This is a genomic window from Microcoleus sp. bin48.metabat.b7b8b9.023 (assembly GCF_013299185.1).
Lineage (GTDB): Bacteria > Cyanobacteriota > Cyanobacteriia > Cyanobacteriales > Microcoleaceae > Microcoleus.
On the sequence record NZ_JAAFKG010000026.1, the window covers coordinates 1 to 57,671 of the forward strand.

Genomic DNA, 57,671 nt, shown 5'->3' on the forward strand with positions numbered 1-57,671 from the left:
ATCAATCGGTCAATTAATTAATTCCGATGTTAATGGTTCTTATAACATCCTCAGAAAAGCAATCCCAAATGCTTTTAGCGATGGGATAGGGAGCTGTGTAGTTCAGCCGAGGCGGGTTAATCCGCTCAAAGTAAAAGCGAAGGGGGAGGGACTCGAAGCCTCTCATGTCTATAAATGACTATACTTTTACCAGCTATGGGGAAGCTTCAATTCAGGAATCGACTTCTTTGCCTCAGCCAACGTTTTACACTGACGAGCAAAAGTCGGTCTAGGCGCATCGGCGGGAATAATATATTCTTGCCTGATGCTGCATGAGCTGATCTCACACTTACGAGAATTGACCCAATCCTTCCTTTCCCTCAACGCCAAATTGTAGACCTTGCGGCAAATCGTCAGCCACTGGTCGAAAGTTTCGCGTTGCGCGTCGGTAGGAATGAGCTTGTACTCGTAGGTTAGATTCAACATTGCACCATTATAACTCTAGTCTGAATAAATAGGATTGCATTTATTCAGAATCATCAACGAAGATATCCGAACCAAAGCCGCCCTGGAAGTGCGGGGCTTGTATCCCATTTCTTCGGTCATGCGATCGCCAAAGTTCCGCGAGCTGGCTTTTATGGACGCTCCGAAAACATCACCATCAACCAGGTTTTTGCGTGACGAGCGCCAATCTAATTTTATCAAACATCGATCGGAGGTGATCGGTCTGGTTCGCAGTCAGGACTTTAGTCCTTCCAAAAGCGCGGACTGAAGTCCTCACTACCAACTAAGGAATGAAAAATAAATAAGGTGACTAATTTGAGGAATACTCTACCTCGCATCAAGGCTTCTGGGCTGTAATTGTGCAAGTTATTGATTTTTCATTCCTAATCCGATCGCAGCGAGGACTTTAGTCCTTCCAAAAGCGCGGACTGAAGTCCTCACTACCAACTAATCCGATCGCAGCCATCCCCTACAGACGCGAGCTTACAAATTGCTGGCAATTAACTCGCGATACTGGCTTTTCGGCTTAACTCCCTTGAGCTCAGTCACCAAACCTTTGTCTTTGAAATACTGAATTGTCGGCGTACCAATCACGCCAGCATTTTCAGCAATTTCGGGATCTTCTTCGATGTCGATTTCCACGTAGTGAATTTTGCCATCGAACTCATCTATTACTTTGCTCAAAATCGGTTTGAGACTGTGGCAAGGGCCGCAACTCGGAGCCGAGTATTTAACTACAATCAGTCGATCGCTATCGTGGAACAACTTCCGCAGAGCATAACCTCCTTCGTGGCGGGTGTCGTTAATATCAAAGTTCTCGCTAGTTTTGCGGACTTTTGGAGCTTCCGGTGTCGCTGGTGCTTGCTGCGATTCCTCGGTTTGATGGAATTCCTGAGTCAAGCCGTTCGATGACAGCCACCTTTCTGCCAGCATCGCCCCCATGCAGCCGCTACCCGCCGCAGTGATGGCTTGACGAAACTCGTGGTCTTGCACGTCCCCGACAGCATACACTCCATCGACGCTGGTTTCCACCGAACCGTGTTTCGTGGCGATATAGTTTAGTTCGTCGAGTTCTAGCTGACCTTGGAAAAGCTGAGTGTTGGGAGTGTGACCGATCGCGTAAAACAAACCCTTCACCAACAAATCGCTCTCGGCGTCGGTCTCAATATTTCTAATTCTCAACCCATCCATCTTGCTCCCCGGCACTCCCAAAACATCCACAGCTTCGGTGTTCCAGTGCACGGTAATTTTAGGATTGCTCAGCACTCGGTCTTGCATGGCTTTGCTAGCACGCATCTGATCGCGCCGCACCAACATATGGACGTGAGATCCGTATTTTGTCAGATAAATAGATTCTTCCGCTGCGGTGTCCCCCGCCCCGATGACAGCTAAATCTACTCCTTTAAAAATTGGGGTGGCGCCGTCGCAAATCGCACAGGCAGAAATCCCGTGACTCCAAAATATGTGTTCGCTCGGCAAACCCAATCTTTTAGCAGTCGCGCCTGTGGCAATTACTATGGTGTGGGTTTTGATTTCCCTGTCTTCCGATCGCACTGTAAACGGCCGCTTGGTTAGATCGACATAAGTTACATCTTCTGTATATAACTCGGCACCCCAACGAACTGCTTGAGCTTTCATCCGATCCATCAGTTGCGGCCCGGTGATGCCTTCGGGAAAGCCGGGGAAGTTTTCGACTTCTGTCGTGGTCATCAGTTGACCGCCCGGGATGCCTCCGGCTTGGTAGCCTTCAAAAACGACTGGCTTCAGGTTGGCTCTCCCGGCGTAGATGGCTGCTGTGTAGCCTGCGGGGCCTGAGCCGATAATTACTAGGTTTTCTACGGCTTGTTCAGTCATAGCTGCTTACTTGAACTCATAACGACTTCGTTTAATTTCAATTATAACAGAGATGGGGAAAGTTCGATCGAGCTTATCTCTATTGTTGAGCGGTTGAGGGCGATCGGCACAACTGAGGCTATTTTTATAAGTAAAAACAATGGGAAAAGTAATTTTGTTTTAAATGTTCAATCAATCTCCAAAAATCCCCAAAATTACTATCCTTCACTATTGATTCCATTCTCATTTGCTTGACGAATTTGCGCCGTTTGAGCTATTATAGAATTTTAATACTCAAGGGGTGCTATGACTATTTTTGCTTTTATCGCCTGAAACTCTTTAAAATCGTCAAATAAACGAACTCTGCCAATATTAAAAATACAAGTTTTTGTGCAAAACAGGCATTTTATAGGTTAATAATTGTAACGGAAATTTTGGCAAATTTGACAAACTACCGCATCTATGATATGCAAGGTGGGTCGGAGCAATGGAATTGAGATTTTTAACCGCAGATGTACGCGGATTAACGCAGATAAAATGGATCGAACAAAGATATTGTTTGTGTGCAGCCAGAATAAGTGGCGGAGTTTAACGGCCGAGAAGATCTGCGAGAAAATTAGCGGGTACAGCGCGCGATCGGCTGGAACGGAAAAAGGTGCGAGAATTAGAGTAACTGAAGGTTTGATTGGCTGGGCAGATCTAATATTTGTGATGGAAAAGAAGCATGGCGATCGACTTCGCAGCAAATTTCCCGACAGTATTAAGGACAAGGAAGTTATCTGCCTCCAAATCCCCGATAATTACAGATATATGGAACCGGAGTTAGTAGAGCTTTTGCAGGCGAAACTCAGCCCCTATATAGAAATCCCAGATCGTGAGATACATTTTATGCAGCGAGTTTTGGAACCGGAGGTGATGGATTCTTGGGAAGAGGCGATCGAATACGATTCGATGGACTTTACTGAGGTTAATGCTGCGTTTGCCAAGAGTGCGGCTGCTTTAGGGCCGGTTTTTGGAAACGTTTTGGACGCGGGGACGGGTACGGCGCGAATTCCGATCGCCCTCACTCAACTGCGGCCGGAATGGAAATTGACCTGCATTGACTTGTCGGCAAATATGCTGAAAGTTGCAGCGCAGAATGTGGAAAAGGCCGGAGTGCGATCGCAAATCAGTCTCGAATTAATCGATGCTAAAGCCATGCCCTATCCCGACAATAGTTTTGACATGGTGATTTCCAATAGCATTATCCACCATTTGCCCGATCCGCTGCCGTTTTTACAAGAAGTCCGCCGGGTGTTAAAACCGAACGGAGCAATATTTTTGCGGGATTTACTCCGGCCCGAAACAGTGGAAATTAGGGATAATTTAGTTCAGATGTATGCGGGAGATTGCAACTCGCATCAGAAACAATTGTTCAGCGATTCTCTACAAGCTGCTTTTACATTGGGTGAAGTTGAGGAGATGATCCGAAATGCTGGGTTGGATGGGTTGAGAATTTACGAATCTTCGGACAGGCACTGGACGGCCGAACGTGCTTGGCGTGAGTCTGTTTAGGCTGCAATACGGTTGACTTAAGATGCTCCGAAGAGAGGAACGTTAGCGAAAGCGATCTTTTATGAAAGCAATCTCCGTATCTATTTTTCATAGGGTTTTACCCCCAGGGTGAGCTTAAGTAAACGGTATTGGTTTAGTCTGGGGACGATCGAGTTAACGTAGGGTGCGTCGCTACCAAAGTTCTTGCCAACAAAGCTTTTATCCCCTAGCGACGCACCAGACTGGGGTTCGATCGTCTAACCGCGAAGACGCGAAGAACGCGAAGGAAGAAGAGGGAAGAAGTAAATAGTCTTCTACTGGTATGGCAATGGAATTACTCGACGCATCAAATGGCCGCTAATGTCTTCATCCAACCACTCAAGTGCATCGGGATCCCAGTAGGCAGTTGCTAGTGGCAACCAACCAAAAAAAGAGCCCAGCCCACCGCAAATAGAGCATCCACCGTCTCCGCCTCTGACTGTATGTTTGTCGCTAATTATCTCGCAATCGTAAGGATTTTGAGCGATATGAAGTCCGAAAAAGTTGGGCTGCAAGTGGAGTTTCCAGTCGGCTGCCTTGTCAGTTGGGTAGCGATCGCTAGGATTTAAGTCTCCCCAGCGAAATAGAGTGGGACTTCCGCCACCGCAAGCATACTCCCATTCGTCGAAAGTTAGCAAGCGCAGTCCTTCAGTCGCCAATTCAGTCGCGAGTTCTTCTTGCGTTTTGCTCGTAATTTCCCAAGCAGCAACCGCGCCATCCTCTGCGCGATCGAATCCGTATGTACTGTTACATATCATCCTCGCTCTGTCTGGAAACTCTTTTAATAAATTCTGAATTTTAAGTGACTCGGAACTAATTGCCTCAAGACCGATTTTTGTGGGTTGAATTTCTACGAGCATGGGGGAAATTGTCACCTTTCTAGGAGGTGTAGTGACGCTTTGTAGGTAAGAGTAGATATCTCGATCGATCTCATACACCTCAGCACTACGCTGAAATGATTCAATTTGCTCGTCAGTCGGGCAAAAATTGTCGGCTTCGTATCCGAGTTGGACTTCACCCCCTGGAATCAAAGAAAATAAAGCTCCTCCGTACTCAAAAATGGCAACAGAGAGTTGGCCGCCACCATAAGAGTAAAGTCGTAAACCTCTAAAAATTACTGACTGAGGTAGATGTGCTGCCAATTCCTCCGCGTAGCGATATCTTTGTTCGTCACTCAATTTTTGCCATTTTTGCAATTCCATAAGCTAAAAGTTCCTCACCTCAATCAAACTCTTCTACTTATTTAATTTGATAGAATCTAAAATTACCCGATCGCGCCCTGCGTCTTTAGCTTGATAAAGCGAACGATCGGCTGCTGCAATCAAATCTTTTTTTGAAGTTGTCGGTCGAGGAACCGTACTCGCTACCCCCAAACTTAGTGTAACACAAGGGGATACTGGCGAGTTAATATTTTCAATTGCCATTTTTTTCACCGAGACTCGAATGTGCTCTGCAATCGAGACAGCAATCTTTGGCGAAGTTCGAGGCAAAATTACCGCAAATTCTTCACCTCCGTAACGAGCCACCAGCATTTCCTCCGAAACTTCGCCTGCCGAGTCATTTACCGCCTCAACAATTGTTTGTGCTACCTGCTGCAAACAAGCATCTCCCGCCTGATGTCCGTAACTATCGTTGTATTTCTTAAAAAAGTCAATATCACATAATATCAAAGATATTTCTGCTGTTTCTTCTCCCAATTTCTGCCATGTTTTATCTAAATATTCGTTAAAACAGCGGCGGTTTGCTACCAAAGTTAAGCCATCGGAGTTAGCAAGGCGATACAATTCGGAATTAGCTGTTTTTAATTGAGAATTAGCTGCTTCTAGTTCAGATTGTATTACCGATAAATTGTAATAAAGCTCGCTAATATACCAAGTAGCTTGTTGGTGAATTTGAGCTAAAGCTACCAATACTTGATGCACGTCTAACAGTCGGTAAACTTGAGGTGCTAACTGCACAACAATCGGCTCGTAAAGTAGTTCCGGCGGCCGCTGCACGGCTCGCTGAGCAGCCATGACAATTAAGGCTACTTCTGGTAAAATTAAAGTATCGGTTTGAGCTATTTGATACAAAGCCAGAATTGGTCTGCAAGCAAATATATCTACTCCGTATGGGCGACTCATCCTTTCCATAAATCGCCTGCGCGATATCATTCCTAAAAATTCTCCATTTACGGTCAAGATAACTCCCGGAAGCAGGGGGTGAGATTGAAACAACCGAGCTACGTCTTTGGCTAGGGATGAAGCTTCAATTTGAAAATTAAAGACAGCCAGATCCTTAAGAGTAGACTCTAAAGTTAAATTTTCAGGTGGTTTTTCAGGGAAGTTAGATGGCGCGATAAATTCCACAGACACAGCGCATATCCGAATGAACAATACAGCAGCAACAAATCTAGTGTCAGCTCTTGAATTATTTTAACATTTATTTATTAGCATTGGCTGTATTCTTGACTACAGTGTTTGTTTGAGGAGGGGCTGATTCGTTAGCTTCGGCAGTGTGGATTGCATTGGTTCATCCTCGCTTAATAATAGACTTATAGTATTCTTGATTTTTTTCTTGTTGGCTTGTTGTCGCGCAAGAAAAGGTTTCTGCGCCCGCCCTTAACTCATGTATGGCGCAGACTAACTCAACAAAATCAGTTTTTAAGCCGAGACGAACTCGTAACTAAGTTGTGCGTAAAAAACGCGGTTTCTTTGCCATTCCTCAAATCAAAACCCAAAACCGCGAAGGGTGGCGAGAAACCCAGCAATTTCACAATTACCAGAAAGAATTGGTTGAAAGCCGGAACGTTTTTCGGGAGAAATTAAAATCAGACTATTCATTACTCCAATCCTCGGACTTAAGGGTAGAGATCACTCTCAAACTCTCAACTGTCAACTCTCAACTGTCAACTCTCAAACTGTCAACTGTCAACTGTCAACTGTCAACTCTCAAACTGTCAACTGTCAACTCTCAAACTGTCAACTGTCAACTGTCAACTGTCAACTGTCAAACTCACCAACCCCAAGTTCCGATTCCTCCCTTAAAAGGGCCGACAATATCTTTGGTAATCCAACCTCCGTAAAAATCTCCTGGTTGAGATTCCACTAATTCCCCGTCCACATAACAAGCATCCATCTGGCTCGGATAAAAAGCCACATAATCTTTAATAGCTGCAAAAACCTGATTGGGATAAGGATAAAACCAAGCAGCATTTACAACTTCCTTCGACCCTACCGTCACAGTGTAATAACCCGCTTGTCCCTTCCACTCGCACCAAGATCCCCGTGAAGTTTTATGCAAATATTCCATTTGGATGTCCTCGGGAGAGATATAGTAGGCTGGAGGGTGACTTGTCTCCAATACCCGAAACGGGCGGCGCGTATCGGCGATCGTCATTCCGTTAAAAATAATCTGTACGTGTTTGGTCGATTCCTCAAGACGAGGGGGGCGCGGGTAATCCCAAACCGACTCTTGACCGGGGCCTGGCTCTATGCGATCGAGGTTCACTTGTACAATCTCCCCTACAAAAAACAATTAGCAACTTAGCATTACAATTTAATGTAGCCTTAATCTAGTCGCTTCTTCACACAAATCCAGCTTTCTTCAGCTCTCCATCATATGAGCATTCGCGGTATAGATGTTTCCGACTACCAGCCCAACGTAAATTGGCAAGCCGTTGCCAAGGGAGGCATTCTGTTCGCATTTGTCAAATCGACGGAAGGTGCAACATTAGTTTCCCAAACTTTCGCCCGGAATTGGGGGGGAATGAAAGCTGCGGGGATTCAACGCGGTGCATATCACTTTTTTCGACCGGAAAGCAGCGTTCAAGGACAAATAGATTTGTTCTTGAAAACTGTCAAACTCGAAGCGGGGGATTTGCCACCAGTCTTGGATGTGGAAACTACAGGCGGTTTGAGTGGGGACGAATTGTGCGATCGCGCGACAACTTGGCTCGAAGCCGTGGAAAAAGCCACCTCAATGCGACCAATTATCTACACTTACCCCGGTTTCTGGGACAACCTCGGGACACAGCGGTTGGCAGATTACCCGCTGTGGATTGCCCACTATACCAGTGCCGAGGAACCTTGGGTACCCGGTGGCTGGAAGACTTGGACTTTTTGGCAGTACAGCGACACTAGCACTGTGTCGGGTGTCTCGGGCAATGTAGATGCCAATATTTTTGAAAGCGTCCGAGAAGGCGCCCTAAATTATAAAGTTGCAGACATCCAGAAGCAATTAAGAAGTAAAGGTTTCTATCAAGGCGCGATGGATGGCAAATTTGGAACCTCTACCACAGCCGCCCTCATCTCGTTTCAAAAATCTCAAGGCCTCAATGCAGACGGCATGGCAGGCATCAAAACCTGGGCTGCGTTGATGAGAAAATCTCCCAAAGTAATTGTTCCCCCTCCAGCGCCGACACCCACTCCCAAACCAACTCCGACACCAATTCCAGTACCAGCCGCGCGGCTGACTGAGTTATTCTCAGCTTACCAAGCTAGTGCTGCTCAAGATACTGCCTTGATTTGGCTGCAAAGTCAAGTTTCTACCTCTGTTTTAGGGGAATTTGGTCAAAAGTGGCGGACAACTGCCACACCGGGCGACACTAATTTGCGATTGATAGATGTCAGCAAATTTTATCGCGGTTTGGCAGAACAAGACCAAGCTTTAGATTGGCTGCAAAAACAAATTTCGCCGGCTGTTATTGCCGAGTTTGCACAAAAGTGGCGCGCTCAATCGACTGTCCCAAATTCTCCGATTCGGCTGATAGATGCCTGCAAATTTTATCGCGCTGCACCCAATCAAAACCAGGCTTTAGATTGGCTGGAAAAACAAGTCTCGCCAGCAACTCTATCGGAGTTTCTGCGCCGATGGCAGAATGCCAAATGATTTGAGATTAATTCCACAGATGAATCTGGTTTTATTGTTCTGAAATTTGGTCAATCGCAGATTTTAGGCAGATGCAATCGGATGAATCTCACTTTTGAAGAGGGCTCTCGCATGACCGCATATAAGTTATTAGTTATAATCCCATATTCACGGAGCTCATGCTTCGCCCCTACGGATATATTTGCCTTGCGCCAGATGCACCCGAGGGAGCATCTCAGTTTTGCATTTATTATAGTGCTGTCCCCGCTCGCGAGTATTGTACAGCTCGCGAGCGGGGACAGCACTCAAAGAAAAAATGCTTTTTACAAAAATGAGATGCTCCCTGCACCCGATGCAACCGACGATGTAACGCAGATGTATTTCAAGATAGTTTCCGAATGAGTGCAAGAAGTTTCTTTGAGAATTAACTCGACATCAAATCTCCCCTTCTCCCCTTCTCCCCTTCTCCCCCTCTCCCCCTCTCCCTCTCTCCCCCTCGAACATAACAGACAATCTAGGCGCTACAGCTTACTCTCATCTTTGACGGTAAGAGAATTATCTGATAAAGTTATAGCCAATATCAACGTTTTTTAATTTTATTCACAAAAATCCAGGGCAGTGGCGAGTTTGTGCCAGCGTCAAGTATAGCGCCTGCAATCAAATCACCCCCGATCGCACTTTTAAATCTTTTAAATTTTAAAACCGATCGGGCAGCCTGTAACAATCATATCTATGGAAATCCCCTTTAACATCACCCTGTTGATGGTCATGACCGTCACCTGTGGTATCAGCGCTCAAGTTCTGGCCGCTTATCTGAAAGTTCCGGCGATCGTATTTTTGCTGCTATTCGGTATTTTAGCAGGCCCGGATTGCCTCGGACTGTTGCACCCCAATCTGTTGGGCAGCGGTTTAGAAGTTATGGTGTCTCTTTCAGTAGCCTTAATTCTGTTTGAAGGCGGCTTGAATTTGGAATTGCGAGATTTAGGCAAAGTTTCCGGCAGCATCCGCAATTTAGTTACTTTCGGCACTTTAATTACGCTCATTGGCGGCGGAATGGCAGCACACTGGTTGGGGGAATTTCCCTGGCCGATCGCATTTCTGTATGCTTCCCTAGTAGTCGTCACAGGCCCGACAGTCATCGGCCCTTTGCTCAAACAAGTATCCGTTGACAAACAAGTCGCCGCTTTGCTAGAAGCAGAAGGTGTTTTAATCGATCCCGTCGGAGCAATTCTGGCGGTATTGGTACTGAATATTATCTTAAACGGTAATGCTGATTTATTGGTCTTGTTTCGAGATTTAATCGTGCGGCTTTTAGTTGGCGCAGTCGTCGGAGTTGCCGGAGGTTGGCTGCTGGGATTCATTCTCAAGCGATCGCAATTTCTCTCAGAAGACTTGAAAAACCTAGTAGTTTTAGCAGGTTTGTGGGGATTGTTCGGCTTATCAGAAGAACTCCGCAGCGAATCAGGACTGATGGCAACAGTCCTCTCCGGCATCGTCCTCAGAGCGGCTGCTGTGCCGGAAGAAAGGCTGCTGAGGAGGTTCAAAGGTCAACTCACAGTCCTTGCCATTTCCGTGCTGTTCGTGTTGCTGGCGGCTGATTTATCCCTCGCTAGTGTAGTCGCCCTCGGTTGGGGAAGTTTGTTTACAGTTTTAGCCTTAATGTGGGTAGTGCGGCCGATCAATGTGTGGCTGTGCACTTGGAACAGCGGGCTGAACTGGCGACAAAAATTATTTGCTTGCTGGGTAGCGCCGAGGGGAATTGTCTCAGCGTCGATCGCCTCTTTATTTGCAATTTTGCTCACCCAGCGCGGCATCAATGGTGGCGACTCAATTAAAGCCTTAGTTTTCCTGACAATTATCATGACAGTTTTCGTGCAAGGGCTGACGGCGGGATGGATAGCTCAACTGTTAGGAGTCACATCAAAATCAGCAACAGGTGCAGCAATTGTCGGGTCAAATCCTTTAAGCAGATTAATTGCTCGCTTATTTCAAGAACGCGGAGAATCTGTGGCAATTATCGACACCAATCCGGAAGCTTGCGCGCAAGCAGAAAGAGAAGGTTTGCGAGTGTTTTTGAGCAGCGCTCTCGACCATAGCGTGTTAGAAGAAGCCGGACTCGATTCGATGGGAACATTTTTGGCAATGACTAACAACGGCGAGGTAAACTTAGTGTTAGCTCAGCGAGCAGCCGAGGAGTTTTCACCGCCAAGGGTTTTGGCATTATTCCCCAAAGACCCGCAAGCAAATGCGCCTGCAAATAATAGTAAAATCAATCAAGCCTTTGTCTCGGATTTGTCGCTGAAGGATTGGAACGAATATTTGACCGACAGCGAAGTAAAATTAGGGGAAACCGAGTTAAACAGCGAGGGATTGCAATTTCAGATTGCTCACTTGCAAGCTTTGGTGCAAGCCGGGGAGTTGGCGCCGCTGCTGCTGGAAAGACAAGGATATTTACAAGTAGTATCGGCGACAGAGATTTGGCAAGCGGGCGATCGCATTATTTATTTGCTCTACGATCCTACACCGAAATTGTTAAAAAGATTGTCCGGTTCGTCCAACTCTCGCTTGACTTTGGAAAAGCATCAGGTAGTTGAAGAAGTGCCGATTCCTGCTCCTGTTTTAGAGAATGTTTTGGAGGAAGTTATAATCGAGAAGGAGGCAGAAGTTTTGCAGCCGCCCGTTTCCCGGTAAGGGGAAGAATTTTATGATAGTTGACAGTCGATCGTCCCATCACACTTCACGACTGAAAATTGAGTCTGAAGCCTCCCCGTTGAGGGGGAAATCCAACAAAATGATTCATTACTCCAATCCTATTCTATCGACGGCTATGGGTAGCTGTCAACTGTCAACTGATAAAATACTATCCGACCAACCCATTTCGATTAGCTGTTGTCGTCAAAATGTACTCAACTTGAGACGGAGTTAAAGTCGGATTCGCATTCAAAACTAAAGCCGCTACACCAGCTACCTGTGGCGCTGCAAAAGACGTGCCAGTTTGGAGTTCGTAATCGTTACCAGGAGTGGTAGAAACTATCTCTACTCCCGGAGCAACCAAGTAATCTAAAGGTGTGAAACCCGCGCGGTTCGAGGTGCTATCCATGATGCCCCTGATATCAATACTGCCCGCAGAAATTCCCCAGCGATTGGCATTACGAGCTGGATAAGCTGGTTGGATATCACCCAAGTTTCCGGCTGCCATAACCACAACAGAGCCTTTGTTATTTGCATATTGAATTGCGTCATTAACCGCGTCGGAAGGGTTAGAATTACTTCCCAAGCTGAGGTTAATGACATTTGCGCCATTATCAGCAGCATAACGGATTCCACTAGCAACATTATTCGGCGAGCCACCACCAAAGAAAGGTAACACTCTGACAGGCATAATCTTTGCATTGGGCGCAACTCCTGTGATGCCAAAGTTATTTCGTTCCGCCGCGATCGCACCTGCTATGTGAGTCCCGTGGCCGTTGAAATCCAGATCCATTGGGTTGTTGTCGCCAGACACAAAATCCCAACCCCGAATATCGTCAATAAATCCGTTGCGATCGTCATCGATGCCATTACCGGCAATTTCACCGGGGTTCCGCCAAATATTGCCATCCAAGTCGGGATGGTTGTAGTCAACACCGCTATCCACGACAGCTACAACAATGCCATTTCCTGTAATGTTCTGATTCCAAACTTCCGGTGCATTTATGACATCTAGCGCCCAATTAGTCCCGCCCAAATCGGGAAGAGCAGGGAAAGGATTTGAGCGGTTCAAGGTGCGGGAAACTGCTGCGTTTGCATTCACCAAACCGTAGCCGTAGTCGGTACTATAAAAACCGCTAGGTGTTGCAAAAGGTTGCGGTACAGGCACAGATGTTGCAGAAAGAGTCAGGTTGTAATTGGTAGAGTCGCCTAAGAAGCTATAAACTTGGACATAGTATGTCCCAGGAGCCAAATTGGGTATATTGATCGCATCTGGGACGGTGCCACTCTCAATAGAGGAGCCAATTCTTTCACCAGAATCCAAAATACCGTTGCGGTTTCTATCTTGAATCAACCTTACGTCAGCATCCCTTGTCAAACCGTCGAGACGCAGGTTAAAATTGCTTTTAGTGTTGATATCAAATCGGTAGAAATCATTGGCATCGCCTGTGCCGACAAAATCAGTTAAGTTGATGCTACCGTTCTCAACGCCAACAACATTACGAGCTGTCGAAATAGAGTTACCTGGATCGGCGAAATTCAACTGAGAAGCAGAGACTGTTCCTGTTAGCGGCTCTGTGTTTGGATTCGCCGATTGTGACAGCGGCTGGAGTTGAGTATCGGGGACATCGCCAGTAACTCGATCGCCCGCAGAGAAATTGAGTCCCTCGCCCGCACCAGCTAAAATAAAATCTGCGATCTGTGTCTGTGGGTAGATGCTGGATGCTGTGAGATTAGTCGAGTTAGATTCGGGACTGCAACCAGAAATATTTAATGGATCGATCGCTCTGTTGAGCAAGTCGCTGTTAGCCGGAAATGCCGATCGGGCGATCGCATTTGGCTGTTGACTGAAATAAGGGCGATCGTTGGAATTGGCTGTGATGTCTAACATAATTTAAAACCTCAGATATTTAGATTGATTCGTTAGTTAAATCTTAAGCAACTCGGATGGAAAAAGGATTAGTTATACCCGCAGAGTTGATGAGGTATGAGGTGCAAGATTGATTGCGAGAAAGTGCAAAGAGATAAGTCGGCGGTTGAAACCGCGCCTACACAAACAAAGTCGGCCTGCGCCGACGGTCGAATAAAGATTGTTTCCGATTGCATCGGAATTATTAGTGGTCGAAATTAGGAGACGGCAGTGCCGTTTCCCTACCCAAAATAAGATTGTAGGGAAACGGCACTGCCGTCTCCTCTATCATTCCGGTACAAACGGAATTGATATAATTTAGGATATATTTTAGGATATAATTTAGGATAAAAAATTGAGCCGATCGCCCTTCATAAAAACTCATTCCGCCTCCCCAATTAAAGTAAATGCCGCCCAATCTCGCGGATTAGAATGAGTTTTCATTGTGGTTAACATTGCCTGCCGCAATGCCTGCGCCTTATTTGGGTTTTGCTGAAGGTTTTGATAAAACGACTGCATCAATTCAGATGTAGAGGCATCAGAAACCCTCCACAAGGAGACGATCACACTCGGCACTCCTGCCGAAATCAAAGCCCGCGACAAACCAATTACTCCATCCCCGGTAATTCTGCCTTCTGCTGTATTGCAGGCACTCAAAACAACTAAACTTGCTTGCAGTTTCATGTCGAAAATCTCTTCAGCCGTCAATAAGCCGTCATCAGTGCCAGAAGGAGCCAGGGCGATCGCACTTCCCAATCCGCGCACATCATCCAGCAATCCATGCGTTGCTAGGTGAATGATTGATGCTTGGGGCATTTTTTGGACGATCGCAGCTTTTGTTCCTTGTGCGCCCGTGATGGCTTGGGTTTTGAGCAGAGGGGCGATCGCTCTAGCTTCAGCTTCGGCCCCAGGTAGAGGATCTAATTGCCGTTTGGGTTCTCCCGGAGAGGGAGAGACACTCGGCATCGTGGGATTACCCAAGACTAGAGCGTTACGGGTGTTGACTGGCTTCTGTGCTAACTTCTGCCGTTGTTGTCGGGTTAATGCCAGAACTTGAATCGAGGGGGCGGTGAGAATAGTGTGTTTTTGGATTAAGTAAGTGCCGTTGGCATCTTTCAGGGCGGGGAAGGGAACCTGAAACAGGGAACCTTGGGGAATGAAGATGACATGGGCATTGGGATCTTTGGGGAGGAGGCTGGCAATGGGATCGATCAGCAGTTGATGCAGTGTCGGTAAGTCGGGTTGGGGTTGGGTGGAGCCAAAACTGCTGCGACTGCGGACGGCGAGGAATTCTTGATTGCCAATAATTAAGCTGGCTAGGGAGGCGTTGTGTTTTTGCCAGAGGGGTTTGAGGTCTACCTCGCGGAACTCGATCTCGCCCGTGGGTTGAATCACCCAGATGTAGAGCGCGGATTCTCGCGTTTCTCTTTTGCCCGGATTCTGAAAGTCCTCAAGGATGATCGAATACTGCACCAAAGTGGCATTCTGTGATTTCGCGATTTGGCGGATTTGATCCTGGTTCGGAGCAGAGGCGATGACCGAATTGGCACTACCAGATGATAAGCGCTGTGTCAGTAGATCTACAAAGGCACGAGCACGTCCCCGTTCGGCAATTTCTAAAGCGGCGATCGGGTTATTCTGAGCCACCCGGACTCGTTGGAGAAGGCGATAGGTGGTGGCTTGTTCTTCAAAGATGGAGACTTTATTCGCGTCGTTGGAGCCGAGCATTTGACGCATCGATTCCCAAACTTGAATCGCATTAACGAGTATTTTTTCCGCTTCTGTTGGGTTGCCAACTTTCAAGAACACCAATCCGAGGTTGTGGAGCGCCGTACCTTCCCCGTTACCGTCTTTAATTTCGCGTGCGATGACTAAATATTGCTGTGTATACTCAGTGGCTTTGGCATAGTTGCCCAGATAGACGTAAGCGATTCCCAAATTGCCCAGTGCTGCACCCTCCCCTTTGCGGTTTTTAATTTCGCGGGCGAGCGCTAAACTCTGCTGCTGATACTCAATGGCTTTAGCATAGTTGCCCAGATAGAAGTAAGCATTTCCCAAATTGCCCAGTGCTACACCCTCCCCTTGGCGGTTTTTAATTTCGCGGGCGATCTCTAAATGTTGCTGCCCATACTCAATGGCTTTGGCATGGTTGCCCAGAGAGAGGTAAGCGTTTCCCAAATTGCCCAGTGAGCTACCTTCCCCTTGGCGATCTTTCATTTCACGGGCGATGACTAACCGCTGCTGTGAATATTCGATGGCTTTGGCATAGTTGCCCAGAGAGTTGTAAGCACTTCCCAAATTGCCTAGTGCTACACCTTCTCCTAGGCGGTTTTTAATTTCGCGGGCGAGCGCTAAACTCTGATGTGCATACTCAATGGCTTTGGCATAGTTCCCCAGAGAGTCGTAAGCGACTGCCAAATAGCCCAGTGCCTTACCTTCCCCTTCGCGGTCTTTAATTTCGCGGGCGATCGCTAAACTCTGCTGTGCATACTCAATGGCTTTGGCCGAGTTGCTCAGATTGATGTAAGCGACTGCCAAATAGCTCAGTGCCAAACCTTCCCCTTCGCGGTCTTTAACTTCGCGAGCGATGGCTAAACTCTGCTGTGAATACTCAATGGCTTTGGCATAGTTGCTCAGCTTGAGGTAAGCGATTCCCAAATTGCCCAGTGCTACACCCTCCCCTTGGCGGTGTTTAATTTCGCGGACGACTGCTAAACTCTGCTCTGTATACTCAATGGCTTTGGCATAGTTCCCCAGAGAGTTGTAAGCGGCTTCCAAATTGCCCAGTGCCCTACCCTCCCCTGAGCGGTCTTTAATTTCACGGGCGATCGCTAAACTCTGCTGTGAATACTCAATAGCTTTGGCATAGTTCCCCAGAGAGTTGTAAGTATTTCCCAGAGAGTAGTAAACGGCTCCCAAATTCGTCAGTACCGCACGCTCCCCTTGGCGGTTTTTGAGGGCGCGATAAATTTGCAGTGACTGTTGCCAGGAATTCACCGCTGCTGCGAATTGGCGAGTCTGCCACTGTTGGTTGCCCTGCTGAAACAGCCGATCGGCCTGGGTTTTAGAATCCATAGTTTGAGCAACAACCGGGAGTTGAGAGTGCCGAGGAATATAAAAAGCAACAGACAAAAAGCAAAAGGCGAGGGGAAACAGGAAGCCCGATCGCACTTTACAATTACTGGATTTAAACAGTGTTAGCGAGAAAGGCTGCATGGGATTTTACGGTTTGGGTTGCGGGAGTTGGCGTTGTTGTTCGATCGCCCTAATTTGTCGCAATCGATCGCTCCAGTCTTTCAAAGGTTCAGCTTCCGAACTAGCCAGAGAATCCAGCAATTCCAGAACAGCCGCTTGGTTTTGAGAAGTTCCAGAGGCTTTGCGCGCTTCCGCGATCGCGTCATACCACAGCCCCGCCGAAGCATACAGGTCGATCCGCTGTTGGGAAGTTTGGGCTGCGGCAAGTTGAGTCTGCAACGATTCAGCAGGCTGCACTACTTGGATTTCTGCCACCGCCACCACATTCCGCGAAGGAACATTCCGATCGCAGATCAACACCACTTGCCACTGATAGGATTGCCCGATCGACATTTGGGGCCCATTTGCCGGCAAAGCAACGGACATGATTCCCGGCTGACTCTCCATCTCGGTTCTGTAGAGCAGTTGTCCCGATCGAGTAAACAGCCTCAATTGCAACGGACGAGAAGTGCGATCGGGTACAAACCAGGTAAAGGTGGGATGTCCAGAAATCGTCTGTCCCATATGGCTAAACGGCACCAAAGCAGTTAATACCGCCGATGAATCACCTTCGCAACTGCCGCCGCGAGTGGTATTCGTGCCCGTTTCTTTCGGTGCAGAAGGCTTTTTAGGGGGAGTGTATTGTGCCAGCGCTGCGATCGGAATCCAGAACGAAACACTCAGGATTAAACTCGCAATTCCGGCAGAATAAATGGTTCGACGCTTCAATCCGTGAGTTATCATCTGAATCCTCTCTGTAACTATTTTCTACGGTAATCGACAATACACAAACATAATAGAGGACTGCCCGCAAACAAGACTTGCGGGAAGGTGCAAATAAACAGTTGACAGTTGACAGTTGACAGTTGACAGAATTCTTAGTCCGCGGAGGCGGACTTCGTATGTGTAGACGCGGTTTCAACCGCCGAGTCATAACACAGCATCAAGGTTGACAGTTGACAGAATTCTTAGTCCGCGGAGGCGGACTTCGTATGTGTAGACGCGGTTTCAACCGCCGAGTCATAACACAGCATCAAGGTTGACAGTTGACAGAATTCTTAGTCCGCGGAGGCGGACTTCGTATGTGTAGACGCGGTTTCAACCGCCGAGTCATAACACAGCATCAAGGTTGACAGTTGACAGAATTCTTAGTCCGCGGAGGCGGACTTCGTATGTGTAGACGCGGTTTCAACCGCCGAGTCATAACGGGGATATTTAACCCAGATTTGGTATTACCAGAACCACCGCCGTTTCGCTGACCAACTTAATTCGCACACCGTCCCCCTCGGTTGATTTGGATAGCGCCGAAACGTTCCGCCTAATTGTTTGGCTAAATTGTTTGCTAATTGCGTTCCCAATCCTGAAGATTGAATGTTAGTGTTTGAATCTTGAATTGTCGCTTCTATTTCAGACAGTTTCCCCTTGCCATTATCTGCCACCCGAATTACTTGTCGATCGCCCTCCTGAGTGCAAATTATAGTCAAACGAGTAGCGTCGATCGCGTGTCTTCCCACATTACAGAGCGCTTCTTCGAGAAAGCGGCAGAGTCCTCGCTTGTGTTCTAGCCGCAGATGCGATGCGTTCAAGGGATCGAACTGCACTATTTTGAATTTGATTGTTTGGAAGTAGGGCAATTCTTGTTCCAGCGCGTTGGAATAGACTTTGTAGAGCAATTCATGCAACGGGGCTTGCAGGGCCAATTCGATCGCACTTCCCATTCGCAAATGCGGTTCATCGGCGATCGCATCTCGTTGCACAGATCCGTAAACTTCCCGTAATTCTTGATTCAGGCGTTGCAAATCCGGTAAAAATGGCGGCGGTGGATCTTGCTCCTGAGCGGTTCTCAAAATCCCCACCAATGTTTGTAAAGGCCCGCTATGAATCGCGTTAAAGGTTTGTTCGATCGCAAATTGACGTTCCTCCAACCGCAGTCGCAATTCCTGCTGGTGACGATAGAAGAGTGCCGCCGTTGAGCCAGTTCCATTTAGCACCAGGATCAGGATCACAGGCACAATCGGTACCCACCATCCCATCAGAATCAGCCAGTAACAGATCGCGATCGAGGTGCTATTGGCGATTAAGAGCCCTAACAAAATTTTCCAGGGCGATCGCAGAAATCGTCCCAAACTCATCCCCAAGAGTCCCCAGGCCGCAATCCAGAGCGTTTCCCAGCCGTCCCCCCAAACCTGAATCAACGGTCTGCGATCGAGCACCGCGCTCACAATCTGGCTGGTTTCGTGGGCTTGCATTTCCACTCCGTAAATCCGTCCCGGATTGATGCCCGCGATCGCACCTGAACTTGCCAAATCCTTCGCGCTAAAAGACATCATCCCAATCAGCACAATCTTGCCTCGAATCCACTCCGGATCTACTTTTCCCGCCTTAATTTGTGCTAGAGAAAGCACGCGAAATGGCTTTTTCCCGCTGCGAACATTCAGCAAAATCTGATTCCCGCCCGCATCCGCCTCCACATATCCGCCAGAGTTTGGCTGCACTCTGGTAAATTCAATACTGCCAAAGCGCATCGCCTCCCGATCGCGAATTCCAGTGCCTAACTTAATTCCTCGGGTTGCTAAATAGCGTTCTGCTAGACGGATTGCGAAGGAATAACGGTACTTCTGCTGAGGCTTTTGAGCGCCCAATAAACTGCGACGCTGGTAGCCATCCCCATCGAGGACAAAATCTGCAAAGCCAACTTGTTCGGGTGGTAGCGCGGGCGGAGGTGCGACGGTAAAGCCACTGCGATCGGGCAAAGCAATCTCCACTCCGATCGCATTTTTGCTGTTACGAAACACGGATGTTAGTTCGGCATTACCTGGTTCAACCGGAATATCGCGGACAATATCCAAGCCGATCGCGATCGGTTGATAAGTCTGCAATTGTTTGAGTAAATCGGCAATTTCGCGATCGGGAATCGGATAAGTTTTGGCCCGTTGAATATCTTCTTCAGTAATGCCGACGATCGCGATCCGTTCATCCATTGGCTCAGGAGGACGTAGCAGCAAAAATCGATCGAACGCCACCAACTCCAAAAACTGAAGCGCACCCGTCAATCTAGCCATCACCACAGCGACAATCACCATCAACCCTGGAAGCGATCCGCGCCACCAAGTTGAGATATCTGCTTTCACTGCTTGCGATCGATCGGGTTTCATCTAGTTTCCGGTTGCATCGATATTGTTCAAATGTCTAAACAGTCAACTGTCAACTGTCAACTGTCAATCAATCAATCCTTCTTCCCTAGCCCGCACTTCCGTTTGAATCCGCAGATTTTTGTCTTCTTCGGAATGGACTTCTAACACATCTCGAATCTTTTCCCAGTAATATTGCACAGTGCGTTCACCAACATTCATCCGTTTGGCGATCGCCTTATCCTGCAAGCTCTCTTGAAAAGCAAATTGCAACACCTGCATCCAGTCGGGTTTGAGTTGCAGCCCATTGCGAATCTCTCTGGGCGTATAAATCCGCTCGTGTAGCGCCCAATCGACCATGGTGAGCAAATCTCTAATCGGCTGGCTTTTATCAACAACCGTGAACCCGCCCTCATGATTGTCGATCGACGGTTTCAGCCAAACCAATGTCCGAACATGAGCACTCTGCACCACAATATTTAGAGTCGGATAATGCTCCATCAACGTTTTGAGGAGTTGAAGCCCTGAATTTGCCTGAGCCGTTTCGCCGATCGCCTCTGGCATCACCAGATCCACAATTACGAGATCGGGCGTCGTCTGTGCTACTTGCTGAAGTGCTTCATGAGCCGTTGAAGCCGTCAGAATATCTGTCTGTGGGTACTCCTTCCTCAGAATGTCAAGCGTGCCGCCTAACACCATCGCATGGTCATCCACGACTAAAAAGGTTCGTTTTTCCGGTTGAGGTAAAGTCTGGAGCATAGTTCAATCGTTACCGCACAACATCGTCAGTTTAAGTGATCTGTCCTCTTCTTACAATAGAGGCATTACCGGGATTCCGTCCTGCATCTGTCCACAAAATAGGACTGTGGAAGTCAGCAACGAGAATTGCGCTAAAGTGCAATTTTGTTCATCTCTCTCTTCTCTCCCTCTGTGTTCTCTGCGTCCTCTGTGGTTAAATCATTCCAAAAATAAGGATAATTTTATGACAGAATCAGGTTCATATAAAGCCAGCACGTACAATCTGGAACTTGAAGCCGAAATCCAGCGGCTAAAAAATCAAGTTTTCCTCAGTTGGGAAAAGGAAGCGCGCACTTTAAAGTGGTTTGGTTTAGCCGACGGGATGAATCTTTTAGAAGCGGGTAGCGGCCCGGGATTTTTCACCGAAAAACTGTTAGAATTGCTGCCAAACAGTTCGATAACAGCCGTAGAAATCGACCCGGTACTGCACGAAAAAGCTGTAGGATATTTAGAGGACAAAGGAGGCGATCGCGTAAATCGCATTCAAGCATCGATCGCAGATACTGGTTTAGAGGATAATACATTTGATTTTGCGATCGCCCGTTTGATTTTCGTCCACCTCCCCGATCCCGTCGCAGCAGCCAGAGAAATATTCCGCATCTTAAAACCGAGTGGTAAACTGGTGATTATCGATAGCGATGCGGATCTATTTTGGCTGACAAATCCACCTTGGTCAATTCAGATTGTCCGGGAGAAATTCAAACAGGTGATGGCCTCGCGGGGCGGCAATTTATGCGTAGGGCGAAATCTGTGTCGCATTCTCAAAGAAGCTGGGTTTGGTAGCATCGATCTAGAAGCCGTTGTCAGCCACAGCGATATCATCGGCATAGAAGCGTTTGAACCTTTGCTTGACTCCGGGCCGATTTTACAGTTGGTCAAACAAGGGCTGATTTCCGAGTCGGAAATAGAGAGTTATCTAATTTCCCGCGATGAGTTTGTCGCTGCGGGCGATCGATCGATGATGAGTTTTTGGTTGATGGCTTGCGGGGGAAAAAATTAATAGAAATCTGGAATAACTCTCAAGCTTCCTCCCAGCAATGACTAATGACTTTTGGTTTGGTGCGTCGCTCATCGATTGTCGATTTTTTTAGGGATTTAACAGTGCCGACGCACCCTACGACTCTCGAATAAGTCTCAACTCGGAGGCGGGTTTATCAGATTGTTAATTATGGGAAATTATTGTTTTTGATACTTTCCCCCTTGTATCTTGTATTTTCTTCTTCTTTCTTCCTTCGCGTCCTTCGCGTCTTCGCGGTTCGTTTCAATCCAAATACCCAATCCAAGCCGGCAAAACCTCCAGCGAACCATACCACTTTCCCGGAGAGCGAGGCGAATGCCAAACCCCATCCAACACCAAATTTTCGGCCCCGTCCAAATGAGCAGCTTCAATCGGCGTAATTCCATCGCCCCAAGTTTCGCCCTTCCCCACAGTCAACTCGTAACTCTTGTAAGCCAGCCAAGTCGCAAAACTGCGCTTACCAAAAACAGATTTCCCAGCCACGCACACGTAGCGCACTTGCGGGTGAAACGCCCCCGGATAATGAATTTTGACAAAATCTAGATTTTTGCGCGTCCAGCGCTCTTGAGAGACGTGTGGCGTGCCTAAACTAATTAAAGTATTGACCCAAGGGTGAGCTTCCCACAAACCCGCATCCTCAAGCACGTCGCCGTGAATTGTATAAGGCTTTTCGCCTAAATAAATCCGAGAAATCCAGCCGCCTGCGGAATGACCGATGAGATTTACTTGAGAGACGCCGTATTGCTGTAACATTTGTTTGACCGTGCGATCGAGCTTCCGCAAAATTGGCACCATCGATCGCCCGCCAAAAGTCGGCAACCAATCTGCCTTGCCCAGTGGTACTGTTACAGTTGGGAAACCGCGATCGACCAAAGATTTTTCTAATTCCCGATAGTCTGAAGCAGCAGCAAAATATCCTGGCAAAATCACGGTAGGTAATGGCATTATCAATTTTAGATTTTAGATTTTAGATTTTGCGGCCGGGGTGCTAGGATCTATTTTTCAAGTTCCAAGACGCTTGCCGAAGCATCTTTTGGATGGCTAACATCTCTCGCTCGTTAAACTTTTTGCTTGGGGAATATCTACTTCTATGGCTCGCGAGCCGATTCCAACATTGTATTTTACCCTAGTTGTCGTTCACTTAGAAGACCGTTTTCTACTGGTACAAGAGCGCAAGTACGAGCAGCAGTGGTATCTGCCAGCAGGGCGAGTAGAAAAAGGCGAGACTTTGCTTGAAGCTGCTCAGCGCAATACTGTCCAGGAAGCGGGCATTCCTGTGATCGTGGAGGGAATTCTCAGGGTAGAGCATACGGTGATGCCTAGGGGCAACGTGCGCCTGAGGGTGATTTTTGTGGCTCGTCCTGAAGATAAGACGCCACCCAAGAGCAAGCCGGACGAGTTTACTTTGTGTGCTGGTTGGTATTCTCTCAAAGAGTTAGACCAGTTGTCGCTGCGCGGAGAGGAAGTTCGGGAAATGTTTCAATATATGGCAAGCGGCGCTCCAATTTATCCTATCGACTTGCTGAGCGTTGAGGGAGCTCCTTTTAAAACTTACCGCTATCGGTGGTAAAAAGAAGGAAGTTCGACAACGGATATTATGTAGCGGATGTAACGGATGTAGCGGATGTAGCGGATGGGGAAGAGGAAAAAAGACTTATGCAGTCAGCTTTTTAGCGATCCGTCCAAATTCCTTTCTGTAACCGAATTGGAAACAGGGGTCGATCGCGCCGATCGTCGGTGTTTAATCAATTAAGACAGTGCATCGGTCAGGAAAAGACGGTATTGCAGTGGCTCCTTGGTGAGAAGGCGGCTGGCTGCGCTCCTTAATTTTGAGCGCGATCGTGCTATACTTATACCTTTGAATTGCTAAATTTTTAATTTTCACCGCTTCCCCATAAAAAAATCTCGGTCATCAATAACCAATAACGAATAACAAATAACTAATAACCAATAACCAATTCCTAATTCCTGATTGCCAATGGTCATGACTGATTCATCCTCCCTAGCCAACGCCCTTTCCGAACCGCTGCGCCAGCCTTTTTGGTGGGCAGCCCTAGCTTCTGTCGGAATTCACGGAGTGCTCGGAGTAAGCGCCCCGACAATCTCAAACATCATCTATGGTGGTGGCAATTCCTCAAAAAACATCCCCGGTTCCGTCGGATTCGTGCAACTAACTCCCGCAGAAGCCGGCCGCCTGCCACAAACCATACCACCGCGATCGTCCAATAAGCCGTTTTCGATCGCACCAGTTCCCGTTCCCACCTCGCCCAAGTTAGCTCCCCCTTTGCCCCCTCCACCGGTTAACTTGCCCGCCCTGCCACCGGGAATGCCACCTCCTGGATTCTTTGCGCCTCTCGATCCCCCTCTCCCGCCATTAACTGCCCCAGCCGCCCCGCAGTCACAAACTTCAGTTCCAACGGTCAAACCCCCCTCTCTCAAAACACCTACTTTCATCCCCCAAGGGCCTCCCAGCGGTTTGATTTTCCCGCCATTACCCGGTAATTTCGATCGTAATATCCCCCCACCGCCACCAGGAGTAACAGGATTGCCCCAGCTTCCTGGCGGCACCTCCGAAGATGAGGCAGAGACTCTCAAAAAGGTCATAGCCAGTAGAGGCGGACTCCCCCTATTCCCAGACGGAGCTCCTGTCTTTACCCCGGAATTCCCCATTGGTGGCAGGAATTCTGGGCCCGATGGAGTACCGAAATTGACTCAAAAAGATCCCAATAAACGCAATCTCATCGCAGAAACTCCCGAAGAAAGAATCAGGAGGCAACAATTTGACCAGGGACAGCAACAACTAGAACAGCAGGGAGTGCCCGGTTCCAACTTACCCAGCGACAGAGAGACACTGCTTGCTGCTGCTAATACCTATGTTGCTTTGTTTAATGACTTCAAAAAAGCTTACCCCGACTTGGAAATGACGGGCCCGACTCCTGTGAATGTAGCTTATCCCAAAGAAGCTTGCTCGCAAAAACTTGAAGGAACGGCAGTTTTCGGAGCAGTTGTCAGTCCTCAGGGCTTGCTCAAGGCCGAGCCTAAGCCGATCGTCCCTACAGGTTACGGTATTCTCGATACTGCGGCTAAAACTGCAATTATTAACCCCAATCAAATATTTCCAGCAGCCAGCACGCACAAGCTTTACCAGTTGGCTGTCGCGTTTAAATACGACGAAAAAGTTTGCAGCGGCATTCCTGTCGCCCCATCCACCGGCCCCACCAGGCCCACAGCCCCGCAGCCGCTAGCGCCAGCCCCGACAGCACCCAAGCCAACAGGCGAACAGTCCCCAGCCCCTGCGGAAGTGAAACCCCAGTTTGAGAAGCCACCGGCGCCCTCTAACAAGCCGCAACCAGGGGCCCAACAGTCGCCACAGCCCTCACCAAAACCCGCAACCAAACCGTCGCCCTCACCTCAACCGAAACCAGCCGCCGAACAATCTCCTTCTCCCCAACCGAAGCCAGCCCCCGAACAGTCCCCGCAGCCAGAAGCTGTACCTTCTCCCGCCAGCGAAGTGTCCCCGCAGCCAGAAGCTGCACCTTCTCCCGCCGGCGAAAAGTCCCCGCAGCCAGAAGCTGCGCCTTCTCCCGCTGCCGAAGTATCGCCCTCGCCAGAAGCTGCGCCTTCTCCCGCTGCCGAAGTTGGGCCTTCTCCTGCTACGGCTAATTAATTGTTAACTAGACAAGATTGCATCAGAAACCGCAGTCTGTAGGGTGTGTCAGTTGCCATATTTGTTGCTTGTTAAACCAATTTATACTTGCTGACGCACCCTACTTTTTTGACTGTTTTTTTGCGGACTGAAGTCCTCACTACGAACCTGTTTTTTTGCGGACTGAAGTCCTCACTACGAACCTGGTTTTTTGCGGACTGAAGTCCTCACTACGAACCTGGTTTTTTGCGGACTGAAGTCCTCACTACGAACCTGGTTTTTTGCGGACTGAAGTCCTCACTGCGAACCTGGTTTTTTGCGGACTGAAGTCCTCACTACGAACCTGGTTGCCTCTCAATTGAATAGGACTTTATACATTTGAAATAAGTCACCACTTTGCTTTTTTACTACTTTAGCGCCTGCCGCTTTAATCATTTTTTCCCAGTCTTCGATTGTCTCTAAAAATACATCTCCAGCTCGATAAGTTTCCAGAATTGCCCAATCTTCTGCTAGAGGTGCATTGGGGTTGAGGACATCAAACACAAAATGACCGCCCGGTTTTAGTACCCGCTTTACTTCTCCCATGACAGTGTTCCAATACTCTATGGGATAGTAACAACTAAATCCTGTAGCGAGGCATAGGTCGAACTGATCCTCTTCGTAATTTAACTTGTGAGCGGGGGCCCATTCTACACCTTTGAACAGCTTAGAATTGAGCTGAGGGCCGCGAGCATTTAATGCGTCTCTGGCTGCGCTGCTGATTTCTTGACCGTAAAAATATGCTTCCCATTCCCGCCAAGGGTATATCAAAAAGCTGACTCCGCAACCAATGTCTAAACAGCGCTGGTTTTTTTGGGGTTTGGCAATTTTCCAGAAGGGAGATACTGTTTTTTCTTGCAGGGTTCCGGCGACTGATTCGAGGAAAATTGGCATTGCTTCGACTTCTTCGGGTAAGGCGAATGCTTCTCCTCGATATTCGCGATCGAACCGAGATGCAACCTGCGATAGTAAAGCTTGCCAGCTATCTGATTTGTCTTTGGCAAACCAAGTCTGCTCTTGACCTGCTGCTGGGCGTTCCGACTTTTTAGACATTCTTTAATTACCAAGAAATTGGGTCTAAAGCCCCGTCCTTCTAGGACGGCTTTAATTTTTTAATTATTGCACTATTCCATTTCTATCTACCATCTTAGCCATAGATAAGCTATCATAGAGATATGCTAAACATGACCTACGAGTACAAACTAGAACCCACTTCATCCCAATCTCAGACCTTTGACCACTGGTTAGAAGTCTGTCGCAAGGTGTGGAATTATGCTCTTAGAGAGCGGAAAGACTGGTACAACTCAAGGTCATGTGGAATCAACGCCTGTAGCCTAAAATCCGAATACATTATTCCCGCTGATAGCCCTAGACCAAACTTTGCCGTGCAGTGCAAATCTTTGACCACCGCTAGACAAAGTAATTCAGAGCTAAAAACTGTCCACTCCCAAGTATTGCAGCAAGTTCTCAAGCAATTAGAGAAAGCCTTTACTTCTATGTGGGAATCAGGTTTTGGCTTTCCGAGGTTTAAGAAGAAAGGCAGAATGAGAAGTTTCCTGTTCCCTACTCCTAATAAAACTGTAGTAATCGGGAATAGGATTAACCTACCCAGTATTGGCTTAGTTAAGTTCAGAGATTCTAGACCTATCCCTGATGGTTTTGTAGTCAAGCAAATCAGAATAGTTAAAAGAGCCTCTGGATACTTTGCCATGTTAGCTTTAGCTCTAGATGTAAGTATCCCTACTACCATGCCTCATGGCTATGCCCTAGGAATCGATCTAGGTTTAGAGAAATTTCTCGCTACCTCCGATAATGAACTAGTTGCCAGACCTAAATTCTTTGTGGATGCTCAACGCAAGCTGAAATCGCTGCAAAAAGTAGTCAGTCGCAAAAGAATCGGGTCAAAAAACTGGCAAAAAGCTCAAAAAAAAGTAGCAAGATACCATCAACATATCAGTGACAGTAGGAAGGATTTCCATTTCAAAACCGCCCATCATCTCTGTAATCAAGCAGGAATGATATTTGCTGAAGATTTGAATGTCAAAGCAATGGCAAAAGGGATGCTCTGCAAGCACACTCTAGATGGGGGATTTGGACAATTTCTATCTATTCTGGAATATGTTTGTTTCAAGAAAGATGTATTTTTCTTAAAGGTAGATAAAAATGGTACATCTCAAACCTGCCCTCAGTGCCAGACTCATACAGGAAAGAAGCCTTTGAGCTTAAGAATTCATCAATGTCCTGAGTGTGGATATGAAGCAGATAGAGATGTAGCAGCAGCGCAGGTAGTAGTCCAGCGTGGGCTTGCAGCGGTAGGGCATACCGTCAAGATGCTTTCAGAGGGTAAAGCTACTAGGCTCCCTGTGATGAAAGAATCCCCGTCTCTTTAGAGCGGAGAGTGTCAACTTCTAGAGCCTTTGAGTGCTTTTGTAAAGTTTTGACGGTAAGGCTTATTAAAAATTAACGCGGGCCACAGCAGCGACAGTTTCAGCTTATTTGCAAAACTTCTGTCGAAATTAGTGCGATCGAAACCATTCCAAAATTTCCAAATACCGCCGCCGTAAGCGACTAGCAACACTAATCCAATTAACGGTTCCATTAAATAACCCCCTAAGCGAGTGATTGGATTTTTCGTCAGCGAGCCTGTATCGCTATTCTTAATCTATCATTTTTCAACTGCTCTGGTGCAGAGATACGCCCTTGTAATTCTACCTTCAGCTAGAGACTTGAAAATCCCCGATCGCCACAGACTGAAAAATATAGCAGAAGGAAGAAGGAAGAAGGAAGAAGGCAGAAGGCAGAAGGCAGAAGGCAGAAGGCAGAAGGCAGAAGGCAGAAGGCAGAAGGCAGAAGGAGGAAGGAAAAAACAAGAAGCAATATTCAGCAAGGGTTTTAGCAATTAAGAACGCTTCAGTCGTCGGGTGCGGTTGCTATAAAAGCCAAGAAGATACCTTTCAGGGTGCAAGATGGAGGATTTACGCAACATTCCCTACAAATCGGAGTTCGATCGCGCTATTTCTCAGATCCCGCCCAAAAGTTGAAATCGCTGGCTGTTGGGGGACGGCTTCCCTTTCTTGGATTTCTGAGACGTGGGATAACTCAAAGATAATTAACACTGATAGTTAGTACCCCACAGGTTACAGCAGGCAAGCTTTTTCTAGCGGACAATAACGGTAGAGAGGTTTCTAAGTAAGGAGGATTGTTTATGCGTGCTGTGCTGATGGCTGGGGGGTCGGGAACGAGGCTCAGACCCCTGACGTGCGATTTACCCAAACCGATGGTGCCGATTCTGAATCGCCCGATCGCAGAACACATTATCAATTTGCTAAAAAGGCATAATATTACGGAAATTATTGCGACGCTGCACTACCTTCCCGATGTCATGCGCGAATATTTTACCGACGGGACAGACTTTGGCGTTCAAATGACCTACGCTGTGGAGGAAGACCAACCGCTGGGTACGGCTGGTTGTGTCAAAAATATTGCGGAATTGCTCGATCGAACTTTTCTGGTCATCAGCGGCGATAGCATCACAGACTTCGACTTGACAGAAGCTATCAAATTTCACCGCAGCAATAAATCTAAAGCTACGTTAATTTTAACTCGCGTTCCCAACCCAATGGAATTCGGGGTAGTAATTACGGAAGAAAATCACCGGATCAGTCGCTTTCTGGAAAAGCCTTCTAGCAGCGAAATTTTCTCCGATACCGTCAATACCGGCACTTACATTTTAGAACCGGAAGTATTGGACTACCTGCCCGCAAATCAAGAGTGCGACTTCTCGAAAGACTTGTTTCCGCTGCTGTTGGAAAAAAACGAGCCGATGTACGGTTACATCGCGGAGGGTTACTGGTGCGATGTGGGCCAGTTGGATGTTTACCGGGAAGCTCAGTACGACGCGCTGCGGGGAAAGGTCAATCTGGATCTGAGTTACTACGACGAAGTTCGATCGGGACTTTGGGTAGGTCAAAATACTTTTATTGACGATAGCGCGATCGTCGAAGTACCTGCCATGATCGGCAACAATTGCCGAATTGGAGCCCGAGTCAAAATTAACGCGGGTTCAGTCATCGGAGATAATGTGACCGTCGGAGCTGATGCTAACATCAAACGTCCGATCGTCTGGAATGGAGCAATTATCGGCGAAGATGCTCATCTCAGGGCCTGCGTGATTTGCCGCAGTACCCGCGTAGACAGGCGCGCCCACGTCCTCGAAGGTGCTGTAGTCGGTTCAATGTCCATTGTCGGAGAAGAGGCGCAAATCGGCCCTTCCGTGCGAGTCTGGCCGAGCAAAAATATTGAATCCGGCGCTCTGTTGAATCAAAATTTAATTTGGGGAGAACAAGCTAAACGGAATTTGTTCGGCCAGCGGGGCGTTCAAGGACTGGCCAATGTGGATATTACCCCGGAATTTGCCGTGAAATTGGGCGCGGCTTACGGCTCAACATTGAAACCAGGGGCTTCGGTATCGGTTTCTCGGGATCAGCGCAGTATTTCGCGGATGGTTTCGAGATCTTTGATTGCGGGTTTGATGTCGGTAGGAATTAATGTGGTCAATTTGGAATCGACGGCAATTCCGATCGCGCGCACGGTTTCGTCTACGATCTCAATTGCTGGTGGCATTCACGTTCGGATTTCGCCCGATCGCTCCGACCACATTTTAATTGAATTCTTCGATATCAAAGGCATCAATATCACTAAAGCTGCGGAGAAAAAAATCGAGGGCGCTTATTTTAAGGAAGATTTGCGTAGGGCTCTGATTCCTGAAATTGGAGATATGTCGTACTTTAACCAAGCACTCGACGTTTACAACCGGATGTTTGAGCGGCAGATGAATGTTGAGGCAATTCGCTACAGCAATTCTAAGGTAGTGATCGATTACGTTTATGCGGTTTCCGGAGCAATTCTGCCGCAAATGCTCGCCAAATTCGGCTGTGATGCGGTGGTACTCAATGCCAGTCTCAAGCAGACTTCTCTGAGCAACGGAGAACGGGAATATTTGCTCGACCAACTCGGCCGGGTGGTAAAAGCACTCAGCGCTAATTTTGGCGTGCAGGTGTCGGCGAACGGCGAACAGCTCATTTTGGTAGACGAGTCGGGAATAGCGATTCGTGGGGAAATGCTGACGGCGCTGATGGTAAATTTGATGCTGACTTCCCATCCCAGAGGTACAGTAGTAGTACCGGTGAATGCGTCTTCTGCGGTGGAGGCGATCGCCCGTCGCTATCAAAGCAAGGTAATCCGCACTAAGGCAAACCCAACTGCATTGATGGAAGCCTCTAACAGGAACCCGAATGTGGTTTTGGGCGGTAGTGGCAATATGGGTTTTATTTTCCCGCAATTGCATCCGGGGTTTGACGGAATGTTCTGCATTGCTAAAGTGATAGAAATGATGACGATTCAGGAGCGATCGCTCGGACAGATCAAAGCGGAACTTCCCCGCGTCACCCACCGCAGTTACAGCGTCCGCTGTCCTTGGACGGTAAAAGGTTCGCTCATGCGGCATTTGGTAGAAACTCATTCGCCCGATCGTTTAGAATTAATAGATGGAGTGAAGATTTTTAACTACAGCGACGACAATTGGGTATTAGTTTTGCCCGATGCTAGCGAACCCACCGTTCATATCTTCGCCAACAGCGAGGACAGAGATTGGGTATCCGAAACTTTGAAAGAGTACCGCGCCCTCGTTCACGATTTTGTGACCCAAAGCGAGGCGGCGGTTCGACAAGATAAATTTGGGAATAGTTAATTGGTTATTTGTTGGTTGTTATTGGTTACTGGTTATTGGTTATTGGTTATGGAATTGGTTATTACTAATCGGTGATTGATTATTATAATCAATAACCAAAAACTAACAACTAACAACTAATAACTAACAACTAACAACTAACAACTAATAACCAATGCCCGATGCCCGATGCCCGATGCCCTGTTTGGCCAATGCCCAATTCCAAATGCCCAATTCCCATTTAAGTTATGAATAGCTGCATTTTAATGGCGGAAATAATTCAACCACCGCAACTCCGTTATACTCCAGACAATCAAGTTCCAATTGCTGAGATGCTGGTGCAGTTTCCAGGGTCGAGACCTGAAGATCCGCCAGAACATTTGAAAGTGATAGGATGGGGCAATTTAGCTCAAGAAATTCACGAAAAATATCGCGAGGGCGATCGCGTGATTATTGAAGGGCGGCTGGGTATGAATACGATCGACAGAGATGGTATGAAAGAAAAGCGCGCTGAACTGACAGCCCAAAGAATTTACACTCTCGGCGCCGATGCGATGAGCGCTGCACCCGCAGCTAGAACCGCCCCCGAACCCGCTCAAATTCGCGATACCGCCCCGGCTAATGTGCCGAGCAATGTGGTTCCCATGAGTTCCCGAGGTCGCAGTTCTAACAACGCTCCAGCCCCTGCTAACCGCCCGTCTAGTTCTGATTGGAACTCGCATCAGTCTTCTGAGTCCGATCGCAAGCCTGGTTCCTCAAACGAAGCTGACAATCCAGATTACGATCCGATTCCGTTTTAAGAGCCGACGGCGAATAGAGCCGATTCCGTTTTAAGAGCCGACGGCGAATAGAGCCGACGGCGAATAGAGCCGACGGCGGTTGAAACCGCGTCTACACAGGCAAAACCCGCCTCCGCGGGTTGAAAAACGGGTGGTTAAATTTACGTTCTTTTCTTCAGTCTGCGGAGGCAGACTTCGTTTTTGTAGACGCGGTTTCAACCGCCGTCCTCGTTTTTGTAGACGCGGTTTCAACCGCCGTTTGATCCGATCGCACAATTTCCCGATCCGATCGCACAATTTCCACCCCAAAAACGCGAGCAAACTCAGCAACAACGATCGCCCTAACTCGATCGAGTTCAATTCCCGGTATAAATTGCTCTAAACTGCCAACCGGTCGATCGGGAATCCCGCAAGGTACAATTTGCCCAAAACCTGACAGATCCGGGCAAACATTCAAAGCAAAACCGTGCATAGTAATCCAGCGACTGACTTTAATCCCGATCGCACCCACCTTGCACCCATCCACCCAAACCCCAGTCATTCCCGGAACCCGCGAACCCTTCAGCCCGAAAACTTCCAGCACACTCAACAGCACTTCCTCCAACTGTCGCAAATACCAGTGCAAATCCTGCTGGTGGCGGCGCAAATTTAAAATCGGATAGCCCACCAACTGGCCCGGACAATGGTAAGTCACCTCGCCGCCCCGCTCAACTCGGTGCAACTCCGCATGAGTTTGGCTTGGATCGAACTTCAGAAATTCCAACTTCGATCCCAGCCCCAAAGTGTAAACAGGCGGATGTTCCAGCAAAATCAGCACATCAGGCAAATCAGGATTGTCCCGGCGTTCTTGCACCAGTTTTTGCTGGACTTCCCAAGCTTGGGAGTAGGGTACTTGTCCCCAATCGAAGAGCAAGCACGGTTCAGGGATCAGAGGTTTATGGCTGAGAGGGGAAAGCATGAAAAAAATCAAGAGTGTTTTTACGGAATATTTACGCAGTTAAAATCAAGAATTGTCAACAGATAAAAAAAGATTTGTAAGATGAGTGTTTTCTAGAATACATAGTGCTATTGTATAAACTATACCCACGTTAGAGAAGGGAGGGAGCTCTATGAAGCTTGTTATCCAGGGTAAAAATATAGAAATCACCGATGCGATTCGCGAGTACGTAAATCAAAAGGTTGAAAAGGCAGTCAGCCATTTTCAAACTTTGACGACGGAAGTGGATATCCATCTATCGGTGGCTCGTAACCCCAGGATCAATCCTAAGCAGACTGCTGAGGTGACTATTTATGCTAACGGCAGCGTGATTCGGGCTGAGGAAAGCACGGAAAGCCTGTATGCTAGCATCGATTTGGTAGCAGACAAGATAGCTCGTCAACTGCGGAAATTTAAGGAAAAACGCCACGACAACAAGACCCAGAGTAGTGTCAAAACAGTTACGGCAGTTGAAGAACATCCTGTAGTAGCAGATTTGATTGGCGATCGAACTCCCGAACTTCCAGCCGAGGTAGTCAGGACAAAGTATTTTGCCATGCCTCCGATGACTGTGCAAGAAGCCTTGGAACAATTAGAGATTATCGATCACGATTTCTATATGTTCCGTAATGCGGAAACAGGCGAAATTAACGTACTCTACCAACGCAAGACTCACGGCGGCTATGGAGTTATCCAACCACGAAATGCCAACGGTAACGGGCATAGCAAAAATGGCAAAACTGCCGAAAGCGCAGCACCTGAAAAATCAGTTGCTGCAAAAGGTTAGATAATTGCTATCAGCAAAGCAAGGACTAAAGTCCTTACTACAAACCAAAGGTTCGTAGTGAGGACTTCAGTTTTTGTTTTGTCTCTGTCTCACTCTTCCTCTGTGTTCTCTGCGCTCTCTGTGGTTAAATCATTCCGATCCAATCATATCTAACTTTTAATACTTTCCAAAGTTTTGAGAGATTCCGAAACGTGCGCCTTAAAATCCAACATCGAGTCAAAAATATGCTTGACAATGCCTTGTTTGTCAATCACATAAGTGACTCTACCGGGCATAATCCACATAGTAGCTGGAACGCCGTATAATTGCCGAACTTTATTGCCTGTATCGCTCAACAATGTGAAAGGTAATTGATATTTGGTGGCGAATTTCTCATGAGACTGCTGAGAATCATCGCTAATCCCAATTACTTCTGCACCTGCATCTTTGAAAACTTCATAACTATCACGAAAAGCGCAAGCTTCCGCAGTACATCCGGGCGTGTCATCTTTGGGGTAAAAGTAGACGATGACATTTTTTTTGCCTTTAAAATCCTTGAGACTGACTGATGAGCCAGTTTGAGATGATAAGCTAAAATCCGGTGCGATGTCTCCTACTTTGACAGTCATATTTATTTAACTGAGTGTTTTGTTTATTGATTATTATACAGTCTCAGTTACGCTTAATACTTCTCTTACCTTATTCAAAAAAGCCAGCGAATTAAAAGTAGCACTACCACCAGCGTGAGTGAATTCAGATAAAGCACCAACTGAATTATCGCCAATAATGCGATCGAACGGATCTAACTTGAGACTGATTTTTTGACGAGCTTCGTACCTAGAAAAGTGAAATATCGTCAAATAGTGTAGCAAAGTATCTTTAATTATACCATCATAAATCAAACCTTGACGAATATCTTCATCGTCTAGGATACCTTCATAAATATTCAATAGCGTCGAATAGGAAATCACTCCATTATAAAAGTTCTTATCCCCTTGTTCAACTTTAATCCCATTAAATAAATTAAAAAACACAGCAGCTTGTTTCCTCCTATCCACAAACAACTCGGAAAGCTCCGCTGTATCTTGAATATAAAAAGATTCTCCTCGATGCTGTTTCGGACTATGTACATAATATTTATCAAAAAATACTGGATAAATCCTAACATCTTCCCGCTCTCCTTTCAAAACTCGGATGATATCTTTCGACATAAAAAATAACTTATCATCTCCATCATTTTGAGTAATATGCAGCGTATTCGTATAAGGTGCTTGAGACATATATAGAAAATTTCGATAGCCTCGATTATATAACTGACTGACAATATCTGCCAGAATTAACGGCTGAGTATAAAGACGCTGAAGGCTATAGTTTTCCGAGAAAGTTTTCAGCATTCCCACCTGAATAGTCTCATCTTCATAGCATCTAATTCCGGTGACTTCGCCAAATAAACAGGCTTTTCTGCGATCGCGCCTACCGCCATTTTTCCCATCGCAATCCCTAGTGGATACTGTAATAATCGCTAAATTATCCAATTCTGGAGATAACTGTACATTGTTAAATCGAAACTTTTTAGGTAGGATTGAATACAGGGAGCTTAAGCCATTTTTAGCTGTCAAATGATACTTATCACCCAGAATGCGAAATCCTTGGGAATTGGCTCGATGTTTTTCGCTCAAAATGTGACATAATACTTTAGAAAAATGTCCGATAAACTTTTCCGAAGGGGAAGGATTTTCGTGGTAGCCTTCGTGAAGTCTTACCATCGGCACAAATAAATTATTGGGTAATTTTTGTAACAAGATTTTGAGAGCAATATATGACAGCAGTGAAATAGCAAATTTGTAAACAAACGTTGCTTGTCTTTGCAAGCCTCCATTGCTGTCTAAACGTCGGTTATTGTAGGGAAAAACGACGGATTTATGCGGAAAGCTTTTATAAAAAACATCTCTAGAGCGATCGGCTTTAGGAACCCAAAACACTGGTAAAGCCTGGATACCTTTGATATTGTATTCCATGCTGAAACTTTGGGATTCATCATTTGGAAAATAGCGAACATCTTCAATCTGAATATTGACTGGTAATTGACAAATTGCTCTCCGATCAATATTCGGTTTTTCCACAGAAATATACTGAAGTGTTTCCTTGGGATTGCGCCCCACAACCTCCTTGAAAAATTTTCCGGTTGTCAAGGTACGATCTATATTTTCAACTAGACCTTTTTTAATCAGAATCTGCCGCGATTCTGTGCGAGGTGATACAACAGTTTTATCTAAGATTGATTTTTGCAGCAATTGCTTGAGACAGTTGATTTTATAAGCGATGTTAAACTTCTCAAATCCTTGGATAAAATTCCGAAAAAGCTCTTTTTTGGCATCCTCATCAGAACCTTGCAATATGGAAACTACATTTTGCTCAAAGCCAGCGATCGGGTTATAATTAAGTTCAGAGTCAGTGTCGTAATTTGGCGCTAGTGGATTGCTGCGAGAGGCAAACACAAAATAGTACAAAAATGCTATTTTTAGTACCTTGCGGAAGAAGGTTTCATGATTGGCTGGTTCCTCCAAGGCGGCGAGATGTTCCTGGCTGTTGGGATTTAACAAATTAAGATAGTAGTCGAATACGCGATCGCCTCCCCGCGATTGCACAGGATTCCCAAACTTGAGTTTAAGGCCAAAAATAAATTGCCGATCGCCCCCAGCATCATCCGTAGTTTCTCCCAGACTACCTGCTATAATCGGAACGATTGGTAAATAATCGAAAGCTTCCGATCGCGAAAACATATCTTTGTAATTAACCGGAGTTTTCTGATAGCTAACCAAGTAATCGCCATCAGCTTTATTGGTATCACTGATATATCCTTCTATTAACCTCAAACGCCGAATTAAATCTTGGAGATAAATCAAACCGCGCCTATTTTCTGTAGTTGAATCAATATTTTCTAAAAGATACTCCAAGTAAGTAATTTTCGCTTCTTTTTTCAGTTGTCCCAGAGTTTCCCGATCCACAACTCGCACCAGTCGGTGAAAATCAGAAGTTTCATTTTGCACCATTTCATCAAGCAATAAATTAAGTTCTTCATTCTTATCTTTATTCTGAGTGTTTTCAGCAATATAACTCTTTAAACCTGCTTTCAACTCTTCTTGAAAAATATCTACATTTCGGATAGAAATAGTTACTTTATGAAACTTCAGCAGCGAATCAGAAGTAGAATCTAAGCATTCCAAACTCAATTTCTGTTTCTGCAAATCTTTATACAAATTATCAAAGTCATACCTTAAACCTAACTGAGTCCCTTTACCTTTAAAAGACTCTAGCGGACTAATTAAACTAACTACAAATTGGTCAATTGTAACACTATCTCCCAAAACAGATTGTAATTTTTGGCGCAAACAAGCCTCAATTTCCCTAACTTGACTCCGAAAGCGCACCTCAACTTCTGGTAAGAAATTCACCGTAGCAGAATCTGCTTGATGTTCGCAATTACCCAAAGGATTTTGTACTTCTTTGCAAGTAGCGACTTGATTAGCAACTGTGTCAATATCTATTAGCAAACGTTGGCGATCGCCCGAAATGCTAAACGGGTTATTTCCCTGCAAAACTTCTAAAATTTTGTCCAGCAAATCGCCATAATCTACCGTGACTAAATCGCTATCATCTAATCTTAAAACGTTCACCCTGTCAACCCCCGATGTCAGATTTCCTTAGACAAAACCAAATTGAGTACATTCAACTCATTGGAACTCAAAAGATACTTATCAGTAAATATCTTTTCCCTAATCTGTTCTAAACTGTAGCTTCTAAACACAACAAACGGGAAATCTTGATATTTATCTCCGATCGGCAAAACATTACCAACAGGATACAGCGCCTTAATATATTGAGTCAAGATATTTCTAAAATCTTGATATTTCTGTTCTTGGGGGTTGCTAGCAAAGTATTCCCTGAATACTTCACCAGCAATAAATGCAAACAATGGCAACGCATAATACCGATCCTTGCGCTGGCTGCTTTGCTCAAATCGTTGTGTTTTCTCAACAGAGTTTGTCAATTCTTTTACTAACTCCATCGCATCTTTAATCGCAAATTGCAAACTCTCTGAATAAGCACTAGCATAACTAATTATCTGCATATTATGCCAAAGTTCACTATTAGCATTTTTGGCTATTGTTGCCAGAGGCATAATGTAGGTTTCTTCCAAAGTTTGCGATGCGATCGGTACAACCAACAAACCGCCACTCATGTAGCCGAGTTCAAGGTTATCAAGGTTCAATAAATTCTCGAAACCTTCACTTACTAACTGGGAAAATCCATTGTTGAAAAAATCACGCTGCGAAAGGTATGAAGTATGGGATTTACCACTAGACTCAACATTCTCTCTCAATGCAAAATCAGCTTGACCGAGTAAATCTTCTAGACTATTATAGACCTGTGGTAAACGCCGATCGCTCCTATTTTTCCTATGTTCGCTCTTCAACTTATCGATTAAGCTTTTCATTTGGGATGAGAATGTTTCACCAGCAGCAAACACAGACTTACCGCCGATGGGTATGATGATAAACTTATCTGAACCAATTTGCCCACAACCATAAATTCGCGTCATTATAGATGCTTTCAAAACCAACAGGATATTTAAAATACTCAGTTTACTTTCCTGTATCGATATCTCTTTATTATCTTCAAAATACACTACCCGATCGCCTAAATAGAAAATCAGTTCTTTATCTTGATTATCAATCTCATCCTTTCCGCGCCCCCGATAAATTACCTGAATCAATTCCATCAGGTTTTTCTCTATTTCAAACCTCGGAATCTCAACCAAAATATGTTTAGCCTTGGGAAAAGATAGCCCCCGACTACCTGAAGCAGTCATAAATACTACTTTCGCATCTTCTTTGCATTTTTGAACTAACTCTTTTTCCTCCTCACCAATATTAGCGTGTATTTCTATATAATCTGTCCCTTTTTCAAACTTACCCCGATGTTCTCTAATCTTGTCTATCAAATTACCCAGTTTTTGTTTATCTTGAATATAAACTATCACTTGTTCAACATCAGAGCGTTGTAACAGGGCTTCTATATCTTGTAAAATTTCGCTCTTGGTTAAATCAGTCTCTCGCCCTAGGAAATCATTTTCATCGAATTTACAAGATTCAATGAAAACCTTATATGTTATGCTTAAGCTTTTAGCAGGATAGGAGTTAGTATTGATAACAGTCGCGTCAGTTTCCTTAAACTTAAAATCCTCGACTGACAGAGGTAAACCTGGATTTTTAGCTTTCCGAAAATAGATTTTATCCGGTTCAGCAGAGGTATCGCTTAAGTGTTGGCTAATTACAGCTTTATCAACGATAGAAGCATCTGCAACAATTACCTTTGTATTAAACCCGTAAGCATTATTTTTCAATCCATAGGTGTTTAGGATGTCATTGATGCCGTTTAAGAATTCTACGCCTCCCTCGTCTCCCGTAATCTCATCGATCATGATAAATAAATGCTTGATGCGACTGGAGATGTCTTTCATGCGATCGGGAAAAACTTCACCATTCTTTGTGTTGTAAGCATTCCTGAAAATTTTCTCAAAATGTTTTAATGTATCGCCCGCATCAGTTTTCTTCAAAGATTGGATGGAAACAGTCGCAACAATGTTATTATAATCTTTAGTATCAATCAGGGTATAAATGGCTTCGCAAATGCTGTTTAGTACGCCCTTAGTATTCCGTCCACCATCTTGAATTACATTTTCTGTTTGCCTCTTGAGTCGGTCCGATCGCCTATTTTGACCCTTAGTTTCTCTGCTATCTTGAAAGTTAACAGTCTTTAATGAAAACTTTCCCTGCTTCTGATTCGAGAGATACTGGACAGTACATTTATGGCCGCTATCTTTAATTAAGTCACTATAGGTATTAATTGCGAATATTTTATTCTTGCATAAATTGTCAGTACCAGGTTTTTTGAACTTGTCGATAATATCTAGATTTACCTGTTTTCTGGGACTGACATAAAAGAATAGAAATCCATCGTTTACATGATCTGTCAGAAATTTGGCGATCGCAGTCGTTTTCCCAATACCAGGATTTCCCGTCAAAAAGATATAATTAGCAGCAGATTCTAGAGCTTTTTCAATCAGTTGAGCATGAGCATCCCGCAAACTAAAACTTCCGCTCAATCCCAACTGCTGCATCAATTCATCCGGCACAATTCCCACCGAGTTGACAAACCCCTCAAGTCGCTCTTTGTGAGGTACAACATTGATTTTATCTGGCGACATTGCTAATATATCGTCAACAAATTTTTTGCCACGATCAAAGCTGTGGTAAGCACTCCGCTTGATTTTATTTAAAACTAACTTGCGAGCATCCGCGATTTCTTTAGGACTCGAATCATACTTATAAATCGAGTAGCAAGTTTTCAAAACATCTAAATTTTCGGGACGGATAGACATAGTGCTAATTCCGCGATCGCTATATCCCACCGCATTAAATATTAATCGCGAATCCTCAGCAAGTATCTCCGTTTCTCGGAGAAATTCATAAAAACTATAAGCATAACCGCCAGCTTGAATTAATTTAGCACTCTCCTTATCATCATACTTAAAAGCAGTAAAATAGCTCTTCAAACCTTCCGAAAATTCAACATCACAACTTTCCGTATCTATGCGAAGTTTAGAAAACACACTTTTTGAGCGCAAATAGTTAATATCTCGTCTCAACAAACGCCGAATAATCTCTAAATAATTCAGATTTGTCACATCCTCAGATGTCCTAATCGAAAACACCGACAAATCTACAGACAGAATCCTAAATTGCTTACCACCATATCGCAGTAATATTAGAGTATCTGCTTTCAGAAACTCGCCTTTCTGTGTGTAACTTCCAATATACTGAGAAATATTTTTAATCTGGTCAAATTGAGATAAGACTTGTCTACACCACTGTGCTTCACCTTTAACGTAAGTACCAATACTACTCTCATCGCAAAAACAGGATTGGTAATACAAGATTTCCAAACGTCGTAGTTTACTTGTCTCATTCCAACCTGTAGATTCAAGGTATTCTCGAAAAAAGTTTAAGCCTGATAAAAAGCCTTTTTGTAGGAAAAATATACTCCACTTTTCAGCCATCTTTCTTTCCAGAGGACTGGTTATTTTATCAGTGATTTTTCTCAGCATCTTCGGAAACTCTAGCTGCTGCAATTCCTGGAGGTACAAGTTTCCAAACTTATGCTTAATTTGCTTCTCTTTGATACAAGCAAGAATGCCAATATTAAACCCAACTTCAAACAAACGCCCCAAATCTTCTGCTATTTTAGATTTCATGACTGCGCGCCTCCTGTTGGTGCATTTAAAACTTCTTTAACTTTAGTCAAAAACGCCAAGGCATTAAACTCTGCAACTCCTCCCATATGCTTATACAGAGATAGTTTTCCGACAGATTGATCTCCTATAAGGTTTTCGTAGGGGTCTAATTTAAAACTAATTTGAGTATTTTTACCAGTTGCTTTTTCGTAGCGAGAAAAGTGGAACAAGGTCAAATACTGCAAAATGTCATTTTTTAATTGAGTATTAGAAATCAATCCTTGATGGATATGTTCATCATCCAGTATATCTTGATAAATATTTAACAAGGTGGCATAGGAAATTACACCCCTATAATTACGTTCTGCTTCTGAGCCGACTACCAAACCATTAAACAAATTAAAAAATACCACAGAGCGTTTGCTGGGGTCTTTGACTAAAGCGGTTAACTCCAATGTATCCTGAATGTATAAAGAATTTACTCCCAATCTTTCTGACAGTTTAACGGCATAGTATTTGTCAAAAAACATCGGGTAAATTTTGATGTCATTGTAGTTTTCTTTAAAATATTTAATCACATCTTTCGACATGAAAAATAAAGCATCTTCTTTTTGTGTCATGTGCAAGGTACTAGAATAGGGAGCTTTGGCAATGTAGAGAAAGTGCCTGAATCCCAATTTGTAAACGTTCCCTATTTCATCTCGCACCACAGTCGGTTCTTTAAACATCTGTTCGTGTTCGTAGGTTTCCGAGAATGTTTTGAGCAATTGTAGCCTGACAGAGCCATCTTTTTGACGAATTGCACCGACAATTTCTCCTTGCAAATTCGATAGCTTTTGGTTGCTATTCCACCTAGCATCACTCTCGCGACTGGAAACTATAACTATAGCGAGTTTGTCCAGTTCTTTTGGAGAATCTGACTGGTTGGAAAAAGTAAACTTTTTGGGTAGCACAGAATACAGAGAACTCATTACATTGGGAGCTTTGTATTCTGTGTTTCTGATATCTATACCCTGAGAATTAGAGCGATGTTCTTCATTTAGTAAATGCGATAACCTTTTAGATAAAGAACGCATGAACTCTTCTACGGGTGAATCTGACTGTTGATTGCTCAGTTGCAGCCGCAGGATGGGAATGAATAATCTACTCTGTTTTTCCAATAACAGTTTGAGGCAAGTATAGGCAAGTAAATCGAATGTAAACCGATACACAAAACTTTTTTTATTATCCCATTTGTTGCTAGCAAGACTGTAGGTGAATTCGACTAGCTTACGCTGTTGATAAAACCGATTATATATAGTTGTACACTGTTGCTCATTTGGTCTCAGCAACACTGGCAGAGCTTTTACACCTGTGACATCATACTCCATACTGAAGCTTTGCAGGTCGTCAGTGGCAAAATAATGAACATCACTAATTGCGATTTTAGCTGTGAGAGTACATAGGGAATTTTCAGTAGCCTTTGCTGGACTAATAGCTATATATTTTAATACTTCTTTGGGCTTGGTTCGTAGCTCAGTCTTAAAAAATGTAGAGGTTGTAGAAATATTATTGATACTATTATCTAAAATGCTTTTTCTGACCGAAATGTGAAGCGGAAATTCTTTCAGTGAATGCTTGTGTTTCAGAATTTTTTGCAGAAGATTCTTGAGACTGTCTATTTTAGAGGCAATATTATATTGTTCAAAACCTTTTTTGATTCCTCGCAAAAGTTTTTGCTTTGCTGCTTGATCAGAACCTTTGAATATTTTTAATACTTTTTCCTCAAAAACTGGAATTGGATCGTATTCTAAGTCTGAGTTAACTGTGTAACCATCTGACAAGGGATCTTTTGCGGCAAAAACGAAGTAGTACAAAAAGACTAACTTCAATAACTTTCTAGCAAAAATTTCTTTTCTAGCAGGGTTATTAAGTTCGGCTTGATGTTCTTCATTTTCTGGATCGAGCAGATTGAGGTAATACTCAAAGACTGTTTTGCCACCATAGGCTTGCACTGGGTTATTAAACTTAAGCTTGAGTCCAAAAACAAACTGGATATCTCCTTTGTTTTCGTCTTTTGTTTCTCCTAAATATCCTTCTATTTTGGGAATAATTGGCAACATATCAAAGGCTTCAGCACGAGCAAAAGCATCTGCATAGTTCAAGTCAGTGTCGGCATAGTTGACTAAGTAATCGCCGTCGGTATTTTTGACTATATATTCATCAATCTGTTTGAGGCGCCGGATTAAGACTTTTAAATAAATTAGACCCTCGGCATTTGATGGGTTATTGCTGGTGCTAATGTTGTCTTCCAGAAATTCTAGATAACATATCTGTGCTTGTTTTTTGAGTTTGCCGATAGTTTCGGTATCTACAAATTCTTTGAGTCTGTAGAAATCTGATTTAGGATCTTCTTCTAAATCTTGAAGAATGAAATCTAATTCGTCGCGATCGCTCTCACTAGCGCCAGCAAACTGAGATTTGATATAATTTCCTAAGCCTTGTTTTAGCTCGGTGTTGAATGTCTTGGTATTTCCAACGGTGATAATTAGTTTGTGAAATTTTAGCAGTTCTTTGCTGCTAATATTTTTTGTGATACTCAAGCGCTGCTTTTGTAACCCTGAATAGTTACCAAAGGGATAGCTAAAGTCTAGCTTGGCATAGGTACTTTTAAAATCTTGTAAATCTGTAATTAAGTTATCAACAAATTGTTCGATCGCAATCTGTGGATTTTGTTGCTTAATTACGGATTCCAGTCGAGCTTTTAAACTATTTTTGACTTTAGTAATTTGACTGGGAAAACGTTCTTTGAAGCCGGGAGTAAAGTTGACTGTAGCACGAACACCTGGTTCGGAAGAAGCACCTAAAGGATTTTCTACTCCCAAACCTGTGACTGCTTCGGCTATGCTGTCAATATCGATGATTAGCCGATCGCAATTACCGTGTATCTTAAAAGGATTCTGAGTCTGTGGCTTCTCTAAAACTTCGAGAATCTTGTCCAATAAGTCACTACAGTCAACCGCAACTAAATCCCCATCTGCCGTTCTTAGGGTATTCATTCTGCAACCTCCTCGCACCGCTTGACAACTTATGCAATTTGACCATGGTAGCCGATATTGATTTATTAGTCAAGCGATTTGATTTCTATATTTACTTCCGAAATAATTCTTAAGTTTTATATCGGTTCAAAAAGCTTGAATCCACTCTTTAATATCGTATTCAGTCCAAACCCCATTTACCCAATAGGGATCGGTTTCCACCAATTGTCTCACAGTCGCCTCACTTTCTGCTTCGTAAATTGCAAAAACTTTGGTTAAATCTGTCGTTGGCCCGATCGCACTTAACACTCCCGATTCCTTCTGCTTAGCTAATCCGGCTAAATGAGCATCTCGAAATGGAGCACGTTTTTCGAGGACGTTTTCGCAGTAGCTTCCCCACATTACATATTTGGTCACGGTTTTGAGCCTTGGATGAATTTGTTTAAAATTTATTGTACAATAAGTGTAGCAGGATTTGATGATTTTTTTTAGGATAAGATTTTTTAACCGCAGAGACCGCAGAGGGCGCAGAGGAAGAGGGGAAAGAGAGGGGTTTGTTGGCTTGTCTGTAGGTTATAATACTAGGATATTACTAAATTCATAGAGGAGCAAGCTATGACTTTATTAGACATTCGCCTGTTGACGGTTCAAGAATATCACCTAATGGCGGAAATTCGGATTCTTGATGAAGATGAACGAGTAGAATTGTTAGGAGGACAGATAGTTAATAAGGCTGTCAAAAGTCCACCACATTGTGCAGTATTGAAACGAACAGTAGAACTAATAAAAAAAAAATTTTGGGTTCTTTGGTATTAATCTGCCTCAATAATCCTGTTCGGTTAAATGATAACTCGGAACCGGAACCAGATCTTGCTCTGGTTGTACCAGATCCACTTTATTATGAAGAGTGTCATCCAACTCCGTCTGAAGTTTATCTGATTATTGAGGTTGCGGATACTACGCTAAGAACTGATTTGGGGATAAAAGCGACAATTTACGCTCTGTCAGGAATTGCTGATTATTGGGTTTTGGATGTTCATAATCGCCAACTTCATGTATTTCGAGAACCGAGTCAAGATGGTTACCAAAGTATAGCAGTTCTTGGGGATGATGCGAGTATTTCTCCTTTGCAATTTCCTGATGTTTCATTTATGGTTCGGGATATGTTGCGGCCTTTAGTGACGAATTGAGTTTCCCGGCGGTTGGAAACCGCGTCTACACAAACAAAACCCACCTTCGTGGGTTGAAGAAAGTTCCCAGGTATAGCCGTAGGGTGCGTCGCCATCAAAAATCCCTCACTAAATATCGAAAATCTCATGGCTACGCACCCTACAATTAGCTTCTCAAACTAACGCCGAATTTCTCGACTAAAACATCGCGCACTTTTTGTTGTGCTGGTTCGACATCGGTTTCGCTCAAAGTTCGATCGCCCGATCGATAAATCAACCGAAATGCTAAACTACGTTGTCCCGCCGGTACGTTTTCGCCGCGATACTCGTCGAAGAGTTCCACCGAATCGAGCAAACTACCCGCCGCCTGCTTCATCGCGCCCTGCATCTCAACCACCGGAACTTCCACGGGTGCGAAAAATGCGATGTCTCTGTCAGAAGCCGGGAAACTCGAATAACCTGCGAATTTGCGAGTCGAGTTGTTCGATCGACCTAATTCATCCAACAACACTGCTAAATCTAATTGAAACACGTAAACCTGTTCCGGCAAATCCTTTTCTTGCTGCAATTGCGGGTGTAACTGTCCGAAAACTCCCAACCGCTTTTTTTCCCCCTTTTCTAAGGGGGGGTAGGGGGGGATCGATAGCGCGGCGGTGCGGCCCGGATGCAGGCGCGGATTAGATGAATCGCTTGCATATTCTACAGCCAAACCCAACTGCTGAAATACACTTTCTAGGACACCTTTCGCTTCAAACCAAGTCAAAGGTCGATCGCGCCCACCTTGCTGCCATTTCCACACTGTCGGGTCGCCGCCAATAATCCCGGCTACGGCATCTGATTCTTTCTTGGCATCCCCTTCTTTCCAAAAAATGCGTCCGACTTCAAAACCGTTGAGCGCGCCGTTTCCTTGCTCCAAATTGTACTGGAAAGCATCGATCAAACCTGACAGCATTTCTGTCCGCAATGCCGAATACTCGACAAACAGCGGATTTGCTAGCACAACTTGATTATCTCCCTCGGTTTTTACTAAGGAATAGTGCATTAACTCTGTCAAGCCTGCTGCCCGAAAAGCCGATCGCACATTCCGCAATTGCGCGTATTCTGGAGATAGATAGCCTGGTTCTGTTTCGCTAGGCAAAGTATCGCAGAAATTGTCGTAACCGTGGAGTCTCGCGACTTCTTCGATTAAATCGATTTCCCTTTCTAAATCCCGGTAGCGGTAAGGCGGAACAGTTATCGCAAATACTCGTTCTTTTGCTGTCGCAGCCACTTCGCAGCCCAGGGCTGTGAGGATATTTTTTACTTCCTCCGGTTCCAGATAGGGAGAACCGCCGGTTGCTCCTCTTTTTAACTGTCCTAACACCAAGTTTATGCGATCGAGACGCAATTCGAGCGATCGCGAAAAACTCAAATCTCCCCCCGAACTCGCCGTTTTCTGCACCGTCGCATTCCCGCCAGCCAACTCCAAAATTAGGGCAATAGCGCGATCGCACGCCGTCGTTAAAGCTGCCTGATTCACACCCCGTTCGTAGCGGATCGATGCCTCGCTCCGCAGGCCTTGAGCGCGGGCAGAACGGCGAATTGTTGCTTGGTCAAAAATCGCTGCTTCTAAGACTAGATTTTCCGTGCCTTCGTGAACTTCCGTTGATTCGCCACCCATTACCCCAGCTAAGGCTACGGGTTTGTCGCTAGCAGTAATCAATAGATTTTGTGCTTGCAAATTGCGGTTTTGTCCGTCCAAGGTTTTGAAGGATTCGCCTGGTTTGGCAAAGCGCACGCCGATGCTGATGTCAGAAGTGCCGGTGAAAGATTGCAGGCGATCGCGATCGAAAGCGTGCAGCGGTTGTCCCCACTCCAGTAAAATGTAATTGGTTACATCAACCACATTACTAATCGGTCGCACTCCCGCCGCCTGCAATCGCTGCTGCAACCAAGCCGGAGACGGTGCAATTTTCACTCCTGAGATTTCCGTGCCAATGTAAATCGGGCATCCTTGCGGTTCCGATATTTCTACTGCTAAATTGGGACTTTCTTCGCCATGAATCGCCACATCATTAGTTGTCGGAATTCTCAAACTTGCGCCAGTTAATGCCGCCACTTCCCGGGCTACACCCACCATGCTTAAAGCATCTGCACGGTTCGCAGTTGCTGTCAAGTCTAGAATCACATCATCTAAACCTAAAAGCGGGCGAATATCGCGACCCAATTCGGGATTTTCAAGTTCAAAAATATGAATTCCTGCTGATTCCTTCGACAATCCCAATTCGGCGAGAGAGCAAATCATTCCTTCCGAAGGAACGCCGCGCAATTTAGCAGGTTTAATTTTCAGATCTATCGTCGATAAAAAAGTACCGACAACGGCTACAGGTACATAAATATCTGCCCTCGCATTGGGTGCGCCGCACACAATATTTAAGGCTTCTGGTTTGCCGACATCAACTTGACAAACTCTCAATTTGTCAGCGTTGGGATGTTGTTCGCAGGCGACTATTTTGCCCAATACTACGCCGTCAGCCCATGCACGCCTGTCTTCGATTTCTTCGACTTCAAATCCTGCCATTGTCAGGGTTTCGGCTAATTCTTCCGGGGAACTCGTCACATCGACCAATTCCCGCAGCCAGTTTAGAGAAATACGCATAATTTTGTCAGTAGTTAGTTGTCCGTGCTCGGTAGTTAGTTGTCAGTGCTCGATAAGCTGTACTGCATTTAAATTGTATATTTCAATGCCGTAGGAAAACTCATCAAAACCTCTCCCTCTCTCGCTCTCTGCCTTTGATTAGTCTACGCCGGCGGGCTTCGACTGTGCAGTCCGAGAATTTATTCGAGAAAACTGTTCATACCATACAAATTAAAATTTGTCAAGACGATTGTGGTAGATATCAGCAAAAACGAGCGATCGCGCACTCATGTCCGTGACTGCGGTCGGATGAGTAACATTCTCAATCAGAGAATGAGGTATGCTAGAAACATCTAACAGCGCAAAAAGCACTTAAGTTTAGAAAGACTTTACACAAAAAAGGACAACTTTAGCAAGTCTTTAAACTATCTTCAAGGATAATCTACCGCAAAAACTCACAGCAACGAGATAATTAAAATAGGGAAAAGATATCGGCCTAAAAGACTTAGGTGCAATTCCAATTCGCAACCGGATGCACGACCCGCCGGCAACTGATAGAGCTGTATTTCTAGCAGATGCGGTTTAAGGGAATTTGTGCAGTCGAGCGATCGCCAGAGCAAAATCAGAAAAATATAGGCAAACTCAATCAACATGAGCTACTGCGTAAATCCGGGCTGTCCACATCCTCAAAACCCTCCTGACTCTATTCTCCAGTGTCAGACCTGTGGTGCGCGGTTATTGCTGCGCGCTCGCTACCAAGTCATTGAACCTTTAGGACAAGGAGGTTTTGGAGCTACATTTCTGGCAAAAGACATCTCTTTGCCTGGTCAACCGAGTTGCGTGGTCAAGCAACTCCGACCCAGTAGTTCGTCGCCGCGAGTTTTAGAAATGGCGCGGGAATTATTCAAGCGAGAAGCGAAAACTCTCGGTCAACTCGGCGACCACCCGCAAGTGCCGAGGCTGTTAGATTATTTTGAAACCGAACAGCAATTTTACTTAGTTCAAGAGTATGTTAAAGGCTCGACTTTGAAACAAGAAGTCAAACAATCAGGGCGTTTCAATGAATCAGATGTTAAAAATTTTCTATTAGAAATTCTCTCGGTAGTGCAATACGTCCACAGCCAAGGAGTAATTCACAGAGACATTAAACCCGCAAATATTATTCGCCGCGCTCAAGACAATCACTTGGTTCTGATTGATTTCGGAGCGGTTAAAGACCAAGTTAGCCAAACAATATTATTAGACCCCGCCGACCAAAGCGCCAACACGAAATTTTCAGTTGGTACGTTTAGTTTTGCTCCCCCCGAACAAATGGCGCTGCGGCCGATATTTGCCAGCGACATCTACGCCTTGGGCATGACTTGTTTGTATTTGCTGACAGCAAAGTCTCCCAAAGATTTAGATTTTGATGCGGTAACTGGCGAAATTGTTTGGCAGCCCCACGTTCAGGTGAGCCCAAATTTTGCGCGGATTCTTGAGAAAATGCTCAAGCCCATGGTCGGCCATCGCTTTCAATCGACAGGAGATGTCGTCAAAGCTCTGAATGGCGAATTTGAAGACGCAGATCTTTGCAACGGCTTGACAACTCAATTCAACGCAGGTGGCCGCACGGTTGAAGAACCAACGATATTTAATAGTGATGCTACTTCGTTGCCTTCGCCCCAGATGAAAAACGATCGAGATTTGCGATCGAAGCAAAGCATCCGCACTAGAACTTCCTTCAGTCAATCGGGAAATACAGGGATGCAGCCGAGAGTTTCCCGGACTTTGGCTGAGTCTGGCAGAACTTTCGGAACTGCGGCCTTGTCCAATGGCAATTTAGCAGGACAAAAGGTAACGAAAGCGGTTGTAAAGTGGGAAAGTAACAGCTTGCGAGCGGCATATTTTAAAGGTAAACGCGATTTTGCTGACTGCGAACTGTCGGGTTTGCAATTGCCAAAAGCGCAGTTGGCGGGGGGAAATTTTTATCAGGCTAGGTTGGTGAAGGCAAATTTGCAAGCAGCGGATTTGTCGGGGGCGAATTTGGGCCACGCGAGGTTGGTGAAGGCAAATTTGCGATCGGCAAATTTGACTGAAGCTTATTGCAGCACTGCTAATTTTGAAGGTGCGGATTTTCGAGGTGCTGATTTGACGGGCGCTTATTTGAGTAAGGCGAATTTGCGGGGTGCGAATTTGTGCGGCGCGAATCTAACTGACGCTACAGTTACTGAGGAACAACTCGCAAGTGCAAAGACAAATTGGTTGACTACTAAGCCCGATGGTAAGCGGGGTTTTGGATTTTAAGAAGTCATTAGTCATTAGTCATTAGTCATTAGTTATTAGTCAAGAGTGCGAGCTTAAGAGCTCGCGAACAGCAGTCATTAGTCATTGGGCAATTCTCCCAATCTCCCCCTCCCCCAATCTCCCCCTCCCCCCCAACTGTCAACTGTCAACTGTCAACATCTCCCCCTCCCCCCCAACTGTCAACTGTCAACTGTCAACTGTCAACTGTCAACATCTCCCCCTCCCCCCCAACTGTCAACTGTCAACTGTCAACTGTCAACTGTCAACATCTCCCAATCTCCCCCAACTGTCAACTGTCAACTGTCAACTGTCAACTGTTGAACCTCTCCCCCAACTGTCAACTGTCAACTGTCAACTGTCAACTGTTGAACCTCTCCCCCAACTGTCAACTGTCAACTGTCAACTGTCAACTGTTGAACCCTTCCCCCAGTCAGGTGATTCCTCTGGAGGAAGCTCGATCGCCCAAATTCGCCTAAATTAAAAAATAGCAATGGAGGATTCGATCGCACAAAAATGAAACTGCTCAACCGCCGGACTCGACCCCTTCTGCACGCCAGCATCCTGGCCCTGGCCTACTTTGTCACCGGAAAACTCGCAGCGTCCGTACTGGGACTGGTGAAAGCCGAAGCCTCCCCCGTGTGGCCACCCGCAGGCATTGCGCTGGCGGCAGTGTTGCTACAAGGGCGACGGATGTGGCCGGGAATTGCCCTCGGTTCGGTACTGTTAAACTCTACCTTCGCCGCAGGTATACCCTCCGCCGTGATTGTCACATCGGCTTTTAGCGTCACCCTGCAAGCACTGGCTGGGGAGGCTGTGCTCGCGCGGATCGGATTTTGTACTAAGCTCGATCGACTGCGAGATGTTCTGGGTTTGGTGGCGGGCGCTGTCATCGGGTCTACTTTGCTCGGTTCTGCACTCGGCAACTTGGGTACGTGCTTTTTTGGTTGGGCTCAGTGGAGCAATTTCTCTCGCAACTGGTGGACTACGTGGCTCGGAGACGGCATGGGAATTTTAATTGTCACGCCAGTGTTGCTGACTTTACACCACGCTATTAAAAGTTTTAAATCTCCCATAAATCCTCCGATTATTACTGACTTTTTATCATTGTTTAACTGGCTAAAGTGCCAATTGCCAGTTGCCAATTATGAATCATCAATTGCTAATTATCAATCGTTAACTGCTCATTATTTAACCGTATCAAATAAACCCCAAACTCGCCATAAAATTATATTTTTAATTGCTGATTATTTAGAAGCACTCATTCTATTTACTCTGCTTTTGAGCGTGAGTTGGTTGGTTTTTTGTTGTAAAACAAAGGGGGCGAGTGCTCTTTATCCGCTGGAATATTTGCCTTTTCCTCTCATAGTTTGGGCTGCCCTGCGGTTTCAACAGCAGGGAGCAATTTTTGCTTATTCGATCGTCTCTTGCATCGCAATTTTGGGAGCTGTGCAGGGAGCCGGCCCGTTTCTGGTCAAAAGCGAAAATTTGCAACAGGCGGTTTTATTTTTACAAGCTTTTACTGCTACGATCGCCATTGTCGCCCTGATGTTGGCTGCTGCTGTCGCTGAACGCCAGCAAGCTCTGGTTGAGGTACACCGAACCGCGGCCATGTTGCGCGACGCTCACGCTAGTTTAGCTAACGCTCAGTGCATCGCTCAATTGGGTAATTGGGATTTAAATTTAAATTGCGCCGCCGTCACCACAACTACCAACTGTGCAGAAGCCGCAGCACATCATATATCCAATATCGAATTGCGGTGGTCGGATGAACTTTATCGCCTCTTGGGTTTGGCTCCGGGAACTGTGAAACCAACACCAGAAGTTTTTTTGCAGGCGGTACATCCAGATGATAGAGAATTGGTGGCGCGATCGCAATGTCAAGCGATATTTGAGCGCAAATCCTATTGCATTAACTACCGAATTTTACTAGCCGACGGCTCTGAGCGCACTGTCTGCGAACAGTCGGCAATTAATTCTAATGTCATCGCCGCCACAGTCCAAGACGTTACGGATCGCCACCGCACAGAAGCTGCTTTGCGAACATCCTCGGAGCGCGATCGGTTGCTCTCAGAAATGGCCCTGAGAATTCGCCACTCCCTCGATCTCGAAGCAATTCTCAACACTACTGTTGCCGAAGTCCGGCAATTTTTCAAGGCAGACCGGGTGTTCATCGGTATTATGGACGGAGGCGGGGCAAATTTGGCCAGCCCGTTGCGCGGTAAAGTTGTTGCTGAGTCTGTCGCTGTGGAATGTCCTTCTCTTCTCGGATGGGTGCTCGCTGACGAAAGTTTTATCGAAAAGCAGAAAGCTTTTTATGCTAACAACCTCATTCGAGTTGTCTCCGATACTGCTACGGTGCAAGTCAGCAACATCATTGCCAAATTGTACAGCGACTATCAAATTCGGGCGACCTTAAGTGTGCCGATCTTTCTGGGGGAACAATTGTTCGGGATTTTGGCCGTCAACCAGTGTTCTGGGCCCCGCCAGTGGCAAGAATTTGAAATTGATTTATTAGAAAAACTGGCTACCCAAGTCGCGATCGCCCTCCAGCAAGCCAAACTTTTGCAGCAAGTAAAAGATCTCAATGCCAACTTGGAATCTCAAGTGGAGGAACGCACCCGCCAATTGCAGCAAAAAATGCACGAACTGCAAGAAAGCAATCGCCTGAAAGATTTATTTTTGCACGCAGTTTCTCACAATCTCCGCACTCCAGTTATGGGAATGTTAATCCTGCTGAAAAATTTGCTCAACAAATCGGCCTCTGACTCTCTAGAGCATATTGCGGTTTCGCGATCGATCTTGAAGCGGATCGTTGAAGCTAGCGAACACCAGTTGAGAATGGTTAATGCCTTACTCGACGCTCACGCTAGCGAAGTTCAAGGTATTGTCCTAAATACAGTACCGCTGCATTTGCAGTCTTTAACTTCCGCAATTGTTGCTGATTTAGAACCAATGCTGGCAAAAAATCAAGCAACTTTTACTTTGGAAATACCCGCAGATTTGCCACAAGTCAATGCCGACAGCAAACACTTGCAGCGAGTTCTAGAAAATCTCCTAACCAATGCTATCAAGCACAATCATCCGGGAGTCAATATAACTTTTAAAGCCGAGGTAATTGAAGTAGAAAAAGCACTAATTTTTGCAGAAAATACACAGGTTTTCACCTCCCGAAATAATTTCGTCGCCCGCTGTATCCCTAACCTGTCATCTGCTGCGGGCGATCGCACGGGGATGTTCGACACCCCAAAAAATCAAGAAACCCGGGCCAAATTTCACCTCGATGGCAGTTGCCAACTGCCCCGCTATCAGGGTCAACTTGGCAATAACAGCAGCAAATTGCCGGATGTTACCGTAAAAATGGTTCGCTGCACTGTAACAGACAATGGAGTGGGAATCAGCGCTAGACAGCGGGAATCTCTGTTTGAACTTTACGTTCAAGACCCCAATAGCCGACAATTAACAGGGCTGGGTTTGGGGCTTTACCTCTCCAAGCAAATTATCAAAGCTCACGGCGGCTTCATCGGCGTCGAAAGCACTCCCGGAGGTGGCTCGACTTTCTGGTTTTCGCTACCGACTGTCAGTCGATTTGAGATTTGAGATTTGAGATTTTTAATTTACTTGACAGATGAATGTGGTACCAATTTTTGATGAGGCTGCACATATCTCGATCGCCCTGGCACCCCCCCTTGATAAGCAGGGCGGTTTTATTGTCGTCAGACAAATTAGGTACGTAGTTGCGCTTCAGCGCTCTTTCCCAATATTTGTAAAGAGCGCTGAAGCGCAACTACGTACCTTAGCCCAAGTGCGAGCCCTTAAATTGGTATGGGAGGTTTAACTCTGAGTCTAAAATTTTGACACGACAACAGTCGGGCGCTTGTATCCATTTGAGGGCAAATTCAACTCAGACAATCGCTATTAACCCAATTATTCAATCTTCAATTATTTAGTCTTCAATCTTCAAATCTTCAATCCAAAATCCAAAATCCAAAATCCTACAGCGGTTCTCAAAAAAAGTGAGGTATGCGGGCAATACCCATGCCCCATGCCCTATGCCCTATGCCCTATGCCCTATGCCCCATGCCCTATTCGTACCTCATGTTAGTGAGAAAGGCTATATGTTCTATCCTGGCCATGAAAAATCAGCTCAGGCGTTAACAGTTTACGAGGTGTGGCGCGATCGCTTCCTGCGCGATCGACTGAGCCCTGCTGTCCGAATTGCCATCTTTTTTGCCTTCACAATAATTGTCTATCTTCTGGGCGAAGCAATCTTCGCTCCCCGGGAATTTAAAATTGTTTATTTGTACACTAGCGCTGCTGTACAACTTGGCTTGCTGACTTGTTTGGTGTTGCAAAAAACCTCGATCGGACAACGCTATCCCGGTTTACTATTTTTAGGTTTTTCCTGGTCGTTAACAGTCGTTGTACAGCTTGGATTAGCCGCAGCAAAAATCGGAGACTTACCACTTTTAACTTGGAGTTTAGCGTTTCTCACCCAAGCGACACTGATGCCCGTCCGCTGGCGCCTTCACCTGATTTCTCAGCTCGGCGTTTTGTTCTGCCACGTTGGCATAAATTTAATTTTAAATCTAAGTTTTGCGAAGTATACTACTTTTCGGCTGAGCGGGTTTTACTTATATTTGTTTTGGTTTTGTTTGATCTGCGATTTGTCGGTTTATTGGTACGAATGCCTGCAACGGAAAGAGTTTAGTACCAGGCGCGAGTTGGAATCTGCTTACCAGCAGTTGGAAGTGGCTGAGGCGAAGTACCGCAGCATTTTTGAGAATGCGGGCGAGGGAATTTTTCAAAGCACTCCCGAGGGGCGCTACATTACGGCTAATCCAGCTTTGGCGCGGATTTACGGCTGCGATTCCCCGGAAGAAGTGACGGCAAAGTTTACTGATATTGAGCGACAGTTGTATGTCGATCCGGCACGCAGAAATCAGTTTTTGCGATCGATCGAGGAAAGCAACACAGTATCGGATTTTGAGTCGCAAATTTATCGCTCAGACGGCAGTATTGTCTGGATCTCCGAAAAAGCGCGGGTGGTACGGGATAGCAGCGGCTCCGTGCTTTATTATGAGGGTTTAATTGAGGATATCACGCAGCGCAAACAGGCCCAAGAATCGCAGCGGCTGTTTATTCATGCTCTTTCACACGACTTGCGAAATCCGGTAGCGGGAATGTTAATGGTGCTGAAAAATTGGCAGACAAAAACGGGGAATTCGATCGCAATTCCCCGTTCTGTTTTGGAGCGGATGATTCAAGGTAGCGAGCAGCAATTGCGGTTAATAAATTCGCTCTTGGAAGTTCATGCTGGGGAATTGCGCGGTTTAGTTATCCACTGCAATGCGGTAGATTTGAGAGCGCTAGTCAAAGCTGCGGCGGCAGATTTGGAGCCTTTAATCAATGATGCTCAAGCTACTTTTACAAATTTAGTGCCAGATAATTTGCCCGCAGTCAATGCTGACTATACTCAGTTGTGGCGCGTTTTTTCTAATTTAATTTCCAATGCTTTGAAACACAATCTGCCCGGACTAAAATTAAAAATCTCAGCTCAACTAATTAGTCCAGAAGAAAATACAATAAATTTAATTTCAACTAAACAAACAAGAGGAAAATTACCAACTACCAATTCCCAATTCCCAATTCCCAATTACCCAAATAGTATGATTTACTGTAGCGTTGAAGATGACGGAGTGGGAATATTGCCGGAACAGTGCGAACATCTTTTTGACCTTTACGTTAGGGGCAATCAATCCAGACACTCCGTCGGTTTGGGTTTGGGCTTATACCTGTGCAGGCAAATTATTGGCGCTCACGGCGGGCAAATTGGGGTAATTAGCAGTCACGGTACAGGGGCAATTTTTTGGTTTACTTTGCCCCTAGCTGAAAATAGCCGATAATTTTTTTGTATTCTTAACTACATTGGAGCGCGGATAATCTTTTTGTATTCTTAACTACATTTCATTGCTGGGTTTGATTGTATTATATCCGTTTAGCTCGGGTGCAGAAAAATCTGTCGATCGCACTATTGATGTTAATTTCAAACAGTGGTACAATCGCCGGCATATTTTCCAATTTTTTTTGATCGATCTTCATATTTTATTTATAAACATCATTTAATATAGAAAATCCCTAAAACTAGAGAACAGAACTGCTATTTATGTTTGCCGAGAACAGCTCAGAAAATACAGATCAAAACGATCCAGCGAGGTACGACTCAGCCAAATATAACGAGCGGTCGTTCTCAACTTTAGTTCGGGCTATCCGTCTTTCTCAAGGTTACTTTTCTTTCGTTTTAGTCCACTGCAACTCCCTGGCTTTGCGGCAGCAAATAGTAGATCGCCTCCAAGCAACTTGCACCCAGAAACCGCAGCAACTGTTTGTGCCAAAATCGGCGACATCTCTCTACGCGACAATCGCAGCAGAAGTAGACGGTGCAAAGCCTCCAGCTTTAATGATCCTCGGTTTGGAGTCAGTGGAGCCGATCGATCGATTGCTAAGTTCTACCAACCTAGTATGCAGCGAGTTCAGTAAAAAATTTTCCTTTCCCATCATCTTTTGGGTAACAGATGAACTTCTCAGAAAAATCATTCGCACCGCCCCAGATTTATACAATCGGATGACAACAATTAGATTTATTAGTCATTAGTCATTAGTCAGCAGTCGGCAATAAGTAAGGTTCGTAGTGTGGACTTTAGTCCGCAACATACTGCGGACTAAAGTCCACACTACGAACGGTTTTTGTTATGGTAATCGACCGGACGTGATATCATTAGTCATTTGTTCGCCAACTATCAACTGTCAACTGTCAACTGTCAACTGTCAACTAAGAGGGCAGGCACGGGGGCACTGCCCCTACAACTGTCAACTGTCAACTGTCAACTGTCAACTTTTAAATTCCGCTTCCCAAATCCCGACTAATTCCCGCGCCGCCTCAGTACCCTCAGCCGGAAAATCGGGCAAAAAGTCTTTATCCGCCGCCACCTCATAGGGCCCTTCCTTGAACTCCAAAATCACAGTATCCGCAGCCAAAGCTACCAACGTGTGAATAGTACCCTCTGGAAGTTCCACGGCGCGAGTGGGCCCGATCGCGCTAACTCGGAACGATCGCAAAATTTGACCGTTTTCGTTCAAAATCAGAATACCCACTTCTCCTTGAATCACCACAAAAAACTCAAAACCGTTAACTTCCGGGGCGCGCAGGTGCCGGTGAGGGCGCACGTAAGTACCCATTTGCACCACGTTGACAAACCGCTGCACCTTTTCTGACAAATCGTCGTGGAAATTGTAGTTTTGTCGCCCGCGGGGATTGCTGCGAGACGAAGCTGCAACTTCGTCTAGCAATTCTTGCGTCAAACACTTAATCGGAGAAGGCTGCACAACAGATATCCTGTATTTAATAGTTTTTGAACAAATCGGCTAGGCTGAGATCATCTTTACCAGCATTTCTTGACATATGAAAATCGCAAATCAGGTGCGTATCACTAAGGCAATGCGTTTGTCAAGTATTTTTAGAACAACTCTTAGCCCGATCGCCCTTTTGACTATTTTACTCTGCGCCAGTACCGTTTCTGCATCCCAAGTGAGGGCTGGGGGACTTTTAATTCAGCAGGAATTGCCCCAGCAGCAACTCAAAGACGAAATTCGCGATCGAGTTCAAGAAGAAGTGGACATTGCTTTTGGGCGCACGGCAGTAATGCTGAATGGGTTGGTAATTGCCTTAACTTTGTTTCCGACAGCAGCCGGAGTCATTGTTTGGTTTTTGTTGGGCAAATTGTCCAAGCAGACAACAATTGCTCGCCAAGAAATCGAAAGTCTCCACTACGATACCATC

General features: G+C 45.6%; 45 protein-coding genes and 2 pseudogenes (1 of these 47 running past the window's edge). 24 read left to right on the forward strand and 23 right to left on the reverse strand.

Annotated elements, in window-relative coordinates; all coding sequences use genetic code 11:
- A pseudogene (locus QZW82_RS32265) lies at positions 1-178 on the forward strand (RNA-guided endonuclease TnpB family protein); the annotation flags it as partial.
- 14 nt (positions 179-192) lie between these two features.
- Here the strand turns inward: QZW82_RS32265 and QZW82_RS16065 are convergent.
- Positions 193-465, reverse strand: a pseudogene (locus QZW82_RS16065) (helix-turn-helix domain-containing protein); the annotation flags it as partial.
- A gap of 34 nt (positions 466-499) precedes the next feature.
- Between QZW82_RS16065 and QZW82_RS16070 the strand changes: the two are divergent.
- Entirely contained in the window at positions 500-751 is a 252-nt protein-coding gene (locus tag QZW82_RS16070) for a hypothetical protein (RefSeq protein WP_293149815.1), read from the forward strand.
- A 215-nt stretch (positions 752-966) separates the two neighbouring features.
- Here QZW82_RS16070 and trxB read toward each other — a convergent pair whose 3' ends face one another.
- The gene (trxB, locus tag QZW82_RS16075) at positions 967-2,337 is read right to left on the reverse strand and encodes a thioredoxin-disulfide reductase (RefSeq protein ID WP_293149817.1); all 1,371 of its coding nucleotides are present in this window, start codon (positions 2,335-2,337) and stop codon (positions 967-969) included.
- A 516-nt stretch (positions 2,338-2,853) separates the two neighbouring features.
- Between trxB and QZW82_RS16080 the strand changes: the two genes are divergently transcribed.
- A complete protein-coding gene (locus QZW82_RS16080) occupies positions 2,854-3,870 on the forward strand; it encodes a methyltransferase domain-containing protein (protein WP_293149819.1) in 1,017 nt (338 codons plus the stop codon).
- 293 nt (positions 3,871-4,163) lie between these two features.
- Here the strand turns inward: QZW82_RS16080 and QZW82_RS16085 are convergent, their stop codons facing one another.
- Together QZW82_RS16085 and QZW82_RS16090 are read right to left on the reverse strand one after the other, a co-directional pair.
- Positions 4,164-5,090 (reverse strand): hypothetical protein, encoded by a 927-nt coding sequence (locus QZW82_RS16085; RefSeq protein ID WP_293149821.1) that lies wholly within the window; start codon positions 5,088-5,090, stop codon positions 4,164-4,166.
- Between the two features lie 33 nt (positions 5,091-5,123).
- Positions 5,124-6,242, reverse strand: a complete 1,119-nt coding sequence (locus QZW82_RS16090; protein ID WP_293149823.1) for a GGDEF domain-containing protein — start codon at positions 6,240-6,242, stop codon at positions 5,124-5,126.
- Between the two features lie 317 nt (positions 6,243-6,559).
- On the opposite strand from QZW82_RS16090, the gene QZW82_RS16095 reads away from it, so the two are divergent.
- Entirely contained in the window at positions 6,560-6,952 is a 393-nt protein-coding gene (locus QZW82_RS16095; protein WP_293149825.1) for a hypothetical protein, read from the forward strand.
- Here the strand turns inward: QZW82_RS16095 and QZW82_RS16100 are convergent.
- Entirely contained in the window at positions 6,883-7,377 is a 495-nt protein-coding gene (locus QZW82_RS16100; RefSeq protein WP_293149827.1) for a DUF427 domain-containing protein, read from the reverse strand. The genes QZW82_RS16095 and QZW82_RS16100 overlap by 70 nt on opposite strands.
- 111 nt (positions 7,378-7,488) lie before the next feature.
- Between QZW82_RS16100 and QZW82_RS16105 the strand changes: the two genes are divergently transcribed.
- Together QZW82_RS16105 and QZW82_RS16110 are read left to right on the forward strand one after the other, a co-directional pair.
- Entirely contained in the window at positions 7,489-8,757 is a 1,269-nt protein-coding gene (locus QZW82_RS16105) for a GH25 family lysozyme (protein ID WP_293149828.1), read from the forward strand.
- Positions 8,758-9,468: 711 nt separating this feature from the next.
- Positions 9,469-11,427 (forward strand): cation:proton antiporter, encoded by a 1,959-nt coding sequence (locus QZW82_RS16110; protein ID WP_293149830.1) that lies wholly within the window; start codon positions 9,469-9,471, stop codon positions 11,425-11,427.
- A gap of 169 nt (positions 11,428-11,596) precedes the next feature.
- Here the strand turns inward: QZW82_RS16110 and QZW82_RS16115 are convergent, their stop codons facing one another.
- The 6 genes from QZW82_RS16115 to QZW82_RS16140 all read right to left on the reverse strand — a co-directional run bounded on the left by QZW82_RS16115 (position 11,597) and on the right by QZW82_RS16140 (position 20,460).
- Positions 11,597-13,318, reverse strand: coding sequence for a S8 family serine peptidase (locus QZW82_RS16115; protein ID WP_293149832.1), 1,722 nt, complete (start codon positions 13,316-13,318; stop codon positions 11,597-11,599).
- Positions 13,319-13,541: 223 nt separating this feature from the next.
- Positions 13,542-13,721 (reverse strand): hypothetical protein, encoded by a 180-nt coding sequence (locus QZW82_RS16120; protein ID WP_293149834.1) that lies wholly within the window; start codon positions 13,719-13,721, stop codon positions 13,542-13,544.
- Positions 13,718-16,411, reverse strand: a complete 2,694-nt coding sequence (locus tag QZW82_RS16125) for a CHAT domain-containing protein (RefSeq protein ID WP_293149836.1) — start codon at positions 16,409-16,411, stop codon at positions 13,718-13,720. The genes QZW82_RS16120 and QZW82_RS16125 overlap by 4 nt, the downstream gene beginning before the upstream one ends.
- 147 nt (positions 16,412-16,558) lie before the next feature.
- Positions 16,559-17,314 carry a DUF928 domain-containing protein gene (locus QZW82_RS16130; RefSeq protein ID WP_293149838.1) on the reverse strand — a complete coding sequence of 252 codons (756 nt, stop codon included), beginning with the start codon at positions 17,312-17,314 and terminating at the stop codon, positions 16,559-16,561.
- A 488-nt stretch (positions 17,315-17,802) separates the two neighbouring features.
- Positions 17,803-19,725, reverse strand: a complete 1,923-nt coding sequence (locus QZW82_RS16135) for a CHASE2 domain-containing protein (RefSeq protein WP_293149840.1) — start codon at positions 19,723-19,725, stop codon at positions 17,803-17,805.
- 63 nt (positions 19,726-19,788) lie between these two features.
- The gene (locus QZW82_RS16140; RefSeq protein WP_293149842.1) at positions 19,789-20,460 is read right to left on the reverse strand and encodes a response regulator transcription factor; all 672 of its coding nucleotides are present in this window, start codon (positions 20,458-20,460) and stop codon (positions 19,789-19,791) included.
- Between the two features lie 223 nt (positions 20,461-20,683).
- Between QZW82_RS16140 and QZW82_RS16145 the strand changes: the two genes are divergently transcribed.
- Positions 20,684-21,499, forward strand: a complete 816-nt coding sequence (locus QZW82_RS16145) for a class I SAM-dependent methyltransferase (RefSeq protein WP_293149844.1) — start codon at positions 20,684-20,686, stop codon at positions 21,497-21,499.
- A 261-nt stretch (positions 21,500-21,760) separates the two neighbouring features.
- On the opposite strand, the gene QZW82_RS16150 is transcribed toward QZW82_RS16145, so the two are convergent.
- The gene (locus QZW82_RS16150) at positions 21,761-22,462 is read right to left on the reverse strand and encodes an alpha/beta fold hydrolase (protein WP_293149846.1); all 702 of its coding nucleotides are present in this window, start codon (positions 22,460-22,462) and stop codon (positions 21,761-21,763) included.
- 145 nt (positions 22,463-22,607) lie between these two features.
- On the opposite strand from QZW82_RS16150, the gene QZW82_RS16155 reads away from it, so the two are divergent.
- Both QZW82_RS16155 and QZW82_RS16160 read left to right on the forward strand, forming a co-directional pair.
- On the forward strand, positions 22,608-23,087 hold the full coding sequence (locus tag QZW82_RS16155; protein WP_293149848.1) for an NUDIX domain-containing protein: 480 nt from the start codon (positions 22,608-22,610) through the stop codon (positions 23,085-23,087).
- Between the two features lie 414 nt (positions 23,088-23,501).
- Complete coding sequence (locus tag QZW82_RS16160; RefSeq protein ID WP_293149850.1) at positions 23,502-25,184, forward strand: hypothetical protein; 1,683 nt, start codon at positions 23,502-23,504, stop codon at positions 25,182-25,184.
- A 333-nt stretch (positions 25,185-25,517) separates the two neighbouring features.
- Here QZW82_RS16160 and QZW82_RS16165 read toward each other — a convergent pair whose 3' ends face one another.
- Complete coding sequence (locus QZW82_RS16165; RefSeq protein WP_293149852.1) at positions 25,518-26,255, reverse strand: class I SAM-dependent methyltransferase; 738 nt, start codon at positions 26,253-26,255, stop codon at positions 25,518-25,520.
- A 122-nt stretch (positions 26,256-26,377) separates the two neighbouring features.
- On the opposite strand from QZW82_RS16165, the gene QZW82_RS16170 reads away from it, so the two are divergent.
- Complete coding sequence (locus tag QZW82_RS16170; protein WP_293146696.1) at positions 26,378-27,592, forward strand: transposase; 1,215 nt, start codon at positions 26,378-26,380, stop codon at positions 27,590-27,592.
- A gap of 11 nt (positions 27,593-27,603) precedes the next feature.
- On the opposite strand, the gene QZW82_RS16175 is transcribed toward QZW82_RS16170, so the two are convergent.
- Positions 27,604-27,801, reverse strand: a complete 198-nt coding sequence (locus tag QZW82_RS16175; protein WP_293149854.1) for a hypothetical protein — start codon at positions 27,799-27,801, stop codon at positions 27,604-27,606.
- Between the two features lie 19 nt (positions 27,802-27,820).
- Between QZW82_RS16175 and QZW82_RS16180 the strand changes: the two genes are divergently transcribed.
- Positions 27,821-28,105 carry a hypothetical protein gene (locus QZW82_RS16180; protein WP_293149856.1) on the forward strand — a complete coding sequence of 95 codons (285 nt, stop codon included), beginning with the start codon at positions 27,821-27,823 and terminating at the stop codon, positions 28,103-28,105.
- Between the two features lie 72 nt (positions 28,106-28,177).
- On the opposite strand, the gene QZW82_RS16185 is transcribed toward QZW82_RS16180, so the two are convergent.
- Positions 28,178-28,318: a hypothetical protein gene (locus QZW82_RS16185; protein WP_293149858.1), complete on the reverse strand. Its 141-nt coding sequence runs from the start codon at positions 28,316-28,318 to the stop codon at positions 28,178-28,180.
- Between the two features lie 89 nt (positions 28,319-28,407).
- Here QZW82_RS16185 and QZW82_RS16190 point away from each other — a divergent pair, with 89 nt between their 5' ends.
- Positions 28,408-30,951 carry a mannose-1-phosphate guanyltransferase gene (locus tag QZW82_RS16190; RefSeq protein ID WP_293149860.1) on the forward strand — a complete coding sequence of 848 codons (2,544 nt, stop codon included), beginning with the start codon at positions 28,408-28,410 and terminating at the stop codon, positions 30,949-30,951.
- A 227-nt stretch (positions 30,952-31,178) separates the two neighbouring features.
- Positions 31,179-31,730: a single-stranded DNA-binding protein gene (locus QZW82_RS16195; protein ID WP_293149862.1), complete on the forward strand. Its 552-nt coding sequence runs from the start codon at positions 31,179-31,181 to the stop codon at positions 31,728-31,730.
- A 154-nt stretch (positions 31,731-31,884) separates the two neighbouring features.
- Here QZW82_RS16195 and lipB read toward each other — a convergent pair whose 3' ends face one another.
- The gene (gene lipB / locus QZW82_RS16200) at positions 31,885-32,667 is read right to left on the reverse strand and encodes a lipoyl(octanoyl) transferase LipB (protein WP_293149864.1); all 783 of its coding nucleotides are present in this window, start codon (positions 32,665-32,667) and stop codon (positions 31,885-31,887) included.
- A 151-nt stretch (positions 32,668-32,818) separates the two neighbouring features.
- Here lipB and raiA point away from each other — a divergent pair, with 151 nt between their 5' ends.
- Positions 32,819-33,472 (forward strand): ribosome-associated translation inhibitor RaiA, encoded by a 654-nt coding sequence (gene raiA, locus QZW82_RS16205; RefSeq protein WP_293149866.1) that lies wholly within the window; start codon positions 32,819-32,821, stop codon positions 33,470-33,472.
- 149 nt (positions 33,473-33,621) lie between these two features.
- Here raiA and QZW82_RS16210 read toward each other — a convergent pair whose 3' ends face one another.
- From QZW82_RS16210 to QZW82_RS16230, 5 genes are all read right to left on the reverse strand, one after another.
- Positions 33,622-34,080, reverse strand: coding sequence for a peroxiredoxin (locus QZW82_RS16210; protein WP_293149868.1), 459 nt, complete (start codon positions 34,078-34,080; stop codon positions 33,622-33,624).
- A gap of 33 nt (positions 34,081-34,113) precedes the next feature.
- Positions 34,114-37,128, reverse strand: coding sequence for a hypothetical protein (locus tag QZW82_RS16215; RefSeq protein WP_293149870.1), 3,015 nt, complete (start codon positions 37,126-37,128; stop codon positions 34,114-34,116).
- A gap of 17 nt (positions 37,129-37,145) precedes the next feature.
- A complete protein-coding gene (locus QZW82_RS16220) occupies positions 37,146-40,769 on the reverse strand; it encodes an ATP-binding protein (RefSeq protein ID WP_293149872.1) in 3,624 nt (1,207 codons plus the stop codon).
- Entirely contained in the window at positions 40,766-43,786 is a 3,021-nt protein-coding gene (locus tag QZW82_RS16225; RefSeq protein WP_293149874.1) for a hypothetical protein, read from the reverse strand. Before QZW82_RS16225 ends, QZW82_RS16220 begins: the two co-directional genes overlap by 4 nt.
- Positions 43,787-43,912: 126 nt before the next feature.
- A complete protein-coding gene (locus QZW82_RS16230) occupies positions 43,913-44,182 on the reverse strand; it encodes a YciI family protein (protein WP_293149876.1) in 270 nt (89 codons plus the stop codon).
- Between the two features lie 198 nt (positions 44,183-44,380).
- Between QZW82_RS16230 and QZW82_RS16235 the strand changes: the two genes are divergently transcribed.
- Together QZW82_RS16235 and QZW82_RS16240 are read left to right on the forward strand one after the other, a co-directional pair.
- Entirely contained in the window at positions 44,381-44,581 is a 201-nt protein-coding gene (locus tag QZW82_RS16235; protein WP_293149878.1) for a hypothetical protein, read from the forward strand.
- Complete coding sequence (locus QZW82_RS16240) at positions 44,563-44,955, forward strand: Uma2 family endonuclease (protein WP_293149880.1); 393 nt, start codon at positions 44,563-44,565, stop codon at positions 44,953-44,955. The genes QZW82_RS16235 and QZW82_RS16240 overlap by 19 nt, the downstream gene beginning before the upstream one ends.
- A 145-nt stretch (positions 44,956-45,100) precedes the next feature.
- Here QZW82_RS16240 and pheT read toward each other — a convergent pair whose 3' ends face one another.
- Complete coding sequence (pheT, locus tag QZW82_RS16245) at positions 45,101-47,572, reverse strand: phenylalanine--tRNA ligase subunit beta (RefSeq protein ID WP_293149882.1); 2,472 nt, start codon at positions 47,570-47,572, stop codon at positions 45,101-45,103.
- A 630-nt stretch (positions 47,573-48,202) separates the two neighbouring features.
- Between pheT and QZW82_RS16250 the strand changes: the two genes are divergently transcribed.
- The 7 genes from QZW82_RS16250 (at position 48,203) to QZW82_RS16280 (ending at position 56,758) form a co-directional block, all read left to right on the forward strand.
- On the forward strand, positions 48,203-49,834 hold the full coding sequence (locus tag QZW82_RS16250) for a serine/threonine-protein kinase (RefSeq protein WP_293149884.1): 1,632 nt from the start codon (positions 48,203-48,205) through the stop codon (positions 49,832-49,834).
- An 84-nt stretch (positions 49,835-49,918) separates the two neighbouring features.
- Entirely contained in the window at positions 49,919-50,155 is a 237-nt protein-coding gene (locus tag QZW82_RS16255) for a hypothetical protein (RefSeq protein WP_293149886.1), read from the forward strand.
- Positions 50,152-50,310, forward strand: coding sequence for a hypothetical protein (locus tag QZW82_RS16260; RefSeq protein WP_293149888.1), 159 nt, complete (start codon positions 50,152-50,154; stop codon positions 50,308-50,310). The genes QZW82_RS16255 and QZW82_RS16260 overlap by 4 nt, the downstream gene beginning before the upstream one ends.
- Positions 50,311-50,347: 37 nt before the next feature.
- The gene (locus QZW82_RS16265; RefSeq protein ID WP_293149890.1) at positions 50,348-53,431 is read left to right on the forward strand and encodes an MASE1 domain-containing protein; all 3,084 of its coding nucleotides are present in this window, start codon (positions 50,348-50,350) and stop codon (positions 53,429-53,431) included.
- Positions 53,432-53,949: 518 nt separating this feature from the next.
- Positions 53,950-55,737 carry a PAS domain-containing sensor histidine kinase gene (locus QZW82_RS16270; RefSeq protein WP_293149892.1) on the forward strand — a complete coding sequence of 596 codons (1,788 nt, stop codon included), beginning with the start codon at positions 53,950-53,952 and terminating at the stop codon, positions 55,735-55,737.
- Between the two features lie 260 nt (positions 55,738-55,997).
- On the forward strand, positions 55,998-56,486 hold the full coding sequence (locus QZW82_RS16275; protein WP_293149893.1) for a hypothetical protein: 489 nt from the start codon (positions 55,998-56,000) through the stop codon (positions 56,484-56,486).
- 131 nt (positions 56,487-56,617) lie between these two features.
- Positions 56,618-56,758, forward strand: a complete 141-nt coding sequence (locus QZW82_RS16280; protein ID WP_293149895.1) for a hypothetical protein — start codon at positions 56,618-56,620, stop codon at positions 56,756-56,758.
- Here QZW82_RS16280 and QZW82_RS16285 read toward each other — a convergent pair.
- Positions 56,723-57,217, reverse strand: coding sequence for a WbuC family cupin fold metalloprotein (locus QZW82_RS16285; protein ID WP_293149897.1), 495 nt, complete (start codon positions 57,215-57,217; stop codon positions 56,723-56,725). The genes QZW82_RS16280 and QZW82_RS16285 overlap by 36 nt on opposite strands.
- A gap of 76 nt (positions 57,218-57,293) precedes the next feature.
- Between QZW82_RS16285 and QZW82_RS16290 the strand changes: the two genes are divergently transcribed.
- Positions 57,294-57,671 carry the 5' portion of a tetratricopeptide repeat protein gene (locus QZW82_RS16290; protein WP_293149899.1) on the forward strand. Its footprint extends 849 nt past the window's final position, so 378 of the gene's 1,227 nt are visible here — the first part of the coding sequence; the start codon lies at positions 57,294-57,296; the stop codon falls past the right edge of the window.

Coding starts and splice junctions, on each gene's coding strand:
- trxB (WP_293149817.1), bottom strand. CDS start 2,337: ATGACTGAACAAGCCGTAGAAAACCTAGTAATTATCGGCTCAGGCCCC.
- QZW82_RS16080 (WP_293149819.1), top strand. CDS start 2,854: ATGGATCGAACAAAGATATTGTTTGTGTGCAGCCAGAATAAGTGGCGG.
- QZW82_RS16085 (WP_293149821.1), bottom strand. CDS start 5,090: ATGGAATTGCAAAAATGGCAAAAATTGAGTGACGAACAAAGATATCGC.
- QZW82_RS16105 (WP_293149828.1), top strand. CDS start 7,489: ATGAGCATTCGCGGTATAGATGTTTCCGACTACCAGCCCAACGTAAAT.
- QZW82_RS16110 (WP_293149830.1), top strand. CDS start 9,469: ATGGAAATCCCCTTTAACATCACCCTGTTGATGGTCATGACCGTCACC.
- QZW82_RS16115 (WP_293149832.1), bottom strand. CDS start 13,318: ATGTTAGACATCACAGCCAATTCCAACGATCGCCCTTATTTCAGTCAA.
- QZW82_RS16120 (WP_293149834.1), bottom strand. CDS start 13,721: ATGAGTTTTTATGAAGGGCGATCGGCTCAATTTTTTATCCTAAATTAT.
- QZW82_RS16125 (WP_293149836.1), bottom strand. CDS start 16,411: ATGGATTCTAAAACCCAGGCCGATCGGCTGTTTCAGCAGGGCAACCAA.
- QZW82_RS16130 (WP_293149838.1), bottom strand. CDS start 17,314: ATGATAACTCACGGATTGAAGCGTCGAACCATTTATTCTGCCGGAATT.
- QZW82_RS16135 (WP_293149840.1), bottom strand. CDS start 19,725: ATGAAACCCGATCGATCGCAAGCAGTGAAAGCAGATATCTCAACTTGG.
- QZW82_RS16140 (WP_293149842.1), bottom strand. CDS start 20,460: ATGCTCCAGACTTTACCTCAACCGGAAAAACGAACCTTTTTAGTCGTG.
- QZW82_RS16145 (WP_293149844.1), top strand. CDS start 20,684: ATGACAGAATCAGGTTCATATAAAGCCAGCACGTACAATCTGGAACTT.
- QZW82_RS16150 (WP_293149846.1), bottom strand. CDS start 22,462: ATGCCATTACCTACCGTGATTTTGCCAGGATATTTTGCTGCTGCTTCA.
- QZW82_RS16155 (WP_293149848.1), top strand. CDS start 22,608: ATGGCTCGCGAGCCGATTCCAACATTGTATTTTACCCTAGTTGTCGTT.
- QZW82_RS16160 (WP_293149850.1), top strand. CDS start 23,502: ATGACTGATTCATCCTCCCTAGCCAACGCCCTTTCCGAACCGCTGCGC.
- QZW82_RS16165 (WP_293149852.1), bottom strand. CDS start 26,255: ATGTCTAAAAAGTCGGAACGCCCAGCAGCAGGTCAAGAGCAGACTTGG.
- QZW82_RS16170 (WP_293146696.1), top strand. CDS start 26,378: ATGCTAAACATGACCTACGAGTACAAACTAGAACCCACTTCATCCCAA.
- QZW82_RS16175 (WP_293149854.1), bottom strand. CDS start 27,801: ATGGAACCGTTAATTGGATTAGTGTTGCTAGTCGCTTACGGCGGCGGT.
- QZW82_RS16190 (WP_293149860.1), top strand. CDS start 28,408: ATGCGTGCTGTGCTGATGGCTGGGGGGTCGGGAACGAGGCTCAGACCC.
- QZW82_RS16195 (WP_293149862.1), top strand. CDS start 31,179: ATGAATAGCTGCATTTTAATGGCGGAAATAATTCAACCACCGCAACTC.
- lipB (WP_293149864.1), bottom strand. CDS start 32,667: ATGCTTTCCCCTCTCAGCCATAAACCTCTGATCCCTGAACCGTGCTTG.
- raiA (WP_293149866.1), top strand. CDS start 32,819: ATGAAGCTTGTTATCCAGGGTAAAAATATAGAAATCACCGATGCGATT.
- QZW82_RS16210 (WP_293149868.1), bottom strand. CDS start 34,080: ATGACTGTCAAAGTAGGAGACATCGCACCGGATTTTAGCTTATCATCT.
- QZW82_RS16220 (WP_293149872.1), bottom strand. CDS start 40,769: ATGAAATCTAAAATAGCAGAAGATTTGGGGCGTTTGTTTGAAGTTGGG.
- QZW82_RS16225 (WP_293149874.1), bottom strand. CDS start 43,786: ATGAATACCCTAAGAACGGCAGATGGGGATTTAGTTGCGGTTGACTGT.
- QZW82_RS16235 (WP_293149878.1), top strand. CDS start 44,381: ATGACTTTATTAGACATTCGCCTGTTGACGGTTCAAGAATATCACCTA.
- pheT (WP_293149882.1), bottom strand. CDS start 47,572: ATGCGTATTTCTCTAAACTGGCTGCGGGAATTGGTCGATGTGACGAGT.
- QZW82_RS16250 (WP_293149884.1), top strand. CDS start 48,203: ATGAGCTACTGCGTAAATCCGGGCTGTCCACATCCTCAAAACCCTCCT.
- QZW82_RS16265 (WP_293149890.1), top strand. CDS start 50,348: ATGAAACTGCTCAACCGCCGGACTCGACCCCTTCTGCACGCCAGCATC.
- QZW82_RS16270 (WP_293149892.1), top strand. CDS start 53,950: ATGTTCTATCCTGGCCATGAAAAATCAGCTCAGGCGTTAACAGTTTAC.
- QZW82_RS16275 (WP_293149893.1), top strand. CDS start 55,998: ATGTTTGCCGAGAACAGCTCAGAAAATACAGATCAAAACGATCCAGCG.